Source organism: Gracilibacillus marinus, from assembly GCF_042651725.1.
GTDB classification, from domain to species: Bacteria; Bacillota; Bacilli; order Bacillales; family Amphibacillaceae; genus Gracilibacillus; species Gracilibacillus marinus.
Genome location: NZ_JBHSDV010000001.1, coordinates 557,700 through 615,370, shown reverse-complemented (window position 1 = coordinate 615,370; position 57,671 = coordinate 557,700). Strand labels below are relative to the sequence as shown.

Sequence of the window (57,671 nt, the reverse complement as noted above, 5' to 3'; positions counted from 1 at the left end):
GCCATTGGTTTTAGCGGAATGATGCATGGCTATATGGCATTTAACAAAGATAATGAATTACTTGTTCCATTCCGTACATGGAGAAATAATATTACAGAACAAGCTTCTACTGAATTAACATCATTATTCAACTATAATATTCCACAACGTTGGAGTATCGCACATCTCTATCAAGCGATTCTAAATAATGAAGCACATGTGTCAGAGATTGCATTCCAAACAACACTTGCTGGATACGTTCACTGGAAACTTACCGGTGAGAAATCTCTAGGTGTAGGAGAAGCATCTGGTGTGTTCCCTATCGACTTAGAAACAAAATCTTATAATCAATCGATGATCGCACAATTTAATGAAGTAATTTCTGCAAAGAATTTACCATGGAAATTGGAAGAAATTCTACCGAAAGTTTTAGTAGCAGGCGAGAATGCAGGTCTATTAACAGAAGAAGGTGCCAAATTACTTGACGTAACTGGTGAATTACAAGCAGGTATACCACTTTGTCCTCCTGAAGGCGATGCTGGAACAGGTATGGTTGCTACAAACAGTGTAGCCAAACGTACTGGAAATGTATCTGCAGGAACGTCTGTATTTGCAATGATTGTACTTGAAAAAGAACTATCTAAAGTATATCCAGAGATTGATCTTGTTACAACACCTACTGGAAACCTAGTAGCAATGGCACACTCCAACAACTGTACATCTGATTTAAATGCATGGGTTGGACTATTTAATGAATTTTCTCAAGCAATGGGAATCGAAGTAGACATGAATAAACTTTACAGTACATTATATACAAAAGCACTAGAAGGAGATGCAGATGCTGGCGGTCTTTTATCTTATGGATACTTATCTGGTGAGCATATGACCCATTTTGAAGAAGGACGTCCACTATTTGTTCGATCATCAGATAGCAACTTTAATCTAGCTAACTTTATGCGTGTACACCTATTTACTGCATTAGGCGCAATGAAAATAGGTATGGATCTTTTACTAAAAGAAGAAAATGTACAATTAGACGAAATCTTAGGACATGGTGGGTTATTTAAAACAAAAGGTGTCGGTCAACGAATCATGGCAGGCGCACTTAACACTCCTGTCTCTGTTATGGAAACAGCAGGAGAAGGCGGCGCATGGGGAATTGCCTTATTAGCTTCTTACACGATTAATAAAAAAGAAAATGAAACTTTAGATGATTACTTAAACAACCATGTATTCTCTGGACAACAAAGCGAAACAATCACTCCAGATCAAAAAGACGTAGAAGGCTTTGAACAATTCATGGAACGTTACAAAGCAGGATTAGTAATAGAAAGAGCAGCAGTAGAAACATTGAAATAACAAAAGCGAAAGCGTCCGGTTAGAAACGTAGTGACTGGAATGCTTGCAAATTTCTATATTTTCATTTCAAAAAAGTAGCACACTACACATATAGTGTGCTACTTTTCATCTAAACCTATTTTCGTCACAGACCATTTCTATTGATTATACTCTTCAATCACCTTATTGCCACCAGCATTTTTCCATTTCTCAATCGCTTCATCAAATCCATTCATCTCTATTTCACCCAAAATAAATTGGTACGTAGCATCTGTAATTATTTGATCTAGTGTACCTGCATTTTGACTATATGTTTCTGAATCTAATCCTACTGTTGGATCATCCACTACATAGTTGTCATTATCTTTATATAGTTCATTCGCTTTTTCTGCTGGTTCGTAATCATGAAATGCTTCATATCGACCATTTGTTAGTGGTTCTCCAATTTCAAAAGGTGTGTATGGCTTTATTTCCGTATCAAATTTATCTTGATCCAGTATTTTTGCTTTGCCATCAACCACTTCATAATGTTCTCCCTCTACACCCCATATAATCAGATTTGCTCCTTCTGGTGTCATCAAATAGTCAAAAAATTCCAACACTTTACGTAGTTCTGCTTCATCAGCAATAGCTTGTTTTGGAAACATAATCAAACTACCATATCCAGGGATAGAGCGTGTTTGATATTCTCCATTTGGTCCTTCAATATAATTATGCACATCAAACACCACATCAGGGTTAATATTCACTGCATCATTATTTATACCATGTACGTCTTGCATAGAACCAATATATGCTCCTGCAGTACCATTCTTCATCATTTCTTGTTGATCTGTTTTACTTGTTACTGGCGCATCTTTATTCATATATCCATTACTATGCAAATCACGGAAAAATTCTAACGTTTCTTTGTATGCAGAAAACATAAAGTCTGGTAATAACTGACCATCTAGTTCTCCCCATCTATTCGGTGCGCCAAACCATGTAGACACAGTATTAAATGTTCCTAAGTTACCTCGATCTGTTAACCCAATCGTATCATTTTGACCATTTCCATCAGGGTCATCTTCTGTAAATGCACGCAACATTTCATAAAATTCATCTGTTGTTGTAGGTGTCTCTAATCCTAAATTATCTGCCCAATCTTTTCGATAGATGATACCACCACGCGATAATGGACGCCCCATGTACAAAGAGTATAACTTTCCATCTACTTCTGAATTCTTTAACGTACTTTCTCTAAGCTTCTTTAAATTTTCGAATTCGCTTAAGTATGGACCAATCTCCCAGAACTGACCATCTCTCACCGCATCTTTAAATTGAATAAATTGATCTGTTTTTACTAAAAAGGCATGTGGTAATGTATTAGTCGAAAAAGCTGTATTGACTCGTTCTCCATAGTTACTATCAGGTACCCATTGAATTTCTAAGTTTGTATTCGTCTTTTCTTCTAATAATAACTCTAGTTTGTCTTGTGGTATTTCAGGGGTATGCAAATTCAACATAATGGATAATTCAAATGGAGTCTCATCCTTTTCTTGTTCATTTGCATTATTTGTCTCTGTAGTTGTATCATCTGTCTTCTCTTGTTGATTACTTGTTGATGTGTCCTCACTACAAGCCGCTAAAAAAACACAAATAAAACTAACTACTAAAATGACCAAATACTTCTTCACTTCTCCACTCCCCTTTTGTTTATTCAATCAAATTGCAACACATTAAGTAAGCGATTACAATTATATTTATTGTATAGAAACAAATAGGAGAAGTCTTTACATATTCATGCTCTTTTCTTTTTAACTTTGCTTATTTTGCTTTCTACGATTCATTGTTTGTCGAAATTTAACCGGGGAAGTGTTCGTCATTTTTTTAAATACTTTATTAAAATGAGCAATCTGATTAAATCCAACCCGTTCGGCAATGTCTATAATTTTTGAGTCTGTTTCACGTAATAAATATTGTGCCTCTCTTATTCTTACTAATTGAATATATTCACTTACGTTAAATCTTGTCACTTTTTTAAAGGTTCTACTTAAGTAGCTCGTACTAATAAAAAAAACTGTTGCAATATGTTGCAGTGACAAATTCATTTGATAATTTTTATTAATGTATGTAGCTATTTCTACGATTTTCTTTTCGGTAGCTGTTCGTGTATCTTTTTCTACTACATTGTTTTGTTCTTTTACTCGCTCTAACATAATGATAAACATTTGTAATAATAAACGTGTGTATTGTTCATACTGATACTCTTTTACTTTGCATTCTCGTAACATATCATGCAAAATCCGCTCTGCTTGTAGCTGTTCTTTTAAAGGCAAGTTGATTTTATATGGTGAGCGAACTAAATATTTAATTTCCTCTTCACAATCCGCAATGAAATCTTGATTGAAATGAACAACAATTCGTTCAGCATCACTTCCTTCTACACTCGAAGTTTTGTGCACATCGAATGGATGAATAATGACTAAGTCACCTTTTTGTGCATAGAGTAGTTCGTCGTTAATAAAAAATAACTTCTTACCTGCTAAGACATAATATAATTCATACCCAATGTGAAAATGTGTATGATCCATTTGATAGAATGTCTTTTCATTTACATACCTAATTCGGAATAAGTCCTCTGCTAAGATGTAGCTTTCTAAAGTTAATTTGTTCATCGCAACATCTCCTTAGTCGTGGTAAATAAAAAATGTATACTGTTTTTCTCATTATACAGCACAAAAAAGCTATTTGTTATCATAAGTCGATAAACATCAAATGACGTTTTTTCTTCATAATAACAAATAACTTAATAACAAACGAGATATCCCCATTTAATTTCTATTCTACTCAAGTACTCGCTTGCTTCTTCTCACTACGTATGACAATAATTCGTTGTAATACAATAAATAAAAATAACAATACACCTATCGCAATCTTTGTCCACCATGAACTTAATGTACCTTCAAAAACAATAATTGTTTGAATAATACCAAGAATTAGTACACCGAATAGACTTCCAGCAACATAGCCTACTCCACCTGTTAACAATGTACCTCCGATTACAACAGCGGCAATTGTATCTAATTCCATCCCATTTGCGTGAAGCCCGTACCCTGATTTCATGTAAAAAGTAAAGATTAATCCTGCTACTGATGCACAAAAGCCACTAAATGTATAGATGAGTATTTTTGTTTTTGCAACAGGTAATCCCATAAGATGGGCAGATTGCTCATTTCCTCCTAAAGCATACACATTGCGGCCAAATTTCGTATAATGTCCAATAAATACTGCAATGATCACAATAATTATTGCTAACACAACACTAATAGAAATGTACGCGTCACCGATAATCGGGATTCTAGTACTTGCCATAAAATCAAAAAATGGATGATTAATAGCTATTGTTTCTACACTGATCAAATAACTAATTCCTCGAGCTAAGAACATTCCAGCTAGTGTGACAATAAATGGCTGAAGATTATAATAATGAATGAGACAACCATGTACGATACCAATGAATGAACCGATTAATAAACAAATAGGTATGACCACGATGGGAGATAATTCTGCATTCATTGTTAGGCTAGCTGCCACCATACTTGTTAATGCAATGACAGAACCAACAGATAAATCAATACCGCCTGAAATAATCACAAATGTCATCCCTACAGCTAATACAATGAGAAAAGCATTATCGATTAATAGATTTAGAAACACTTGAGAAGATAAAAATCCTGTATAACGGAATGAACCAAAAGCAAACATCATAACAAATAATGTAATTGTTGCGATTAACGGGAGTTGTTTATAACTAATAGATAAACGTTCCATCATGTTAAGCTCACTCCTTCCTTCTGTTTTTTACGTTTCGGCGTTTTTGATAGAAATACTTTCTTTCTAAACTCTGGTGATTGGATTAAACACACAAGTAATACGACAATTGCTTTCACTACAAGGTTTGCCTCTACAGGTATACCAATCGAATAAATTGTTGTTGTCAAACTTTGAATAATTAACGCACCAATAACTGTACCTGCCAAGAAGAATCTTCCCCCCATTAAAGAAGTTCCACCAATAACAACAGCTAAGATGGCATCAAGTTCAAACCAAAGTCCTGCATTATTTCCATCCGCACTCATTACATTGGATGATAAAATTAATCCACCAATCCCTGCACAAAAACCTGAGAACATATATACTAACAACATTATATTTTTAGAATTAATACCGGCAAGTCTCGTCGCATCTGGGTTAGAACCAACAGATTCAATAAATAAACCCAATGAGGTTTTTCTTGTTAAAAGAGTCGCTAAGATAAAAACAAATGCCACAATAAAGATAGAGAAAGGTAAGCCAATGATATAGCCACCACCAATAAATTGATATGGATCATAATATACTGTTGTAATTTGACCACCTGTGATTAATTGTGCAACACCTCGACCTGCAACCATTAGAATTAATGTTGCTACGATTGGTTGTACTCCAATTCTTGATACTAATAGTCCATTCCATGCACCTACAAGCGTACACACAACCAACGTTAGGCCGATTGCTGCAAATAATGGTCCAAGCGAATCATTTTCAAGACGTGTGACAGTAATTGCTCCAATCGCTCCAGCCATTGCAATAACAGATCCAACTGATAAATCAATACCTTTCGTTGCGATAACTAAAGTCATACCAATAGAGATTAAAATGAGTGGCGCTCCACGATTTAATATATCTACTAAACTACCTACAAATTTCCCATTTCTATATTCAATAGAAAAAAAACTAGGGTCAACAATTAGATTGACCAATAGTATTAGGAAAAGAACAATAATTGGCCAGAATAATTTTGATTTCCATAATGTTTTTATCATTTTATATACCTCCAGCCATTTCTTTCATTAATGTTTGTTGTGTAACGAGTTCATTGTTATCCATCTCTTTTACCTTCTTACGCTCACTAAGAACTGCTATCCTGTCACAACTCCGGAGAATTTCCTCTATTTCAGATGAAATAAATAGTACAGATTTCCCTTCTTTACTTAATTTCACCATTAATTTCATAATTTCAGTTTTTGCACCAATGTCAATACCTCTTGTTGGCTCATCGAGGATTAATAATTCTGGATCTGTAATTAACCATCTTGCTAACATGACTTTTTGTTGATTCCCACCACTTAAATTCTTTATGAGATGCTCTGGGTTTGCTGGGTTAATATTCAATAATTTGATATACTCATCGGCAATTTCTGTTTGTTTTTGTTTAGAAATATGTTTGAACCATCCATATACACCTTGAATTGCTAATATCATATTCTCTCTTACTGTTAAATCAGGTATAATTCCTTCTGCTTTTCTATCTTCAGAACAAAATGCGATTTTTTCTAGAATCGCGTGTCTTGGAGATTGTAATTTCACTTTCTTACCATGTATAAAAATTTCACCTTTTTCTTGATGATCTGCCCCATACAGAAGTCTCGCTAATTCCGTGCGTCCAGATCCAAGTAATCCTGCTAATCCTAACACTTCTTTTTTTCTTAATTGCAAATCAAATGGAGCAATTTTCCCTTGTGCTCCAACACTTTTTGCTTCCATAAATATTTCTTTATCCACTTGTTTCACGTGTGCCTCTGTTCCTACCTTCTCCATTTGTTCCAATTCTTTTCCTATCATTTTAGAAACTAGTTCCATTCTTGATATATCTTTTGTTAAATATTCACCAATAAATTGACCGTTACGCAATACTGTTAAACGATCTGTGATTTCATATATTTGATCAAGAAAATGACTAACAAAAACGATTGCAATACCATCATTTTTTAATCTTCTCATGACACGGAATAACTGATTTACTTCTTCTTTATCTAGGCTCGATGTGGGTTCATCTAATATCAAAACTTTTGCTTCCACCACTAATGCCCTCGCTATTGCAATCATTTGTTGAATCGCAACAGAATAATAGGACAATTGTTTTTTTACATCGATAGATAATTGCATTCTTTCTTTTAAGATAGCATCTGTCTGTTTGTGCATCTCTTTCCAATCTAATTTGCCTCTTTTTTTCAGTTCTCGTCCAATAAAGATATTTTCTGTTACTGATAGATTTGTACATAAATTCACTTCTTGATATACCGTACTGATACCTAATTGTTGCGCTTCTAAAGGATTACGAATTTGCACTTCTTTACCTTCATAAAGCACCGTTCCTGAATCGATAGTATATACACCTGTTAATACTTTTATTAATGTTGATTTTCCCGCACCATTTTCCCCCATTAATGCATGCACTTCGCCTGGATACAATCTTACATTTACATTGGATAATGCCTTTACACCAGGGAATTCTTTCGTAATTTGATGCATCTCTAATCTTGGTTCTTTTACCATTATTATTGACCCCCTCTTACATAATGTAATGCTAGCCACTGTGAGCACCTAAGAAGTAAACAAGCCTAAAGTAGGAACTCCTACTTCAGGCCTGTTGTCTACTTATTAGATTAATACTGACGAGTAGGAAGTAATTCTTCAGCCTGATCCATTGTGTACATGCTTTCTTCTACCGCGATACGTTTATCTAATGTTTCGCCAGCAAAGTGCGCTTCAATTAAATCAACTAATTGTGGTCCGAATAAAGGATTACATTCGATTGTGACATTCATTTTTCCATCAGCCATTGCTTCAAATGCACCTTTTACTGCATCTACACCAATGATTATAATATCTTCACCTGGTTTTAAACCATATTCTTCAATTGCTTGAATCGCACCAATCGCCATGTCATCATTATGTGCATATAATACATCGATATTGTCGCCTTCAGATTTCAAGAATGCTTCCATTACTTCTTTACCTTTCGCACGTGTAAAGTCACCTGTCTGTGATTTAATAATTTTGAATTTGTCGTCTGCACTTACAACTTCCTCAAAACCTTCTTTACGATCATTTGCAGGTGCAGAGCCAACAGTACCTTGAAGTTCTACAATATTCACTGGTCCTTCTACATCTTTCATTTCTTCCACTAACCAGTTTCCTGCTTTACGTCCTTCTTCAACGAAATCTGACCCTAAGAATGTTGCCCATAGAGAGTCATCTTCAACATCCACAGCACGGTCAGCCAAGAAAATTGGAATTCCCGCATCTTTTGCTTCTTGTAATACTGTTTCAAATCCAGTTTCTACTACTGGTGAAAATACAATTGCATCTACCTTTTGTGTAATAAAAGAACGGATTGCTTTAATTTGATTTTCTTGTTTTTGTTGTGCATCAGAGAATTTCAGTTCATGACCAGCATCTGTAATCGCATTTTGAATCGATTTTGTATTTGCTGTACGCCACTCACTCTCTGCACCTACTTGTGAGAAACCAATAACTAATTTCTCATCTCCACCTTCTTCACTAGCTGCTTCTTCTTCACCATTACCTGCAGTTTCATCTGTTGCTGGCTCTTCTGAATCATTTGTTGATGGCGAATCAGAATTACCACACGCGACTAAAAACATACAGATGATTCCAACAACTAAAATAAGGAAACTCTTTTTTGTGAATAGTTTTTCCATTTTACTAACTACCTCCCTTTATCTTTGCACCAATTATTTGGTATGGGCTTATTTTATAACGCTTTCATCATTAATAAAATAAAGGAATTAATGATAATGTTATAAAATCTTTCTATCATTTTGAAAACGATTACATTAGTTGTGTTATTTTTTGAAAAAAGTATGATTTTTTACTATATCCATAAAAATGTGTCATATCCTTATTCTTATCACATACTATAAAAGTTAATTAAAAAACAATCTTCTCGATAGAAAAGATCGTTCTCCAGTCCAAACTATTTATTGAACTATTCACAAAAAAAATAATTCTGCTCTAAGTTTGGTTATTCTTCAATAGTTCTTCCATTTGCTTTATCTTTTCTTGAAGTTCCTCCACCTCATCTCTTAAATTATCTTGTTCTTGCTCTGCTATATAATCATCCACTTGTGATTGAAAATCGGCAGCGGTATCTGTGTTTAGCTGAATGATTGTACCTATAATTGCTAGGGCATCCCCTACAGTAGTTAATACACCGCCAATAAGTGCTAGATTTGTCCCAGTGTTGTTAGGTGGTTTATATCGAAAATTTGTAAAAGGTGGAATAAAGTTCGAGTTATTACCATTATTGTATAATGTCTGATTGTTTCTAGAATATTTTCGATTGTTATACATATAGTATCCCCCAACATAACATCTCGTTCCAATTTATCCTATTCTTTTAAATAGAAAATGTGCCTAATTCCTATTCCATATCTGTATACCGATTGACCTATTGTATCTTAGGCAAATTATTAGATAATGTTACATAATCATGTTAAAATAAGTATTATGTAACATTAGGAGGAATGACATGGAGTATGTACATCCGATTCGAGATACGAATCATATTAATCGAATTAAACAATTTTTACACCATCATTCTTACAGAGACTATTTGTTTTTTGTTATGGGAATTAATACAGGACTTCGTTTAAATGATTTACTTCAACTAAAAGTATCCGACATATGGAACGGGAAGGATATTGTAGAATTTATTCATGTAAGCGAGATTGATCCTAATTTTTATCTTAATAACAATGTCAAACAAGCCCTTCAATTTTATCTCAACGAATCGAATCCTCATAAAGAGGAGTATTTGTTCAAATCAAAAAAAAGTAACCTTCCTATCACACGCCAACAGGCATATCGCATCATTAATCAAGCAACAAACGCAATAGGTTTAAAAGATAAATATGGTGCACACACATTACGGAAAACATTCGGGTATCATGCCTACAGAAAAGGTGTTGCTATCTCTTTACTACAAAAAATATTTCATCATACAACGAAAGCAGAAACATTAGACTACATTGGTATCAACAAAAATGAACAAGTCCCATTAAAGATAGACGTGAATTTATAGAGGAGTGATTAAATTGGACCATGCGATACTAACATTAGAACATTTTATTTTTGTTACAGCCCTTTTACTTATTACTGGTGTATTAACTACAAAAATTTCGACTAAATTAGGTGTACCTGCACTTATTTTATTTATTGCTGTTGGAATGCTAAGTGGTAGTGAAGGAATTGGGCTTATTTACTTCGATAATGCACAATTGACACAGGTTATTGGAATTATTGCATTAGTAATCATACTGTTTGAAGGTGGACTTCAAACAAAATTCTCTACTGTACGTAGTGTTGCCAAACCTGCATTATCTCTTGCCACACTCGGTGTTCTTATCACAACAGCAATAGTTGCAATTGCTGCTAAGTTAATTTTAGATGTGGATTGGCTTGTTGCATTTTTATTCGGATCCATTGTCGGATCCACAGATGCCGCTGCTGTCTTCTCGGTTTTAAAAGGACAAAATATTAAAGAAAAACTTGGAGCAACACTTGAAGTAGAATCAGGTACCAATGATCCAATGGCAGTGTTTCTCACAATATCTTTTATTCAATTGTTAACTACAGATCATTCCTCTTATTTACTTTTAGTTGGTTCCTTCTTCTGGCAAATGGGCATAGGCTTAGCTATTGGTTATTTATTTGGTAAAACAGGCGTATATGCCATCAACCGGGTCAATTTAGAGTCTAGTGGACTGTATCCTGTTTTGGCAGTTTCCTTTGCATTATTAGCATACAGTATCACAGACTTTCTCAATGCAAGTGGCTTATTGGCAGTATATTTAGCTGCAATGATTATCGGAAATGCAGAATTAACTTATCGTCACTCTATAGTGAAATTTAACGAAGGATTCGCATGGATTATGCAAATATTAATGTTTGTAATTTTGGGTCTATTAGTGTTCCCATCTCAACTATTTACATTTGATATCATTTGGAAAGGTTTATTGCTTGCGATTATTTTAATTTTAGTAGCAAGACCAATTGCAGTATTCTTATCCATTATAAAAATGAAATTTAATTGGAAAGAAAAAATCTTTTTATCTTGGGCTGGTTTAAGAGGAGCTGTACCAATTGTTCTAGCTACATTTCCTTTAATTGCTGGTGTGGAAGACAGTCAATTGATTTTTAATATTGTGTTCTTTGTTGTACTCACATCTACTTTACTACAGGGTTCTACTATTTCATTATTTGCCAAACTATTACAATTAACTGGACCAAAGAAAGTAGATCCACCACATTCGTTAGAACTGGTATCCATTGGTAAAGCAAATGCGGAAATAATAGAACATGAAGTAAACGAATCTTCTACAATTAACGGCTATATGATTAAAGATATTGATTTTCCTAATGATGTTCTTATTAATGCAATTATTAGAAATAATGACTTAATCACTCCACAAGGTGACACAAAAATACAACATGGCGATGTCTTATATATTTTAGTTTCTAAACGAAGAAAAGGACAATTAAATGATTTATTGAATTCGTAATGACTATTTTTCCCTTATTTACATTTCCAGTTGACCTGATTATACTAATGAGTGTGACTGGAAATTATTCTTTTCTAGAAGGAGGTGAGCAACATTGAGAACAAAATTTTGGATATGTATTTTAACAACTCTATTATCGATAGCTGTAATTTCTAGCAGTATTACTAGTTTGCATATAGTATCACATCAATCTAATGAGGACACAGTCGTATCTGCACAAGAAATCGTGCTAGATAACCATGCCATAACAGAACATGTTTCTCTTAATACATTGAAACTAAGAATATTTCAAAATAAAACAAGTACAAATGTCATAAAATCTAGCCAAACTATTTTCAGTCCTATCCCACATGTTTCAATTGATTTTACAAATAATCAAATGAAGCATATTTGTGCTGTCCTATATCATTCCTCAAGTTACCTCTAATCTAATTCTCTCCAGTGAAAGTCTATCTTTTCAATTGAATGAAATGACAATTTAAATTAGATATACATTAGTATCAAGAAGTTATTGTATCGACACATTGCTTCTTATACGTTAACCTTTCCCATAAAGGGCATGTATCGAACAATAAACTCCTTGAAAGACAGAAGGAGTGGAATTTAATTCATGAAAAAGAATAATCATATATACCAAACAATAGAATGTTATATTACGATATTAATTATTAGTACGGTGTTTTTTGGAATAATCTTTTTAGCAGGACACTTTTCAGGAGCAAATGAGATATTCAATCAATTGCCTGAATTTTCTTGGGACATGTTCAATACATGGTCAGAAATTAAAAATAAAAGTAATTAATGATTAGGAGGAAGTTATGCAAGCATTTATAACAGATATGATGGAACAATACGGTTATATCGGTGTCTTTCTATTAATGGCACTAGAGAATATTTTCCCACCTATTCCATCAGAAATCATTTTACCATTTAGTGGTTTTATGACTACTCATTCTAATCTAACATGGACAGGTGTATTAATTGCTTCTACAGTCGGATCAGTATTTGGAGCTATTCTGTTGTACTGTATTGGTCGTCTTGTAACTATACAACGTTTAGAAACAATTATTGATAAATGGGGACATGTCCTTCGATTATCTCGAGCTGATTTATATAAAGCGGATCGTGCCTTTACAAAATATAGCTACTGGACCGTGTTATTCTGTCGTATGATTCCATTAATACGCAGTCTTATTTCTATCCCTGCTGGAATGACAAAAATGAAAATAGGAATTTTCTTATTTTTCACCACAATCGGCACAGTCATTTGGAATGCATTATTAATCACAATAGGATCCAGTCTTGGGGAAAATTGGTCTAGTATTTTAGGATGGATGGATACGTATTCTATCATCACATATAGTGTTTTGATGATTGGATTTCTCTTTTTAGTTTTTCGATTAATCAAATCAAAAAAATAAATCCTGCCCATCAAACAAATTAGCGCAACTAATTGCTTGATGGGCAGAATCTTCAAATAAACTGCTTACTATTTTTTTTGAATTCTTTGGTCGTTTGTCCTGTTGTTCGCTTAAATAAATTACAAAAATAATGGGAATCATTATAGCCCACACGTTCTGCTATTTCATATGTTTTTAAATTTGAGGAGATGAGTAATTCTTTAGCATGCTCTACCCGTTGCTTTGTTAAATATTCTGTTAATGTATGACCAGTTTCTTGACTAAATAGATTGCTTAAGTATGACGGACTTATATTCACATGCTGCGCAATCGAGTGAAGTGATAGATTGGCATCATGATAATTCTCTTTGATGTAATGTTTTACTTGATCTATCATCGCTCCATACTTACTTTGTGATTTTTCCTTCATTGAAAAAATCATCCAGAGTATTTCTTTCATAACTCGTCTTACTTTTCTCATATCATCTGTATGTTTAATCATCGATTTTTGTATTTCCATATTGTCAACTACCACCTGATTATACTGCTCACTTTCTTTCACATAATGGTATAATGTCACAGTGAAATCCATTAATGTATAATAATTGACCAATGGATGACTTCCAATATCCTTTGTCATCATTGCAAGATATGACTTTATAAATCCATCTATTTCTTCCACACTTCCATATTTTACAAAATCTAATATATTCTTTCGATTATCCGTCTTTAAAATAACTTGCATAAATTGTTCTTCTGCCAATTCTTGCATAAATTCGTATTTACTAATCACTTTAGAATAATGTAGTTCTTCCATTGCTGTTTCATAGGAGACATTGATTTGCTCTGGTCTTGTTTCAATCGATCCAATCCCAATTCGATTACGTTCATCTTGATTAATAACAATTGCTCGTATTTCTTTCAAAGTATCTTGCAAAATATGTTCGGTATCTTTCTTAATAATATATAATTGACGTTGCTTATCTATTGTTTGCAATTCATTATCTAGTAGTAAATAGCGTTGCTGATTTGACTCAATAATCACTACCGCATAGTAACTTGCTAGCATATCTATATTTAAAAATGTAGCATAACCTAAAATCTCTTCTTTTGTCATCATTCCTTTGCATAACTTTAAGAGATAAGCCTCTTTTGATACAATGTGTTGCATATGCTTTCCACTTTGACTATCTAGCTTCTCCCGGACTTTATTCAATACCGAAATAATGTCTTCAGGTGTTACTGGTTTTAAGCAATAGTTCGCAACTCTTATATTAATTGCTTCTTGTGCATAAGAAAATTCATCATGTCCACTTAAGATGATAATTTCAATATGAGGGTACTTCTCTTTTATCTTCTTACTTAATGTAATTCCATCCATGAATGGCATCATAATATCTGTAATCACAATATCTGGTTGGTGCTTTTCGATTAATGGTAATGCCATCTCTCCATCTGATGCATCTCCACAGTAGATATAGCCTTCTTTACCCCAATCAATATTTTGAGCCATACTACGTCGTATAACTGCTTCATCATCCACAAGAAATACTTTTTTCATTCTTTCTCACTCCTCGGTATCTTGATTACAACCCTTGTTCCTGCATTTTCCCAACTGTTTATGGAGAGTGTCGCATTTTCTCCATAATATAATGTCAGACGTTGAGCAACATTATATAATCCAAACCCGCTCTTTGCCTTTTCAATCACTTCTCTTTTCTCTATTTTGTCTCGTAAATAAGCGAGACGTTCTTTTGTCATTCCTATACCATTATCAATTATCTCGAATACCATTTCATTTGCGATTTCTTTTCCTTTAATGATGATATATCCTTTTCCTCGTTTATTCTTAATACCATGATAAATTGCATTCTCTACAATCGGTTGTAATAGTAATTTTAAAATTTCCCTTCGATATATCTTCGTATCGATATCAATGGAATAATCTAGTATTTCTTCATATCTAATTTTTTGAATTTGTAAGTAATTCGTGATGTGATCAACTTCTTCTCCAACAGTAATCCAATCATTTCCTTTACTAAGAGAAATACGACAATATTGTGATAGAGATTTGGTTAACTTTGTTACAGATTCATGATCCTTAGCGATTGCCATCCAAACAATGGTGTCTAACGTATTATAAAGAAAGTGAGGATTTATTTGCGCTTGCATGACACGAAATTCTGCTTGATTTAATTCATTTTGCTTTTCAAGATTATTTTTTATTAATCCTCGTATTCGTTCAAGCATGGTGTTATAACTTCGACCCAAATCAGCAATTTCATCATCCCCTAATGTCGTTACAGTTGCTTTCAAATCACCTTTGGAAGCTTTTTTCATTTGGCGTTTTAATGTTTTCACTGGATCAATTAAGCGATTTGAAATATAAAAATATAAACCAATTGTAAAGATAATGCTACTTATAATTGTTAAAAAAAATAATGTGCCTAACTGAATACTATCTTTCTTTTGTTCATAAATATCTGTACGACCAATTACTTTCCAATTGGTTAATTTAGATGTGTGGTATACATAAAATACCTCATCTATGGTGAATGTACCTTCGTCCTCATTTAAATTCTTTTGACGAAGTAATACATTGTCTGTTTCTGTTGCTTGTGAATCATGGTGTAAGTATATGTTTTGTTCATTGGAGTGGATGGAGTATTTCTCAATTCCTTGTGAGGCTTGATTCAATATCGATGTGATTGCTTGTGCATCTAATACAATGACAGTCCAACCTAATAAGCTTTTTATATCTCTTGTATAGATTGGTGTAATCACTTCAATCGCAGGAAACCCATTCCGTTGCGTGACATTCATTTTTTTACTTGTCGTATCTTTCTCCCAATCTAACAAACGTAAAGTACGAGCAAAAGTATAGCGATCGACAACCCCTCGTTGTTCACTTAATGTTTCACCTGTGCTACTAATAATTTGTACATCAAATACAGCATCACTGCTTGTAAGACTTCTTCTATAAAATTGAATAAACTCTAGGATATTCTCTATTTCAAGTGTTGTTAATATTTCTTCTTTTTTTAGCAAAAAATTATGCGTACTTTCTAAATTACCAATTTCAGCATATCGATAAATGTCTTGAAAGAAAAAGTCAATTTCTGACGTTACTTGTGCTGTATTCACTTTCGCAAGATGATACGCTCGCTCTTCCATCATAGTAGATGACTTCATATAGAAGATAATACTAATGACAATGAGCGGCATAATTGTTAACAAGACAAACATAACAAGCATTTTGGTACGCAGACTTCTATTTACCCAATTCCACCCATACATCTAAAAACATCCTCTTAATGTGATTATATTTTGAATTTTTTAATATAATGCTTGAGTTGTTTCACTTGATCAAGCTGTTTCTCTGAAGCATCTGCTATCTCTTCTACTGTTGTTAATTGTTCTTCATTCAGTGCGCTTAGTTTCTCAATCAAACTACTGTTTTTTTGTAAATGTTCTTTTATCTCTATCATACTCACATCTAACTTTTCCATATATTCATGGATTGTCGGTAGAATCTTTTCACCATCTATTGAATCCGCTTTCAAATATTGGTATAATGCGTGGTCTAATTTATCTTTCCAATCCATCGCTTCCTTAACTAACGTGCCATGTTCATTTAAATAGGTAGATAAGGATTGTTGGATAGTCCCTACTTCTTCTCCGATTTTGATATTATCTTCCGCACTTTGGTAAATAGTTGTAGAAATGAAGACAATCTCCTTACTTCTATTAAGTACAGAGTAAATCATATCTTTTAAATGAAAAGCCATTTTTTTAAATGATTCATACAGCCTTCCTGCTTCATTTCGATATGTAATTAACTCCATATCTATTGTTAAATTCCCTTTAGCTATTTGGGTGGAATAATCAATAAGTAGATGAATTGGTTTCACAATTGTTCGAGATATATATAACACAAAGATAATAGCACTAATCATTACCATTAAAACAATAATGATGGATAATTTAATATCATTGGTAAGCTTTTGATGAATTTCTTTCTCCATCTTCTCACTTTCGATTAGTGTTTTTTGAATCAATGTTTGCACATCTTCGCTAATTAATTGTGAGGCAATTCCGATATATTCTTGAGTAATGTACTTTTCTTCTACTGGGGCATCATGTTTCATTTGTTCGCCGAGCTGATCAATATATTCTCGTGTTGTTTGAAGAATGGTATATACCGAAGTAATTTCTTTTGTAAATCGATTTTCTTCATCTTTTGTCTCTACTTCTTTCAAATGACGTTCCATTTGATTCAGTAATTTGTATTGCTTCCCGTCATCAAAATGTACTTTCCCATATACGATATTCCTTATTTCTTCATCTAGATTCTCTCGTAGTTGTCCATGAATCGAATTGGTTAAAGTAATCGTATTTGTCATTTCATTATATTGCTTAATATAACTAACAAAAATAAATAATTGCATTACCAGTGCCATTACAAGCCAAAGAAAAATAACAGAAATGGCTAGAAACAATTTAGCACGAATGGATAAATCAGCAAGCTTAATTCTTCGCTTCATCATATACACACCAATCTCCCAAAAATTTAACGTTATATATATATTTATAAATGAAATGCTTTTATGTATTTTACCATATACCACTATGCCTCTCGTCAACATTTTAACAAAACAAACAAAATATTGTATCCTTTCTAAAGAATTGAAAAGGAATTAATTTAGAGATGACGCAGGGATTCCTACAACCACGCCGGAATTCTCATTAATCCAAAAAAAGCGAACATTTCAAATGAATACTTGAAATGTTCGCTTGCATTAATATTACTACAAATAATTCTACCTATTAATTTTTCTCCTCTTAATCAAAAAGAGTATAGACGCAAATAAAATACTAATTAAACCATACAAGAAGAATGGATACATCCCTAAGTTCGTACTAGGTAATTCATTCCCTTCTTCCCCATCTGGAGTCTCTTCCGGTAATTCATTTCCTTCCTCTCCATCCTGACTCTCTTCCGGTAAATCATTCTCTCCCTCCCCATCCGGAGTCTCTTCCGGTGTTTCATTCCCTTCTTCCCCATCCGGAGTCTCTTCTGGTGTTTCGTTTCCTTCCTCCACATCTGGTGTCTCTTCTGGTGTTTCGTTATCATCAGGGACTTCTTCTTTCACCATAATTGCTTGTATTTCTTTAGACGTATCTCCTTCTACACCATTCGCATCTATTGCAACAATGACATAATAATATGGTGTATTTGCTGTCACTTCTTTATCCATATAAGAAAGTGTTGCACTTCGTTGTAGCATACTTATTTGATCTTCTATTGTTGCAATCGTTTCATAATCCTTTCCACTTGTTGTACTACGTTTTACTAAATAAGTTACAGCACCATCTACTTTATTCCATTTAATTTCAATACCTTCTTCTGTTTGTACTGTTTGCACATCTTCTGGTGCTTGTAACTTCTCTGAAAACTGAATCGTATAGGATAGTGTTGTTCCATCTTCTGCTATCACCTCAATTGTTGCTATGTCAGCAATACTTTCTGCTTGTGTAACGGTGATCTCGCTCCCCTCACTCATTGCTTGCGCATCAATAAGTGGAACTTCAACAGTATTAGAAGGTAGCGTAACCGTATAAGCATACGTATCTGCTTCAAATAAAGATAATAATTCTCCATTTACTGTTATTTCTGAAAGTAAGCTATTACTATCCATATAACTCTGTTTCTTCACAGGGTTCCAGTTGTCTTTTCCTGCTAGAACATTCTCTGGTAAATACGTTTCCGCTTCTTCTTTTGTTAATTGTTTCGCCCAATGTTGTCGAGCAGACACATCTCCACCAGGACCACTACTCGCATATTCATAATATCTAGCAGTTAATTCATTCTGTTGATTGCCCCAATTATTCCATCCTTGTGGTTTAATATGATCATCCATCCATGTATTGATATATACCACATTGGAATATGGACGCCAAGGTCTACCTAAATCTACTTTATTTGTCAATCCTTCTTCTTTCGTTAATTTACTATTAATGAATACATAGCCTATTTTGCCTTGTTGTGTAGATGCTGCTGTGACATATCCTCCATCGCGCGCATGAATGATGGAACGATTAAATACTGCTGTCGCGTCACCAAAAATAAAATCAACATCACCTGAAATATAGCTATCGACATAATATTGGCGCACATCGTCTGTTGCAAGTAATGTATCTTGCCAACCAATCAAACGTACATTTCGATATACTTGTCGATCTCCTCTTGCTGATAAAGCAATCGCTTGTGATGTATCATTACCCGAAGCATTCTCTATCGTTAAATTTCCAGCTATAAAGTCATCTGCTTGTGCTAGTACTGTGTACGTATTTGTTGTACCAATTTCGTTGCCATCTGATCCTATTGTTTTCGCATTATCATCATGAATAATAAGTGTATCTTCTGGATTCTCACCTAATCCGATAAGGCTAAGCATTGTTTTTTCTCGAGTGATCTTTACTTTTTCTTCATACATATCTGGAATCAGTTGAATAATTGTTCGTATATCATTATTATTTGGTACAGCATCAATTGCTGCTTGTATGGAAGTAAAGTCACGAGATCCATCTTTCGCAACAACCCATACAATCGCTGCAGTTGCTTCCATGATTTCTGATGAATAGCCAACACCGTGATTATTTACTGCTTGAACAATATATTCATATGTCTCATTCTCTACTACATTTGTATCGATAAAGCTAGTTGTAGTAATATCCGAAGCAACTATTTCAAAGTTCATATCACCTTTTATACGTCGCTTGATAATATAACTATCTGCTTCTTTTACTTCATCCCATTTCACTTCAATATCCCCATCGTCTGGATTCGATAGTAGAAGATTCCCTGGCATGTAAGGTGTACCATCATCTGCTTTTGGTTTCATTCCTTTTACCTCACTCGTTAAACTAATCACTTGGTCATTCTTTGCAGTGACAACATAATAGTATGGTGTGCCATTTCTTAATTCAGTATCTCTAAATATTGTTTCTGTCGTTACACCAATGGATTCAAAAGGCCCATCAGAATTGGATGCTCGTTGTACATCATATTTTGTTGCATCTTCCACTGCCTGCCACTCAATTGTCATTGCATTATCTTCAGGCAATACAGTCAATTCCATCGGTGTAGCCAGTGCTTCAATTGGTGTCACTTGTTGATACGATGAATGTAAGCTATCCCCACCTATATGCCTTGCAACAACAACATAATAATATGTCGTACCATTTGTTAAACCTGTATCAGTGAAATGGGTTGTTGTAATTCCTTCTTCTACCACTTCATATGGTCCATCTGATTGTGTTGCACGTTTTACTACATAAGATGTCGCATAATCTACAGCTTCCCATTTCAGATTTACTTGTGTATTCCTTGGTGTAACCACAAGTTCACTTGGCGCTTCTGGAATTGGCGGGTTCTCTGATGGTTTTACAGCAATTTCTTCTGAATACTGACTTTCTCCTCTGTCACTGTTACTTGAAATGACATAATAATACGTTTTTCCATTGACAAGTTCTTCATCAATATACGTTGTTTCCACTACATCTTTTGCAATAGTGATATATCCTTCCCCACTTTGCTCGCTACGTTTCACATTATAAGAAATCGCACCATCACTCACATCCCATAGTAATTGAACTTTTTTATTCCCTATAATTGCGTCTAATCCTTCAGGTGCTTTAACTGGTTCTGTATAGATAGATATATTGTCAAAATACATATGTCCACTTCCACCACCTGGAGTTGATGAAGCAATACGTCCAATACCATCTTCAGCTAAGTCATTTGAGAATGGCACAGCTTCTGCCACTAATTCATCATCTATATAAATATCTGCTGTAGATGTTGTTGTGTTTGCAACAATTTTAAAACGATACCAACGATTATTTTCTGGAACATCTGCTAATTTCACATATGCTCCGTTATAAGAATAGACAAACGTATAATCATTTTCTCCTGCTGGTTTTCGTAATTCTAACGAGATGGCCGTTTTATTCCCTGCCTCATTATGCAATCTAAAGAATCGTGATGTGCCTGCCATACTCGGTTGCATAAAGTCCATTTCTACGATTACTGTGCCTCTTTGTGGTTGGAATACTTTATCAAAGGTTACATTTGTTCCACCTTCATCGTGGAGTTTTAATACCTTATTGGACGTATTTCCAATAGAATCTGTTGGTACTTCTGTTACGATCACCTTATTAATATCATTTTGTGGTAACGGACCAACTTGATAATTTGTTGGCGCTTCATTTAGAGTTTCTTCTTCAAAGTCATCCTGTACAATAAATTCTTCATTTGGTGATCCACTTGGTGTCGCTTGCACAATTGGAGATGCATCACTTTCTAATTCATCTGCGACTGCAGTAATGACATAATAATATGTTTGATTATTTTCTACAGTCTTATCTGTAAATTCTGTTGTTGTATGATGATCTGCAATTACTTCAAATGGACCATCAATAGATGTTGCACGTTTTACTTGATAATGTGTTGCATCACTTGTCTCTAACCACTCTAATTTTACTTCTCCGTCACCTTCTAATGCTTTCACACTCTTAGGTGATGAGATTGGTTCTGTATATACTTTTATATTGTCCATATAAAAACTACCTGTACCACCTCCAGGAGTTGCTGCATGCATACGACTAATGCCATCTTCCTTCACATCACCATTAAACGGAATATCATTAGAGACTAATTGGTTATTAATATAAATATCTGCTGTACCACTTTGGACATCTGCTTCGATGATGAAGTGATACCAACGATGATCCACAGGTGTATCGATTATTTTGTGATTGCCATTATTACTCCATACAAATGTATAACTATCTTCTCCATCTGGCTTACGTAACTCAATTGAAATCGGTGTTCTACTACCTGTCGCATTTTGAAGTTGTAGTACTTTTGATGTACCAGCCATTTTTGGTTGCATAAAATCAAATTCAACTACAAATTTACCTTTCTGTGCTGCAAATGTTTTCGTGAATTTAACATTTTGATTTCCTTCATCATGAAGTTTTAATGTTTGTAAAGATGTATTTCCTTCTGATTCATCAGGAACATCTGTCACGATAACTTTCATCTGATCTGTTTGTGGATTAGGCTCGACTAAATAATCCACAGGCTGTTCATTTACATTTCCATCTTCAAAATGATCGTCCAGATACATAATGGTTTCAGGTGTACCTGTCGGTGTTACAGTTTTCTCTTTAGAATGAAAACTTTCTCCAAATTGATTTTTCGCGCTTATCACGTAATAATATTGTTTCCCTGCGGTCAGGTTTTCGACTGTATACGAGGTTTCCGTCACTTCTTGAATTACTTCATACGGACCTGATGATTGCGTTCCTTGTTTTATGATATAGCTATCTGCTGACTCAACTTTATTCCATTCTAATATGGCACGATTTTCCCCTGGCGTTACGGTCACATTTTGTGGAGGAAGTGGGTACTCACCTGACATTTCCTCAATCGTTACATTAGAAAAAGTAGATGTGTTTAATTTATCGAATTGGTCTTCAGGCTCAGCAGAATGCGCTATTAAACCAATGTACACTGTTTCATTCAATGATAATGTCTGTGTATCTATTTTCTTCCATGTTATGCCATTTTCTGAAATAGAACTTGTAAATTGGTCACCAATTCTTGTTACTTTTACCCAATATGGTGTATCAATAAAACCATCATTAATTATTTTCGACAACGATGCACCTGTTTCTTTTCTCGTTAATGTTTGTCCTACTTTTCCACCTTTTCCAAAAGCAATGGTTGTTGCAATCATTTTTGCATCTTCTGTTAAAGCATCTCGAATCATCACTCCAGCTTCCGCTCCATCATCTGTTGCCGTAATAGATTCTACCTTTGCGATAATTTCTCCATTTCCAGTAAGTTCTTGATGTGCAAAGTGAAATTCATCTTTAGAACCATAGATATTCCCACTTGATTTGATTGTTACTTCATCTGCACTAAGCTCCGTATGTCCTTTAATTGCTGGTTCTCCGATATCTGTCCCTTCCCACGGAGTAATATCTCCATCTTGATTCACATGTATGATTACATTACTTGAATCTGTTGAAGTTAGACTATTATCTATCGCCTTCGCTGTAAAATGATGTGTCCCTTTTGGCAAGTTTGTTACTTCATAAGCATACGGTGCTGTTTCGTCTTCACCAATAAGTTCATCATTTTTATAAAATTGTACTTTTTCTATTGTTCCATCACTATCTGCCGCATCCACTTCTATTTTCAATTGGCTACCTGCCTGTTTAATGTCATTCATTTTTGGATTTGTGATGAATACACTAGGATTTGCTGTACCAATTGGTTCAATACTATTTAAATATTCTTCTAAATTGGTATATCCATCATTGTCTGTATCTCCATTGCGATCATCTGGATCTGATGGGTCAAAACCATTTTCTTCTTCCCAATCATCCGGCATACCATCTTTGTCTTCATCTACAATATCTGAAACAACTTCTCTGAACGCTGGATAACCTCCTACTTCTTTTTGAGAATTAATGAAATGTCCTGTCCCATTTTTCACTTCATTCACAATCCTAGCATCAATTGCATCACGCCTAGGCATTGTTGCTCCACTATTTGCTAATACATCATTATATGCTTGATTAGCTGTTTGAGCTGGGAGTGGATAGTCCATTTCTTTCAATGTAGGAGATATGTTAACATCTGTATATTTATTGACACCTTTCCAATTATCTTGTGTCACTTCTGGTGAACCATCCATAATATTCCCATTAACAAACCAGTTGCTACGTGGATCCATATCTACAAATAACATTTCTCTGGAACTAGCATATGTGTTTACACCAGGCTTGTAATAGTTGTTCGCCAAATTGTTTTGTCCATTTTCTCCACCATATGATGCGAAAAGACCCCAGTTGTAAATAATATTGTGTTGAAAATCCACGCTATCTACATGACCATCCGGTAATGGTGGATTCACACCTGGAAAGCGCGGATTACGACTAAAATTATGTGCCATCAAATTATGATGAAATGCTGCATTGTAGCCACCTTGAATACCGCCATAACCGTGTCTACCTTTTTGGTGTGCCGTCATTAGCATCGCCTCAGATATGATAGAATGTTGTACGGTTGTATACATATTCGCATATAATGACAACACTTCGTCAACAGACCAACTAAAAGAACAATGATCAATAATAATATTTTTATAATACCTTCCACCTAACGCATCTGCTTCAATGGCATTCTTGTCCCCTAAACGAAAACGTAAATGTCTAAGAATAATATTGTCTGCTTCAATCGCCACATCGTATCCTGTGATAGTAATCCCGTCACCAGGAGCTGTTTGACCTGCTATCGTCACATTGGTACCTGTTAATTTCAACCTGGATTTCAACTCAATTGTCCCACCAACGCGAAAGATAATTGTCGTATTATCACGTGCAACCCCTTCACGTAAAGAACCAGGACCTGAATCATTTAAATTCGTCACAAAGTATACGTCACCATTTCTTCCACCTGTCGTATACTTTCCTCCACCTTCTGCTCCTGGAAATGCTGGTACTAACGTTTCTTCTGTTTCGCCATCTACTGTACCTTCTGCATGTGTATGTAATGGCATCGTTGGTAGTACAAGTAAAAGAATAAGAAACCATACTAACCCTTTTTTCAACATGAGAATTCCTCCATATACAAATAGTTTGTTGTGAAAAGATTTTGTTGTTCGTGGTGTCTTTTACTATTTTTAGTTGAAATAAAGTACTAAGTTTTTTGTGTGTTAACATATGTAGAAGTCCTCTTTCAACTATTAATCTACTCTTCACCTCCTATTCTCACTTTAATTTTAACAAGCAAGAGATTACATATTATTACCACTTACTATTAAAACGGTTACATTTTTTATCCTTTTTTCGTTAAAAATCAAATTCACTTGTTTATTTACGAAAAAGAAACCTTATCTCGACATGCAGATAAGGTTTCTATACTTACTTCATTCATGCTTATTTTTGTTTTAATCGGTATGCTAATACGCCACCTAATAATAGTAATACTAAGCCTACAACTAAATAGTTGTAAATAGATGTTGCTGTATTTGGCAATACTTCATTTTGTGGTTGTTCTTCTTTTGGATCTTCTTTAATTGGGTCTTCTTCACTTGGCTTCTTTGGATCTACAGGTACCTTTTCATTTTCCACTTGGATTGTAATCATTTCTTCTTGCCCTATATCAACTTTAAATGAATGTTTAGAAGCATCAAGGACATAACCAGTTGGTGCTTTTGTCTCTTGGAAATAATACTTACCTGGATGCAACTGGTCCACGATAATTTCGCCATTTTCATCTGTCGTTAATCCTTCTTTTATTACATTCCCACTCTCATCAAATAACGTGAACACTGCACCTTCTAATCCTTGTTTATGATCATCTGCATCTACTTTGATTAGATTCACACTTCCAAAGATAAGTTTATTCGTAATATCATACTGATCTATTGTTGCCACATATCCTTCTACAGGCTGCTCGTTCACAGTATAGAGATATGGCAAACCATTCTCATCAAATTCCGCTAACTTGTCAAAGTGATATGTCCATATTGTTTTCTCAGTAACTTCGACTGTTTGAATGACTTCACCATTTCTCAAAAGTTCTACTGTGATACTTTCTGGACGATTACTGTAATTGTTGTCATCCCATGTCTTTGTTCCTTTGATATCAATGTTTCCTGTTCGAATATTTGTAATATCATATCCTTCTATTATAGTTGTATATCCTTCTACTTCTTCTTCACTTATTGTGTATACATTTGCTTTACCATCTTCATCATATGCCTGTAAATCCTCAAATGTATGAGACCAATTTGTTGCTATACTTAATTCAACAGTATCTACAATCGTACCATTTTGATGTAAATGTACTGTAATTGTTTCAGGTCTGCTGGTCTCACCTTCATCTTTCCATCCCTTTGTTACGTGAACAGAAGTAAGCTCTGATCTTGTATTTACAATATCATACCCATCTATTTCTGTTTTGTAGCCTGGAACACCATGCTCAGTAATTGTATATTCGTATGCGACACCTTCTTCGTCATACTTTGGTAATTCTTCAAAGCTGTAAGTCCAATCATTTTCTGCTGTCACTTCTTTTGTAGCAAAGACTATCCCGTTTTGAAGTAGATTTACTGTAATACTCTCTGGTCGCTCTTCACTATTGTCGTCTTTCCACGTTTTTGTTCCTTCAACTGCTGTTGTGCCTACTCGTAGATTGGTAATATCATAGCCTTCCACTGTTGTCTCATAGCCTTCTACTGCTTCTTCGCTTACCGTATACGCGTATGCCACACCTTCTTCGTCATACTTCGGTAATTCGTCAAAGCTATAGTTCCAGTCCGTTTCTGCTGTTACTTCTTTCGTATCAATGATTTCTCCGTTTTGCAGTAAGTTCACTGTAATACTCTCTGGTCGCTCTTCACTATTGTCATCTTTCCACGTTTTTGTTCCTTCAACTGCTGTTGTACCTACTCGTAGATTCGTTATATCATAACCCTCTACAATTGTTTCATAGCCTTCTACTGTTGCTTCACTTACCGTATAGTCGTATGCCACACCTTCTTCGTCATACTTTGGTAATTCTTCAAAGCTGTAGGTCCAGTCCGTTTCTGCTGTTACTTCTTTCGTATCAATGACCTTCCCGTTTTGCAGTAAGTTCACTGTAATACTCTCTGGTCGCTCTTCACTGTTATCATCTTTCCACGTTTTTGTTCCTTCAACAGCTGTTGTACCTACTCGTAGATTGATAATATCGTAACCATCTACGATCGACTCATAGCCATTAACAGCTTGTTCTTTAACAGTGTATTGATATTTATTCCCATTCGAATCCGTTTCTAATAAAGAACGAAATTCGTAATGCCAATTGTCACTTGCAGATACTTCCTCTGTTTGTATCACCTTACCATTTTGTAATAAATCGACATAGATAGTTTCAGGTCTAGTCTCAGATTCACCGTCTTTCCAAGTTTTTTCACCTGCTATATTTATACGATTGATTTCTTTATTCATTGCTGTTACTGTAACTACTTCTGTATTATCATCCTCAATAACGAACGGAACTGGATCTATCAACAATAAATAATTTTCTGGAGCCTTTGTTTCAACAAATTGATATGTTCCCACATCTAAGTTATCTAAATAAATCAATCCATCTTCATCTGTTTCTATATTCTCGTTGACTGTTACATAGTCACCATTAATTAACTTTTGTAACTCAAATGCTGCACCTGCTAATGTTTTTTCAGGATGATCTTCATCTACTTTTTTCAATTGCACAGCATATACTAGAGGGTCATTTTCTACAACTAATGTGTTTCCTTCTGGACTGTTGTCAGTAACTTCTTTGTCAATGATAACCTCCATACCTTCTTTGTAATTGTTAATATATCCGTCTAAACCTTGTGTTTCTTTTAATATATATTTTCCAACTCGTAAACGCTCAAAGATTATCGTTCCATTTTCATTTGTGTCAGCAGTATAAAGTGGCATTTGCCCTGTTTGATCGAACAGTGTAAATTCAACACCCTCTAAAGGTAAATTCGTTTTACTATCGACTTTTGTTAATGTCAATTTACCTACTTTACCTACAGCACCACCATCTCCTGCAGAGTAATACACAATATGTTCTGCGCTACTATCCGTATTTTCCACTGTAATATTCTTACCAGTTAAAGTAGCATCATTGTTGACTTTCTCACCATGACCTGCCATTAAATACGTATCATATTCTAAAATGTACGGTCTACTTATTTCTTCAACAAAATCCAGTTCAAAATACTCTAAGTCATTTTCATCTGTTTTGAATGTTAATGTATAATCCTCGTCTAGTTTTAGTAGATTCGCATCATTTTTTTCAATCTTTCCATTTGGATTTACATTAGTGCCGTACAACTTAAATGAATCTTTTAATATGACTTGATTTCCACTTGGTTTATCTGTTAATTTAGCATCTTGAATAGTTGATTGTGTACTATTTATTTTGACATTCCAATGAAGAATACGCTCGTTCTGCTCGTCTTGGTATGCTCCTTTTTCTGTATAATTTCCACCTTTATTCACCCATACACTTGCTTCTAATGGGTATTCTTTATCATCATCAATTAAAAATGCTTTATTACGATACTCATGTACGATTAATTCATCTTCTAAACTAGTTTTAAATTCTACAATATATGCTGAATGAATATTCCCCAAGTTAATCACAAAACCAGGTTTTCCATCTTCTACAATTTCTTCCACTTCATACTCCGACTCCGCCAGAGGTTCTCCATCTTTTTGCCATCCACCACCTTGATGAATTTTCATTTTATAGATTTGAATCGAATCAAGTAATAGATTTTGATTTCCTTGAATGATGTCTTTTACGAGCGCTTCTTCGATTTCTCTTTTGTTATAATTCACACCTATTGTCCATGTGATTTCCTTTGTAACCGCATTGTAGGAACCACTTTTTGAACCATTGATTTGCGTTTCCCAATTTGGCCAAAATGTTGTCTCAGCTTCTTTTTCTAATTCTGTTTGTTCCCCTTCCGGAATCCATGTGACATTTACAATATTTCTTAACCCTTTATTTTCTGCTTCATTGTAATCAAATTTCGTCTTTAATTCAATATATACTTCTTTTGTAATGGCTTCATGTATCCTAAAAGTCACTTTCCCTGTTGTTTCATCATATTGATACGTAAAATCTTCATCTACAGCAAGTGGACTTCCACCATGAGTAATAGTATAAGATTCCATTGTGACACCGCTTGGTAAAGTATCTACTATCACAACATTATCCATGTAATGTTGATCTCTATTGATAGAAATACCCCACTTAACTGTTTTTTCATCATAATTAGGATCATAATGACTTTTATGAATGATCTCTTGATTTACTCCTCTATTGCTCTCTGCTTCACCTTCATCTGTCGTTACTTTGTTATGAATATTCTGGTAATCTGTGATCCGATTAGGTGCTTCTGTTTTGTACTTAATTTTATACGCCTTATTTATGTCTTGATTAAATTGAAAAGTAAATCCTGAACCTTCTTCGATTACGTCATAATTTGTAAATACTGTTTCACCAATTACATGACCATTTGTATCGTCAATATCTACTTCATACACTTCAAAACTGCCATCTACTAGTTGATGTAAATCTGTAAAAACATCGACTAATTTGGCATCATTTTGCTGAATGGATTTTTCATTATAATTGTATCTAATTTCCCAAGTAATTGTTTGATTTACCGGGTCATAAGCAGTACTCGTTTTTTCGAGATGTTTTCCTCTAGTTACATATATAGATGCTGAGGCAGATGCTTCTTCATTGTTGCTCCACTTAATTGTTGCTTTATTCGGATAATGGTTCGCGTCTTCATCCAAAATTTCCGTCTCAAAAACTACTCGATATGCTTGGTTATTAATTGTTCCAAAGTCTATTGGGAATGTATTAGCGAATGACGCAGTTACATCATCTCCCTGTACTGCTGTGCCATCTAATTTCACATCAAGTTCGTAAATCTTGATTGACCCATCAATGAATGCTTGATTCACATCTTCTATTGGATCATATAATACAGCATTCGGTAATGTATCTAGTCCTTTATTAAAATCAATTGTCCAACGAATAGAATTCGCATTATACCAGCGATCCGGTTGACCACTTTTGTCAATTGTATTTCCTGGTTTTGGAGTAAAATGAATGGTAATTTCTTTCTGAATATTGTCTTTAATATCTACAATAATTGTTTCTTCCGTATCCTCTACACTTTCTTTATCGATGACTGTATATACTTCCAACCATCCTTCAATATCTAGGTATTTTTCAATATTTTCATTGAATGTAAGTGTAACTATTCCTTCTGTCGTAATAGTAAATGTTCCGTATTCATCTAATTGACCATTAATCACATTATATACTTTTAATTGCTCAGGTAATTCAAAAGTATATGTAGAACCAGCACCATATCCATGATCATTCGGTAGTACAAATGTATATGCTGCTTTTAACTCTAGTTCTTGTTCAAATGGATTTGGCATCGGATTAGGTAACGGACTTCCATCACGTAATGTAAGTTCAAAATTTGTTAATATATTTTCAGTAATTTCTACTGCTGCTTTTTCCATCTGTATTGCTGTCTCTAATTCTTTCTCTGGCTTCTTTAATTCTTCTGCTATTTCATTATCTACTTTTTCTTCTTGTATTTCTTCATCTATTATTTCTTCTTTAGTTGAAGTAAGAGAAATAGGAATAATGATTTCATTTTCTCCAATTACAAATGGCAGCTCAATTTGTAATGGGACTTCCAACAACTCTGTATTCCACGCTGCCTCTAAACGAAATGTTCCTGTTGCTGTATCATTTACAGTTACGTCATCATTGATGGTGATAACAACACTATGTTCTTCTGTCGTATGATATGTGCCTATCTCTTCATTTTTTACTACTAAAATCCCTTCTTGCTCACTAAATAATAATTGCTCAGGTAACTGAATTTCATAAATTTGTTGCTCTGTATCTGGTAATGTCCAATTAAATTGAACATAAATAAAATCCTCTACAGATTGTTCATGTGTTGGATTACTCTTTGCATCAATTAATTGTTCTTTCTCATCTGTTACGATTACGTCTGTTATAATATGGGAAGTTTCTTCTGTTGCTGCTAATACTAATGGGGAAAAAAGGCCACTTACAATTGTTTGGCTTAATAATACAAAAATAAGAAGCATACTACTAATTTTTTTAGCCAAAGCTACTCTTCCTTTCTGATATTTAATTGGTATATATCTAAACTCTATAAAGAACCTTTCGTTCATTATAGAGAATGCGATATATGATTACTATACCTAATTAAATATATTTATGCTACCTATTTATGTAATATTTTTATTATTTTACATAACAGTATTCTAAAAAAAAGAGTACAACTACCTTTAACGGGTAGTACTGTACTCTTCTCATTACTTAAGATTTTAATTTTCTACGTTGGATGACGAATAATATCGTTCCAATTACTAAGATTGCACCACCAACAAGTAACCAGTTAAACATATTTGTTGCTGTATTCGGTAATATTTCCTCATTATCTGACTCATTTTGGGATTCGTTATCTGTCTCATCAGAAGTCTCTTCTTGAGTCACATCATCGTCCTGTTTCGTTGACTCATCCTTCCCATCTTCTTCCTTATCATTCTCTTTATCCGTCTCTGTACCTTCTTCTTCTGTTGGCGTTTCTTCATCCTCTGGTTCCTCTTCTGGTATAGTAGGTGTTTCTTCATCATCTTCCTCTACCATTGGACCCACTCGTTCTATCGTATTTAATGTGAATGTCTCACCACTAATATTAGTAGAATTTGTACCAATAACTTTTATATATGTTTGATTTTCAAAGTATCCATACGCGTGTGCAACATCTAATAAATCACGAGCAAAGTCTCCTGCCCACATGTAACTTGAGCGATTCTCTTTCTTTAAATCCATAATATCATGTGTCACTAATTCATTTTCTCTTTGAGTAAAGATTGGTAAGTTCGTTCCTATCTCATATAAACGATACCAATAAGAACTATTTTCATCTTCGTAATAATATTGCTCCGTCTCATCAAAACGTTCAAATCGATAACCATGAACTTCTACTTCCTCAAACCACTGAATAGCACCGTCAATTGCTTCTTTTATCTCTGCTGTTTGATCCGGTAATGACATCAAATATTTAACAATTGCTACAGATTCAAACCCAGAAATAGATGGTACTTCAAATGGCCTTCCTGTCGTCGGCTCATATGTGAAAGGATCATGTTGTTGCCCCCATGCCGTTCTTTTCCCATCTACAATAATTTGTGAATTTAATAAATAATCTGTCGCCAAATCAACTGCACTTTGTAGTTCTTTTGCTAGCTCATCATCAATAAGATCTGTATTAAAGGGATACTGCCTTTCTGCCATTAATGTCATTGCCTCAAGAACACGTGTCATTGCATTATCATTGAATGTTACATTATCTTGATAACTACCATTAAGCGGATAGGCTTGTGCAAATCCACCTGTGTCATATTGCATGTTTTGTAAAAATTCAATTCCTTTTAATACAGATTCTTTATATTGTTCATACCCAGTTTCTTTATACATTAACGCCAAGAACAAAATCTCATCAATTGTAGCATTGTTATCAATCGTTCCTGTCTCCATGTCGTGAATAAATGAGTAGGATTCTGAACGTGGCTCTGTACCATCCCATGCTCGTCTAAATAGTGTATCGGATTTATTTTTATCCCAACCACCATGTTCTATTTGCCATGTTAATAAATAATCTGCTTGTTGAATAGAAGCTTCCAAATCATCACTATAATAGGATGCTCTAAGATATGGTACATGATGTGGATCTTCTGTTACTTCTCGTTCAAATGTACCATCTAGATTAATTTTTTCTTCCGTTTCAAAAATAACATATGTTTTCCCACTTTCTGTTGTACCTGTCGTTGTATTCGTTATTGTAAAGTATGGAGATAACTTAGGATTAAAGCTATCCCATGTACCAAGTGCTGCTTCTAACGAGATGTCTGATGTATCAAAATGTTCAACTTTCCCATTAAAGGTTACTTTTACTTTACTCTCTTCTATTACCTCCGCACTTTCTATTTCAATTGGCCCTGGAGGTACTGCATTAGCAACAGGGAAAATAGATATTTCAATAAGTTCAGATTTATTTCCTGCATCATCTATTGCTTCTATCGTAATCGTATTTTCTATAGCTGGAGACAATTTCACTTCTGTATAAAAAGTATAATCATCATTTACTTCTATTTCTTCTCCGTTAATAAGAACATTTCCACTTTCATTCAAGACACCAGAAATAGGATAAGGATTGTATACTGTCTCTACATACTCTCCTTTTTCTTCCCCTACTAATTCATCTAATGTAAGGACAGGTGCGTCTGTTTCATAGATGACTGTATGAATTACTGGTGCAGCTGCTTCATTATTTTCATTTACTGCTTCAATCGTAATCGTATTTTTTCCTTTTATTAATTGTAATGTATGTGTAAAGGAGTGATTATCTGCAAGTGTGATTACTTGGCTATTTATTGTTACAGTACTTGCTTGGTCTACCATTCCTTTTAATACATACTCCGCTTTATTCGTAGCAACAGGTGCATCTATTAATTCAATAATAGGACTTGTATCAACTGGTGTTACTTGTACTGCTGTAGAATACTTACTTGTTGTGACATCATTTCCTGCTGTAATCACATAATAATAGTCATTTCCATTGATAACTGTTTGATCTGTATAAGAAGTTTCCGTTAGGTTATTCGCAATCATTTGATATGCATCTGGTTCATCTACCACACTTCTCCATACATCATAGACTGTCGCCTCTTCGACCGCGTCCCAGCTAATTGTGACTTCTCCATTCCCTGGCATTCCAATTACTCCTGTCGGTGCTGGTAAGCTCTCTACTGGTGTTGCATGAACTTCTTCTGATGCATCGCTTTCACTCGTCCCTGTCATTAAAGAAATCGTGTAATAATACGTTGTACCATTCGTTACCTTTTGATCTGTAAAGCTAGTACCTTTAACTCCTGTAGCAATCACTTCATATGGACCACCTGGAGTTAGACTTCGTTTCACTGTAAATGTCTTTTCTTCAGGTAACTCTGATGGTTGTAAATCTAACGCCCACCCGATGGATGTATCGAATAACTTCCAGCCTGCGTTTGTCATGAAGTCTTCTTGATCTCTGAATAAAAATGTAGAAACACGTCTCTCAGGGACAGCTTCTCCGTTCACGCGTTTTGCACCTTTTTCATAGGCGAAAATAGTTGATTTGGTATCATCATTTACAACTGTTGCAATAACATCTGCCTCTTCTCCAGGAGTTCCAAAGTTCACTTTTCCTGCTTGTGTATATACTTCCACTTCTCCACTCAAACCTGCAGCTAATGGATGTGAAGCATTTTGAATTTGAATAGCAGTTTGGCCATCAATATCACCAGACGCACCTGACGTACTTTCACTCAAATGTACATCATCTACAACCCAACCTTTTGCATAGACAACTGGAATTGGAATATGCATGAATTTCTGACCAATGTCTCCTGATCCGCCTGATTCAGCTACAAATACAATATCATAGCCTTCTGTATCTTCTGTTGTAACAGTTTTAGCTTGTGCAAAGTCGATTTGAAGATATCCTAATGCGTCTAAATGCGTATATGTTTTTACATCTGCTGAGATATCATTTCCGATATACAACATTTTTTTCTTTTCTTCTGCATCTAATGCCCATGCAATGGAAGCGTCAAGTAATTTCCACCCAAGTTCTGTCATATGATCTTCTTTATCTCTATGCAAAAATGTTAAAACACGTTTTGCTGGGATAGTCTCTCCATTTACTCGTTTATCCCCTTTATCATAGGCAAATATCGTAGCTTTATTTGGATCACCATTCACTGTTGCAATGACTGTTGCATCCTCTCCTGGTGTACCGAAGTTTACTTTTCCTGCTTGATTGTATACTTCAACATTGCCGCTTAGTCCAGCTGCTAAAGGATGGTATTTCTCTTGAATCGTAATTTCTGTTTGTCCGTCAATATCTCCAGATGAACCTGATATACTCTCACTTAAATGCACATCATCTACAACCCAACCTTTTGCATAAACAACAGGGATATCCACATTCATGAATTTCTGACCAATATCTGCAGATCCACCCCCTTCTCCAACGAATACGATATCATATCCTTCTGCGTCTTCTGTCGTTACTTCTTTCGCGCGCATTAAATCAATTTGTTGAAAACCTAATGTCTCTAAATGAGCAATAGATTTGTGATCTGAGGGAATATCATCACCGATATAAAGCATTGTTTTTCCATTACCAATTGCTCGATTCCATTCGAGCTTCACTTCACCATCATCAGCTGTTGCTGTAAGACCTGTTGGAGCATCCGTTGCTGCTTCTGCCTGGATTGTTACATTAGATATTGGCATTGTAGTTAGAATTAAAAGAAAAACTAAAAGAATATGGCAAATTTTCTTCATTCGATACACTCCTATTTTTTTGTTATTTAGAGTAAGTCTATGCAGTTATTAAAGCGCTTTCTTTTTTATACTCAAATGTTCACCTCCTATATTTTTCTACTATCTCTATTGTATCAATCTATAGATTACATATTTTTACGTCTATGAGTAAAAATCATTACATATATGGATATATTTTGACCGATTTGCTCTATACAGATAAAAATATAAAAAAAACTGCAACCATTAACGGTTACAGTTATTACACAAAAAATAATTTTTATTTAATTAGTCGAATCGTAAACGAATAACAATAATTACGATTAGCAAAAATACGATATTCTGGATGTGTTTGCGCTCCCCAACTATCATCACCACCAACACCCATTTGCCAACCATTCACCGAAACTACTACTTTATCTGATGAAGGTAATTGATAATGATGACTTGCTTCTTCCAACTCTGCTTTTGTATATGGTAATACTTTCGCTTCAATCGTTGGATTTCCTTCAATAAGTAGTCCGTTTTCTTCTCCTTTTACCTCCATCCATCTCACACCACATTTATTGCCTGTTTCTTGTGGTTTTAAGTAAGGTTCCACCTGTTCGTCAACGGTTGCTTGATGTATAGCAATTTTTCCACTCACTTGTCGGTCCCAATACGTTTCATGTGGACCTTTTCCATACCAGACAAGGTCACGATAACTGTCATCCATTTCCCACTCCACACCGATTACTGGAATATCAGGTAGTCCTTCGCCTGGCTGTAAATCATGTGTTACATTTATTGCGCCATCTGCAGTTACAAGCATCGTTACAGATGTGGTTGTCACAGGATTTGTTGGTAATTCAAATAAAGACATAATATGGATAGTATTTGCTTTCTCCACAACCTTTATCTCATCTAACTTGTACCTATAACTTGCTTCACGCCATACTTTACTATGTTCATCAAGCTTTGCACCACGGTCATTGTCAGTCATCGCCCGCCAGAAGTTCAAACGTAATGGGGAATGCAGGAATTCTTTTCCCTTCACTACATAAGATGATAACAAACCAGTACCTTTCTCTACTTTCATAGAAAACTGCTCACCATTGATTACATATTCAGACTCTTTATCCTCAAGTTGTAGTTGTCCATCTACCTTTTCATTATGGACAACACGCTTTGGATCAACAAATTGCGTAAATGCAATCTCATGTTTCTCTTCCGCCCAAAATGGATTTTCTTTACATAAGAATGCGATTGTCACAACTTGTTCTTTTTCTTTTATGAAAATATTTTCAGGATAGTGCAATGATACTTGCGCCTTTTCTAATGGTTTAATATCAACAGTTAAGGAACCAGTTAATTGCAACTCACCTTCTGTTTCTATTTTCCATACTAATTCATAGTCAGATAAAGATGTGAATAAATGCTTGTTATGAATAACATATTCCCCTTTTTGAATATCTATTGGCTCCACATCTATATTTTGATAACATGCCTTTACTTCATGTAACTTTGCAGAAATTGTACCATCTGCATAAATAACGCCATCACCTGCAAAATTACCATCATGTGGAGATTCACCAAAGTCTCCGCCATATGCTAGATAACTCGTGCCATCTTTTGTTTGATGACGTAATGCTTGATCCTTAAAATCCCATATAAAGCCACCTTGTAAGACATCATATTGATCAAAGAGTTGTGTATATTTGTGTAAATTACCTGTTGAATTCCCCATAGAGTGGGAATATTCACATAAAATATATGGCTTCTTCTCTCCAGGATGATTAGCATATTGCACAAGTTCTTGTGGGCTACGATACATCGTACTTTCCATATCTGATGCAGCATCTGATGGGCGATAATGGAATACGCCTTCATAATGAACAAGTCGTGTTGGGTCATTTTTCTTAAAATAATCATACATTTTTAAGAAATTATCCCCACCAAACGATTCATTGCCTAATGACCAAATAATAATCGATGGATGATTCTTATCCCGTTCATACATGGATTGACAACGATCTAACACATTCTCTGTCCATTCTGGTCTACTTCCTGGTACTGTATCTTCTAGTGTTTCTTGACCATAACGCCACGTACCATGTGTCTCCAAATTCACCTCATCAATCACATACAATCCATATTGATCACAAAGTTCATACCACTTAGGATGATTAGGATAATGAGATGTCCTGACAGCATTGATATTGTATTGCTTCATTATCGTAATATCTTTAATCATATCATCAACAGTTACAGCTCTTCCTCTGTCTGCATCGAATTCATGACGATTCACACCTTTTAGTACTATTCGTTTTCCATTGAGATACATTAGATTATTTTTCATTTCAAATTGTCGAAAGCCTATTTTTGTAGCAAAAGTTTCTATAATCTGATCATTTAAATCTTTGATTACAAATAGTAGTGTATACAAATACGGCTTCTCTGCACTCCATTGCTTTGGATTTTTCACGTCAATTACCGAACGCACTTCTGCTTCTTGAACCTCTGATATTGGTAATTGATGGACAGACTCTGCTATCTTGTGATTTGTCCCATCAAGCAATTGCCATTGCAATATAGTATCATTTGTTTCTTTTTCAAAATAATTCATCATTTTTGCGGATACTTCTAATTGTGCATCACGATACTTTTCATCAAATGTTGTGCGTACTAAATAATCATACAAATGTACTTCTGGCAATGCATATACATACACATCACGAAAAATCCCACTCATACGCCAAAAATCTTGGTCTTCAAGCCAACTCGCATCACACCATCTATACACTTCCACTGCGAGCTTATTCTCACCACTTTTTAAATATGGTGTGATATTAAACTCTGCAGGTGTAAACGTATCTTCACTATATCCTACAAGCTCACCATTAATCCATACATAAAAAGCAGATTCCACGCCAGCAAAATGGAGAATCACAGGCTTCTCTTCCCAATCATCTGGTAACGTAAAAGTTGTAACATATTGACCAACAGGATTATAATTCGTTGGCGCGAATGGTGCTTCGATATCATCATGCTCTATCCATGGATACCTTGTATTCACATATTGTGGATAATCGTATCCTTCCAATTGCCAATGTGCAGGCACCTGAATCTTATCCCATGAAGAAACATCTTCTTCATAAAAACGACTGATTTTTGCATCAGGATTTTCCGCAAAGCGAAAATGCCATTTCCCATTAAGTGACATCCAATTCGAAGATCGCTGTTGATCACCAGCCAAAGCATCGTCAATTGTAGCATAAGGAACCACACTTGCATGCGCTTCCATTCTATTGATTTGGAATATTTCCGGATTATTATTCCATTCTGGATACCCATTTTCTGGTGCTTGATAAATTAGTTTTTCTTTATATAAATTCAATACAATCATACCTCCTTGAAATTGTGGTAGACGAATCATTAATCAAAGGATATAATAATTAGTAAAAATAATCAAGTTAAATTTTACTCTAGTTTTACTAAAAGTGAAAAGAGGACTCTTATGACTACAATAAAAGATATTGCACAAAAAGCGAATGTATCGATTGCAACGGTTTCTCGAGTGCTCAATTATGATAGTACCTTATCTGTAAGTGAAGAGACAAAAAAGCGCATATTTGAAATCGCGGAATCACTATCTTATAGCAAAAATACTTCAAGAAAAAAATTATACAGGCGTGTTGCATTTATTCATTGGGTCACAGAATCAGAAGAATTATCTGACCTTTACTATATGGCGATACGACATGGAATTGAAGAAAGAGCAGAGAAACATCATATTCAATTACAAAAATTCACGCGAGACGAATTAGAGAGTATTCCTAACACAATTGACGGCGTGATTGCTGTTGGACGATTTACGACAACAGAAATTACACTAATGAAGCAGAAATCATGCAATGTCGTATTAGTAGATTCAGATACTGAGAATGCTGGTTGTGATGCGGTTTTAGTAGACTTCTCTTCTGTCATTCGTCAAGCTGTCGAACACTTGATGACACAAGGAATCACTCAGATTGGATTTATTGGTGGCAAAGAGGATATACGAGAAAAAGCAATGCGAAAAATGTTGGTAGAGAAGAATTGCTATAATGAAAAGCTTTTTATTGAAACAAATTATCATATCACCAATGGTTATGAAGCAATGCAGACATTTTTAAAGTCAAATAAAGTAACAAATATCGGCTTTGTCGCAGCAAATGATCCACTTGCGATAGGTGCGATAAAAGCATTACATGAAGCATCAATTAAAATACCAGATGATTGTAGAATAATCGGTATAAATGATATTAGTGTATCAAAATATGTCTATCCCGCATTGTCTACGATTCGAATCGAAAAGGAATGGATGGGAAAAACAGCTGTAGATCTTTTAGTTGAACGGCTGAAAGATGATCGAGATATTCCAAAAAAAGTATATATTGATACTACATTGATACAACGTGAAACAACCTGAATGGATAATTCAGGTTGTTTCTGTTCATGTATTTTATTGAGCTACATGTAATACATTCTCTTCTTGTTCGTCTAATTGGATGACTTGAATACATAGAATAAAAATACTTAGAATCGATACAAAACCAAACAACCCTAGTAATCCAAGCTCATATAATGTCGATGATAGGCTTAATGTAATCACACTAACTACAATTGCGCCAATTACTGTTGCTAGTGTCTTCGGACTTGTACGCCACACAAATGTAGATTTAGATGCTTGCATTACTAGTGTAACAATGACAAGTACAAGAATATTTGTAGACATTCCTATCCATACAGGGTGAACATTCAAGAAAAATTCACTTGGATGCCATCCACCTAAATGATACCATGTTAAACCTGACGCAAAGCCTGCAAATAAAGAACTAACAACTGCAGACCTGTTCACAAGCGGCCAGAATAATGCAGCGACAACTGGTGCAAATGTAGCAGAGTTACGTGTTGTCCATGCAAGTACATTCCACCATGCAGATTGCTCTGTACGCAATAACCCAAAACCAATCATTAAAAATGTTAATACTAATAACGAGATTTTCGTATATTTTACCAACTGTTCATTTGTCGCATTTGGATTTATGGAACTACCCACATCTTTTCCTAAACTAGTCGCACCAGAAAATTGACATGGTGCTCCCCACCCTAATGCACATGCCCAAATACCTAGGAAGAATAAGCCGACTAATGGGGCTGGTAACACACTACTTAAATATTCTGGAAGTGCAATTAAACCTAACCTACTATTTGGTACAACAATTGCAGCAGCAAGACCAAAGAGTATTCCACAAAGAATAAAAGGGACACCCATTACAGATGCAGCAATTAACCCTTTTTGCCCTTCTTCTGGTGTACGGCAAGATAACGCCATTTGGAATGCAGCCTGTGCTAAAATCACATTTACTAAGAATGTTCCAAACCATGCAACAATTACTTGCAGTCCAACACCACCAAAATCAAACATCTCAGGTCTAGTTGTCGCTAAGTTCGCTAACCCTGAAATACCTGGATTAATAAAGACAGCAACAACTCCAATAATTAACATGATTAGAAACACAATCGAGTTCATTGTTTGCGTGAATGCAACAGACCACATCCCACCTGCTTGTAAATAGATAAATAATAATAATGCAGTAAACGCAATCGAGAAAGTGAGAGAGATTCCTGTAAAAACATTCAATGCTGAAGCAAATGCAATCGCTGTTGCAACAGACCACATCGGGAATGCAAATGCAGTAATTGCACCAGCTAGTCCTTTTGCTGCTCTACCGTAACGATCTCCAATCATTCCAGATACTGTGACGAGCATTTTCTTACGGAAAGATTTAATCATTAAGAGTGCAATAATAAGAATTTGAATTGTTTCTGCAATGCCATACCATATTGCAGAGACACCTGTTAAATAAGACAATTCTACGATAGAAATATAAGTAGATCCTGAGAATAAACCAGTAATACAAAATGCGACAGTCCACCAGCGGAAATTCCTTCCTCCAACAAAGAAATTATCTCCTGATGCCGCTTTTTTCTGTGCAATTTTACCAACGATAATTAATAAAGACGTATAAATTAATGCAATAGCAATCATCCATATCCCATATGATGTCATTTCGTCACACTCCAATTCAAGTTAATATCGATTGCTGCATCTAAGAACAGATTGTATGCAGGACAACGTTTCAATACTTCTTCCTTCCATTTTTCAATTACTTCATCCGATTCATTTGAAATAACTTCAATCTCACTTGTGACATTTTTATAATACGGAATGACACCATCTACACCTGCAATGCCTCTACGATCAATTTCCGCAACAGTATCTGACTGTAAATACTCGTATTGATAACCATGTTGCTTTGCTACCATCTCTACAACTATTAGCAAACAACTATTAAATGACCCGAGAATGTATTCAAGCGGTGTTGGTGCTGTATTTGTTCCACCAAGTTTTTCTGGTTCATCAATCTCAAAGTGAAAATCTCTTACTTTATTGGCATAACGAAGTGGTGATACTTGTTTTGTACTTGCTTTTACTGTTCGAATCTCTTTGTTGCTCATCCTTCATTCTCCTTTTTCTCTTTTTCTACAAAACGAAAAGCCTCTTTTTATCTTTATAACTAAGATAAAAAGAGGCTTGATTGCATACTCATCGCTCTTCTTATCTTTCAGGAATTACCCTGCTGGAATTGGCACCATTGCTAAACGAATAGCCGGTTGCCGCGGGATCATAGGACCAGATTCCTCCACCGCTCTTGATAAGAATTATTTTGTTGTTACTAACAATAATAAAATTTAAAAGGAATGTCAATACTTTTTCTGATAATTCTGATTATAATAGTTGGTATTAAAATTACAATGTAGGAACAAAAGCGAAAGCGTCCGGTTAGAAACGTAGTGACTGGAACGAACCAACTGAGATAAAGTGAGACTTCAATCAGTTGGAGTTATAAACTCTGACTGATTGGTAGCGAAACTTATCAGGGTGTTAGCGACCGTTTACCCACAACTAGCATTTTAAATATATAATCTCTTTATTATGTTGTGGGTATTACGGACGCTTATTAACCGTGGAAAAGGAATCACGATGAGCTTGCGAATCGATGATGACTTATTGACAGTTGATTCGTGAAGTCACCTAGTTTCTGGACGCTTAAGCTGGATGAGAACAAAAGCGAAAGCGTCCGTTTAGAAACGTAGTGACTGGAGCAAACTAACTGAGATAAAGTGAGACTTCAATCAGTTGGAGTTATAAACTCTGACTGATTGGTAGCGAAACTTATCAGGGTGTTAGCGCCAGTTTACCCGCAACTAGCATTCTATATGTATAAACTTTCATTATATTGTGGGTATTATGGTCGCTTCACCGTGGAAAAGGAATAATGATGAGGGACGAATCGATGATGACTTATCGTAGGACGGTTTGTGAAGTCGCGTAGTTTCTAAGCTTTGGAGCTAGACGTCACGATTTCCAATAATTAACTTTTAACTACTCCTTTTTGACAACAAAAACCGAGGTCCCATTGATGGTAAACCTCGGTTTGATATGTATGATAAAATAAATTATTGCCTACTTTGATTCTATTGGAATCAATTCAAAAATAGGAGTTCGTTTTTCAAATACTTAGTTATTAAACCTCTATACTCTCTAGCCACTCTTCATACCAGTCCATAACAACAACACTCGGCTGTAGTTCAAGCTCTTTTTCTAGCATTTCCTTTAATTCTTCAAAGCATTTTTGAACTAAAGTACTCTTCCCAGTAATAGCAAATATTTTCATGAGTTCAAAATAGCCTTCTTCTTCTAATGGATATCGTTTATAGATTTCTAATGCATGTTCTGTTGCTTTTTCATAAGCTTTATTTTTTGTATACCATCCAATCATTTTCTTCTTTGTTTGGACCCATAAGTATTGTAATCTTATGTATTCATTATTCGCCCATGCGTAATCAAGATTGAACATATACTCTCCCTTACAATATGCCATTATTTCTTCATATTTTTGAATGGTCTGTTCATTTATTTCTTTGTCTTCTCGAATAAATCTTTCAAAAAGGTCTACATCTATTTCCACATCTCGTAAAACGAGGGAATAACCATTTTTAGAATTCTTAATCTGAATATACTTTACATATTGCTTTAATGTAGAACGAACATGATAAATCGTCGTATATAGTTGTGTATAACTCTTTTCCAACGAAAAGTCTGGCCATAATTGTTCCACTAATTCATCCTTTGTTACCAATCGATCTCGATGATGTAATAAATAAAAGAACAATTGTTTTGCTTTAGATGTACGCCATTTCAATTCAATTGTCTTGTTGCCATCAAAAACTAATGGTGTATGGAATAATTGAATAAACAAATATTGTGATGGAGTTTCTTCTTCCGATAATTGATTTAAAGAAATTCTTTCCATTAATCGTTTTGTCGTCTTCTTCAATCGCTCTGCAGTCGCAGGTTTTAGTAAATAGTCCATTGCATTTAATTCAAATGCCGTTACTGCATATTGATTGTATGCAGTAACAAATACGATATGAAGCTTCGGATTCTCATCTAATAAGATTTCCGCTAACTCCATTCCGTTTATTCCAGGCATCTCAATATCTAAAAATAGAACATCAGCATGGTAATCAGAAACCTTTTCTTGTGCTTCAAATGGATTAGAAAATTTAGCTACAATATCATACGTGTGGATTTTAGTTAACTGATGTGCTAAATAGTCTATAGCTAGTGGTTCATCATCGATCAATATTGCTCGCATCGTATCCACCTCTTCTATCATTCACTTCTTCTATTCTATAAACAACTACAGTACCTATACCTTCTAAACTCCTAATACGTAATTCTTTACCAAATAGTTGTTTCCATCTTTTATTTGTGTTCCATAATCCAATCCCTCTGCCATTCGTCCATTTACCTGATTGTAATTGTGCTAGTATTTCTTTACTCATACCGATACCATTGTCTTTCACAATTATTTGTAGTATACCGTTCCGCTTCACTGTTTTGATTTCAAGGCTACCACCTTTTTGTTGCCTCATAATTCCATGTTTAATCGCATTCTCTACAATTGGTTGTATTGTCAATATTGGAATAACGTAGTTCTTTGTATCATGTACATTCCATTTTATTGTGAGTAAATCTCCATACCTCACTTTTTCAATATACAAGTAATCTTCTACAATTTGTAATTCTTCTTTAATGGGGATAAATTGATGATGGGAAGCAAAATCAAATTTTTTCCGCAAAATTTCACTAAATCTCTCAATTAACCCTCTCATCTTATCAGGTTTAAACACACTTAATGCATTGATAGTATTTAGCGTATTAAAGATAAAATGTGGTTGTATTTGAGCATGTAACCACATTGCCTCCATCTCAACTTGTTGTTTTGTTAATCTTTTCATTTGAACAAGATTATACACACGAGCAAGTAACTCCGTACTATCAACAGGTTTCACAACATAATCATTTGCGCCTGCATGAAAGCCCACTTCCATATCTTTTGAATGACTAAGTGCAGTTAATAACAATACAGGTAACTCTGTTTTACTATAACGCTCTCGGATTTCTTTCGTTAATTCATAACCTGATAGATTTGGCATCATAACATCTAGAATAACTAGATCCCATTCCTTTTGAAATAGATGCTCTAATGCACGATTACTATCACTAATTGCAGTAACTTGATAATTTTCTTTTGATAAAATAGATTCTAAGACATACAAATTCACTAAATCATCATCTACAATTAGAATAGAAGCATGTGCTTCTTCTTCCATCACATCTCTATCATTCAACTGTGGCTTTTCTATTACTTTTACTTCCTTTGTTGGTGTGTGATCACTTATTTGCAACGTAAATGATAACTCTGTGCCTAATCCTTTTTTCGATCTTCCGTATAGTTTTTCTCCATGTAATTCGATTAATTGCTTGGAGATACTTAGTCCTAATCCAACTCCTCCTTCAGATAAATAAGACATGGACTCATCTTGTTCATATGGTTCAAATACGCGAAAAAATGTCGATTGATCCATTCCTACACCAGTATCCATAATCGTAACAACAATCTTCCTATCATCAATTGTAGCTTTTAGTTTAATCCATCCATAATCCGTAAATTTTACCGCATTATGAAAGATATTGTAGATGACTTGCAATACTCTATTTTCATCAGCATATACTGGTGGTAAATCCTCAGGAATCTCATTTTTCAGTTGAACCCTTTTTTTATCTATCATCACCTCAAACATATCCATTATACCTGGCACGATAGCTTGTAAATAAAAAGATTGGTACTGTATCTTCGGCTTCGTTAACTTTAATCTAGCTAAATCTAATAAATCATCTAAAAGTATTGACATCCGATTACCAACATGCAGCACTGTTCGAAGTTCTTTTGTTGCTCGTTCATCTAATTGATTTTTATTTCTATCTAACACGACCTCTGTCAATTGAAGCATACTATGAAGTGGATTTCTCAATTCATGTGATGTATTCGCTAAAAAGGAATCTTTTTCTTTTGCAACATTTGCTAAACTTTCCGCTTGTTCTAGCGACTTTCTATAAAGATTTACATATCTATGCAGCCACATCATTGTAAAACAAGCAATGGTTACAACCAGATCAATTGGATAAAACGCCACTCGTATACCTTGTTCAATCCAAATTCCCCACCAGATAAAATTATGAAACAACGCAACAACAGCTAACATCTTCCAAATATCAGCGACAAAGAATTCCTCACGAATTGACTTTATCAACTGTATAATAGCATAAAAACATGTAGAAATTAGGATAAAATTACAAGCATCTGCAATATACTGTAACCATTGTAATGGTAAGAATATGGTTAACAATAACATACTTATACAAACAGCATAAAACCCGTGACTCCATAATTTATTACTAATTTTATAGCCTACTTTTGCTATTAAGTACAAACCTATCGATAAACCGATTGCTCCTATATTTGCCAATCGAATATTCCATTCAAAGTTCAGCTGTAACCAAAAAGTTAAGATTTTCTCATGACTACCTAAGGATTGAATCACAATAGCAAAAAAGAGTATAAAAAATGTATATAAATAGTTCTTATTATGTTCATGAATGAGAAATAATGCAAATGAATAAATAGCATAAATAAGAAACGCAATCATCACAATTAATTGCATGGAATAAGACAATAGTGTCTCTACTCTAATAGTTGAAGATGTACCAAACTCAACAGATCGAATGATTCCCGCATCATATGGATCTAGATAATTAGCGACTTGTATCAATACTTCTATTACACCATTATCTGTTGCTGTAAATGTTGTTAATGTTGGCACATTCATTGGAGTATAGTACTTTTCTTCCGCTGCTACTGTACCTGATTGTGAGATTTTATTTCCATTAATATATACTTCTGATGCATTGCGCACACTCGGAACAACAATTATAAACGGCTCATTAATTCCTTTATCTACTAAAATAGTTAATTGATAAGTACCATAGAAGATTGATGGTTCTTTTTCTGTTTGATAGTCTCCCCATTTACTTGGTACTTTAATAAGTTGCTCATTCTTAGACTCATCTACTTTTGTAAGCAACTGATTTGGATGAAACAACCAGTCCCCATCAAGCGAAACAATCGATTCCTCCCAAATGGCATTCCCTCTTAAATCTAGTATTCCATCTTTAATAGTGACTTGTTCCTTATTACCTGTCATTAATGGTACCCATAATATACGGCAGACTGATAAAAATATTAGGAATAAGATTAAAGTCAGGAGTACCCTCCAATTCATTCTTCTTGTTATTTTCATGTATGTATTGCACCTCGATAAATGGAGCATTGGTAACTCTCACTAATTATTAAAAATTTGTTTCATTTCATGTGTGCCATAATTACTGTATACATTATTTGGATTCAAAACTAAGAGCGTATTGCGTCTCTTGATTTATTCGCATACATATTCTTATCTGCGACGCGAATTAAATCAAATTCTGTCGTACCATGTCTAGGATAGACGCTATATCCCATACTTATATTACAATAAATTGGAATGTTTTGTACAACAAACATGCGACGAAAGGCAGACTGAATCGTTCTTAACATTTCTAACAAAATAGAGACATCATCTACCAAAATCAGAAATTCATCTCCTGATTTTCTATATACATGCAAATGATATTCCCTAGCAACTTGCTGTAACCTAAAGGCAAATTGACAAAGTATATGGTCACCTATAAGATGACCATATGTATCGTTAATCGTTTTAAATTTGTCGACATCCATAAAAATAATTGCAAATTCAGACTCCGTTTCCTGACATTTATGAATAAATTGTTTAAAACTATACTTAAAATGCCGATAATTAGGTAATTGTGTTAACTCATCTGTAAAGGCCATTTTCTTTAATTCTCCATAAGTAAACTCTTCCGACACTTCCAACATATACACACTCCCCTTACCACTAACTTTACTAACAGATTGTTATGAATATCCAATTATATAGTAATTTTGTTATCTTATCACAAACACATATACAAAAACTATACATATTTTGAAATAACCGTCACTTACCTTCGCTCGCTTCTGCTAACTACGGCTTTAAGATGGGGTTTTCTCGATGATTTTTAGATAAAAACGAAAACTCCCGTTTAGAAACATAGTGACTGGAATGAATCAAAAAAATAAAGGAACCACGATAAGGTACAAATCGATGATGATATAATCATCTAAGAAAAAAGCCCTTGATTCTACATCAAGAGCTCTCCACCTATTCCAATAAATTAATTTTCCCATCTGTCATTTTTACTACTTTATCCACATATGCAAGCATTTCTTCATCATGTGTCACCATCAATGTCGTAATCTGTAATTTTTTGGATAAGTCCTTCAGTAATAACATAATGTCCTTAGACCGTTCAGAATCAAGGCTCGCAGTTGGCTCATCTGCAAACAATATCTTTGGTTGATGGATGATGGCACGTCCTATTGCAACACGCTGCTTTTCCCCTCCAGATAACGAAGCAGGTAATGCGTTTTTTCGATGTGACATGCCGATTAAATCAAATACTCGGTCTACTTCTCTCTTTCTTGCTTGTTTATTTAATGAGGATTCTGCGATATCCAACATTAAAAATAGCTGTTCCTCCACAGTAAGAAATGGCACGAGATGTGCAAATTGAAAGACAAAACCAAATTTCTCTGCACGAATTTTTCGAACTTGTTCTTTCGACATAGAGACCAAGTTATTTCCTTCAAATAGTACACTACCATCAGTTGTTTGCTGTAAGCCTGCAGCAATCGTTAATAACGTACTTTTTCCAGATCCTGATGTACCCATTAATGCAGTAATTTCACCTTGCTTTAGAGACAAATTAATTCCCTTTAATACTTCTTCCTTCACTTGACCATTTTGGAATGTTTTACGAATATTGTTTAGAGTAAATACAGACACGTTACATCTCTCCTTGCTGTATCGCACGTAATGGCTCTACTTTTTTGATTTGCAATGCTGAGATTGTTGCACCAATAAAACCAACGACAAAGAAAATGATCGATAATTGTATAGTTGCCTCTGTAGTTAGGTAAAAAGGCATTTCGCTTGGACCAAATGCTTGAAATAATTGACTACATATCGTTGATAAAGCCAAAGCTATAATCGTAATGATAATCATTTGTGTCCACATCATTGTAAATAATGTTCTTGTTTTTATACCTATTGCTTTTAAGATTCCATATAGCCCAATCTTTTGTACATTCATCATATAGAAGAATATCGCGAACAATAGACCACTAATTATAATCAAAAACGCAATAATCATATTGAGTGACATTTGTTCAGCACGATAACTTGGGAGTGTCTGTAACAATTCATCTTTATTAAATACTTGTAATCCAAGGTCTTCATTTATTGTTCCAGAAGGCAAAAATAGAAATTGCATCGACTCTGTTCGATACATCTCTTGAAAATTTTCGTTACTAATGTAAGCAACAGGAGCATGGCTGAATTTCTTTTGATTAACAAACCCTTTTACAATAAATTCTCCACTAAATTGTTCGCTCGTAAGTCGATCACCAATCCGGATGCCCTCTTTCTCAAGTGATTGATCCAGAATAATTTCTCCATTATGAACAGTTTCAAAAAGCGTAGATTCTGTTGATGTAACAAACGCGACACTTCTTTGTTTATCCTTATCATCATGAAAGAAGCCCATTTGGATAGAGAATGCAACAGCATCCTTCTGTTCTGTTAATATCTCTGTTTGAACTTCTTTGTCTATTTTCGAAAAAGTATAGGTTTCTTCTGCTTCTTCTGTCATATAAAATTCACCATCAGGCATATCTTTAATAAGCGCAGCATTATCCTGTGATAATCCACTTGCTAGACCTGAAATAATAAATGTTAATAAACTAACAAGAAAAACAATGGATCCGATAATAAAAAACTTTAGCTTGTTTCTCTTTATTTCCTTCCACCCGATATTCATCTTCGTTCCTCCTCGTATTGCGGTTTTTACACTATTAAGCATAAGATAGCAATATGAACAGAAGATGAACGAACAATGAAAAACTTGTGACATCATTGATTATCTATCGGTAAAGAAATAACAAATGTTGTTCCCTCTTTCTCCTTACTACTGACAGAAATATCACCATTATGTAAGGCAATTATTGTTCGAACAATTGATAGACCAAGACCTGTGCCTTCCATTGTTCTCGTCCTTGCCAAATCCGCTCTGTAAAAACGATCAAATATCCGATTTAACTCTTTCTCATTTAAGCCAATACCACTATCTTTTACTTGAATAAGCATACTAGCCTCTTCTACCCATAAGCTAATATCAATACTACCATTCAAATAATTATACTTAATGGCATTAGACAATAGATTATCCCACACTGTATGTAACAATGCTGGGTCTCCGTATATTTTTGTACTTGGTAGTGAATAACTAATCATGATTCCTTTCTCATCGAGCATCCATTGATAACTTTTGATTAAACCTTTCAGTTGATCTGCAACATCAAATGTTCTCATATTAACTATCGCTTCTTTTCGATCTAAAGAAGCAAGTAAAAGAAGTTGTTTTGTTAATGTAGACAAACGGGTAATTTCACTATCCATTACGCCGATATACTCAATCTTTTCCTGTTCCTCCAGATCTTCTTTTTTTAGCAAATTCGTGTACCCTTTCAGATTAGATAGTGGTGATTGAATATCATGAGAGATATTCGAAATAAATTCATTTTTCATATCATCTAATTGTTCTAACTGGTAAGACATGCGTTCGAAACTTTGCGCTAGCACGCCTAACTCGTCTTTCCTCTTTGTACCTAAGTTCACTTGAAAATCACCATTTGCTAATCTTTTCGTTGCTTTTGTTAATTTTGTTATAGGTTTCACTAAATATTTTGTACTTACTAACACAAGCAGAATACTAAATACAATGGTTAATGCAAGAATCCATGCAAATAAACTGTGCATTTCGTTAAACAACAAGTCAATATTTGGTCTGATAAACATCGCATAACTGGTACCATTGTGTGTAATAGGAACACCAATTGTATTTGCCAACTCATTCGCAAAAAAACCTGTCACAAATGTCTGTTGAGGAAATTCTTCGATTCCATGATATATTTCTCCATTTAATACGGTATCTATAATAGATGTCTCCAAATATTGTTCACGAAAATCCTCACCGTAGTAACTTCCCACCTTCTCTTCATCTACAAGATAAAATTGATAGCCAACTGATGCGACATTATTTAAATAAGCATCTAATTCGATATTTGGATGTTCTTCAAGAAATGTAGCAATATCCAATGCAATCGTTGTATTTTTTTCATCATTAAATGGTTTTAATTTTATTTGGTAATAGCCATTGGAAATGAAAAATGCAAGAATGCCACTACTAATCATAATGCCAATTGTCATCACAACAAATTTCACGTATAAGGACTTCATGATTTTCGAACCTCTAACATATAACCAACTCCACGGATGGTTTTAATCGAAAAATCTTTACTTACATTTGCAAAACGTTCTCTAAGTCTCTTTATATGTACATCCACTGTCCGATCATCTCCAGCAAAATCTAAGCCCCATATATAAGTGATTAATTGTTCTCTAGAGAATGCTTGCATTGGATGTGACATTAAATGATATAGAAGATCGAATTCCTTTAATGGTAACAATAAAGTCTTCTCATTCACTTGTACTTCATAGCTAGCTTTATTAATGATGGTATTTCCGATTTTTATTATGGACTTATCCTCAGACTGATTATATCTCCTTAATAATGCTTCTATTCGGAAGAGCAATTCTTTAGGCTCAAATGGTTTCACTAAATAATCATCTGTACCTGATTTAAAACCAATTTCCTTATCGCTAATCTGACCTTTAGCCGTAAGCAGAATAATAGGGATATCATAATTTTGTCTTATTTCTTTCGTTAATTCATAACCATTCATATATGGCATCATCACATCTACAATGACTAACTGACACGATGTCCTCTTTAATTGTTGCAATGCTTCCATACCGTCTTTTGCTGTCATTGTCTTGTAGCCTGCTTGAATTAGATATTCACTCACAATCGTTACTATATGATGGTCATCATCTACAATTAGAATCGTTGTCATAATATTACATATCCCTTCTCTTTTCTATATCATTTTACATTATAGTTGCACAATTCACAGAAGATAATCAAGTTTCTATCATACCCTCATGTCCTCTTGTTCGCTATATAGATTTAAAATTATATTTTCGACAAAAATGGAGCAAATTTGTTCTATATATAAAAGGAAGTGTGATATAGTTATACAAAAATTATACAATATACACAAATGAAAGTAGGAACAATAGATGTTAGATATATTAAATAAAAACTCTGTCACAAATGAATTGAAATTACAAACAATTAATCAAAATCTAGCCATGATTCAATTTGATCGATCCTGTAAAGTAGTAGAAGTCAACTCACTTTTTGCACATGTGATGAAATACAATCATCCGCATGAATTGATAGGTAAACATCATAAAGAATTTTGTTTTCCTACTTTCACAGATAGTATAGAGTACAGAGAATTTTGGCGAAAGCTACTAAATGGTGAAGCACACCAAGACAAAATTAACCGAAAAAATGCAATGGGAGAATCTATCTGGCTCGAAGCGACTTACATGCCTATAATAGAAAACAATCGTGTAATCGGTGTACTAAAAATTGCGACAGATATTACTGAAAGACAAACTAATATGGAAGGATTGGCTAAAGAATTACAACAAACAGCACATACACTATCTGAACAAGCAGCAAATGGATTGAAAAATCAAGAAGAGTTAAAACAAAAATTAATGGAAATCAACCATATTTCTGATAAAAATGCACAAACGCTAACAATTTTACAAGAAAAAGCGAGAGAAATTGAAAAAGTTGTAGAAACAATCAAAAAGATTGCTTCACAGACTAACCTATTATCGTTAAATGCAGCAATTGAAGCAGCAAGAGCTGGGGAACACGGACGAGGATTTCAAGTTGTCGCACAAGAAGTTCGCAAATTATCTACAATGGTACAAGAATCCATCACAGAAGTAAATACAAATATTACAAATATCACAAATGAAATTGAACATATCGCAAATGGTATCAATACAATGGATCACAATCTAGATTCAAGTAAAAAACAAATTCAACAGACTACCAATGATTATCAAAATCTAGCAAACTCATCAAAATTACTAACAGAAAAAGCAGCAGCATTAAATGATGTGATGTGAAAAATAAAAGTGGAAATACCAGAATTCCCTGCTCGACGCAGGGATTCCTCTCGCCACACAGGAATTACTCACAGCCACGCAGGGATTCCTCACACGACAAAGAGATTCCCCCTACCACCTAAAATTAAATAAAAACCTAAGAAACCACTTCTTTCCGCTTCACTATTCGATTAATCCAAAACGGAACAACACATAATACCCCTATCATTACAATAACCGCTAGAATTGCATATAATACAATCACACCAAATAGTTCTATTGCTTGATAAGAACTAAAGAATTTTTCTACATTCATCACATACAAAAAGGAAAATTGCAACATGTGTTCAAGGACTTTTGGTAAATCGACTGCTTCCATTAAGAAATAAGGTACAGCAAAAATACTTCCACTAATAATTAACGATACAAATGAATTTTTACAAAGTGCAGAAACAAGTACAATCGTAAAGGCAAACGCACATGCACCCAATAAATGAAACCCTAATTCTATTAAATGAAATTCAAGCATGGTAAAACTAAATGGAGAGAAATAATATTTAAAAGAATATTGAATGGCAGTATCCCATCCATTATGACTAAATTGAATTCCATTCCAAATAAGATTAAAAATTTCCCAACCAAGTACAACAGCGACAGTATACACAAAAGCAGCTGCTAACTTTGCATACACAATCGGCTTCCTTCCTTTTTTCGCACTTAATATGTAATTGTCTACACCTGTATAATGCTCTTGTGTAAATGTTGTAGCAAGTCCAATTAACAACATTGCACCAGTTATCATAATAGAAAAAAAGCTTGCATAATCAATTGTCTCTATTGGCCCCTTATTATATGCAAAGTAACTTGTATCAATTTGCTCATGCATACTTTTTTCATGTTTTGCAGCAATACTATTCTTCGCATCTAACTCTTGAATAAGTTCCACTTTATTTTGCTCTATTTGGGAACCATATGTGATAGATTCATAGACACCCATCAATGTCCATTCATTATCAGTTAATTGTATACCTTCTTCTGCATACAATTTTTCATTTAACACTTCTACTTCCTTTTGCGCTATCGCTAACTTTTCTTCTGTGATAGTACCTTCAAAAGATTGATACACTTCCCTTTCCTCTGCCGCACCATGATAATAAGTAAAACCAGTTGAAAATAAGACAAGAACAAAAAAGACAATATAGATTATTTTTTGACTAAATAGTTTGTATAATTCCATTTGAAACAACGCCATTTATGCTACCTCCTCATCGAAATAATACAAATATAAATCTTCTAAATTTGGTTGTACCGCAACTGCATGTGGGGATGGCATTGTATCGCTGATAATTCTAAGTTCCATTCCTGCTTCTGTTTTTACAATATTACCAACTTTATAGGATTGTTGGAATGCTGGGATTTCCATTTCATTAGACACTATCACTTTCCATACTTTTTGTTCTAATTCCTTAAGTAACAATTGTGGAGATTCTTTTTGAATTAATCTACCATCTTTTAAAATAATCACTTCTTTTGCAATAAACTCGATATCTGAAACGATATGTGTCGATAATAAAACAATCCGATTGGATGCAATAGTAGAAAGTAAATTTCGAAACCGAATTCGTTCTTTCGGATCAAGTCCTGCAGTAGGTTCATCCACAATTAATATTTTAGGATCATTTAACAGTGCTTGTGCAATACCCACTCGTCTTTTCATTCCACCTGAGAATTTACCTACTTTCTCTTTTCTCCTGTCATATAATCCGACAAGTTCTAACGTTTCTTTCACCTTTACTTTCGCTTCTTTCTTCGACAGTCCTTTCAATGTTGCAATATAATGAAGAAATTTCTCTGCTGTAAATTGTTTATATAGCCCAACATGCTGGGGTAAATAACCGATTAAATCACGGTATTGATGATCCATGATTGTGATATCTCTGCCATCATAGTAAATATTCCCTTCTGACGGCCTCATCACATTTGCTATAATTCGCATCAGTGTCGTCTTTCCTGAACCATTTGCACCTAAAATACCATATACTCCAGTAGTAAATTCCAAATTTAATGATTGTAATACTTGTTTTTTTCCAAATACTTTTGTCAAATTACTCACTAATAAGCTCATATGTCCAATTCCTTTCATACATATTCTTCATTTTCCATGCAATATAAATCGATGCGATTACAATAATCGCTATATAAAATAATCCATTTATCATTTCTAATTCTTCACGTATGTCTTCAATAGAAATAGTTATAATAAAACATGACCAAATAACGATACTTGAAATAATAGAGATTATCGGTTTGGCTTTAGAAAATATCCACAAAAGAATTGCTGCAATGACAGTGAATGGTGTCAACCAATAAAGCATCAACTGCAACACGTTCACTTCCTGTCTCAATAATAGAAAAACAATAGTTAAGCACAGATTAATTACTATATTGAGGCAGCCCACAATAACCATTCTTGCTAATAAAATTTCATGTAAGCTATACGTAAAAGATAATTCTAATTCGAGCATCCCTTTATTTGTACGTTTTGCTATTTCTACAACTCCGAATAGCATTGGAATTGGTGCAACAATTAACATCATTAGGTATGGATCCACTTGATACAAGAAGGTAATAATAGCTATTGCAATGGACATAGCCATATTGCAAACCCAAAAAAGCTTGGAGAAATAGCTAATCTCTCTCGTTGAATGTGATAAAATTTTTCTGATTTTATCTATCTTCTTCTCTTCTTTTGGAACATATTGCCTCAATACTTTAATTGTCTGCATCATTTCAAGTTCACTAGGCAATTCCACATCAAAAGCTTGAAAGGACTTCTCCAATTCCTTTTCTAACTGTTCAATATCGTTGGTTTTTTTTCTCATATGGTTCACCTCTATCTAAGTATTTCGCAAGTTTTTCTAATCCTTGTTTTAGTCTTGATTTCACTGTAGATATATTTGCATCAGTCATCTCTGCAATTTCTTTCATCGTACTATCATGGTAATACCTTAAAATAATTGCTTCTCGTTGCATTTCAGGTAATTGGAGGATAGCGTGTTTTACTTGAGCACGTGTTTCTTTCTTCTCAAAAATATATGGTACATTGCTTTTATCATTTTCTATCGCATCATCAAGTATTGTTTCTTTTTCTTTTTCCTTGTGTTTCTTACTCCGCCAATAATCTCTACAATGATTGACTGCCAGAGTATAAAGCCAACTTTTAAAGCTACCTGTATTTTTGTATAAAGAAAGCTTCTGCATCATTTTGATAAAGATTTCTTGTGTTAAATCATATGCGAGCTCTTTATTCCCTACTTTTCGATAAACAAAAGCGTAAATTTGTTGATAATATTTTCTTGTTAATACTTCCATTGCCGCTTGACTACCTTGCATGATTTCTTTAATTAATTGTTGATCTTCTGGCATTATTGTCACCTCGTATTGTTAAACGAAATCGGATGTAAAAAAGTTTTAATAAAAATCTAAAAGACTATCATTAGCATAACAAAAGAGGCAATACTCTTCAGCATGCCTCTATACCTTTTCTTATTCTCTTTTCTTTAAACTCTCATTTTCTTTCTTTAATTGGTGATTTTCCATTTGTAATTTACCATTATCTATTTTCAATTCTTCTAATCGTTGTTCTGCAATTTTTAATTCTTCTTGTAATTCTCTATTTGTTATTTCTTCTGCTGACGAATCTACTGGACTCTCATCAGAACAACCGAACAAAATTAAAATTACAGCCACACATAATAATTTTTTCATCATTTAACCACTACCTTACTCCATTGAGAAAAGGTGACAGTTTAAACTGACACCTTGTTCTCTTTTGTTAATTTTTGCGATACCTTACCATTCCAATTATCAAACCGAACAGTAATAATAACGCCCCGAAAGCTAACCAATTAAACATGCTAGTAGCAGTATTTGGTAACATTTCTTTACCTGTATTATTTTCTTCTTTGTTACCTTCATCTACAGGTTGAGGTTGTTCAGTATGATCTTCTTCATTGACACTTGTTTCAAATACAGCAAAAGTACTAAAGTGATTTGTAGTTGCAATAACTTTTCCATCACGATATTCTCCACCAATTAACTCCCATTTCTCTGTATCTTCATTCCAATAGAACACTTTTAACAAATTAGTATCTTTTACATTTTCGGTATTCACTACAAATGTTAAAGTAATTGGTGTATCAAATTGATGTTTCACTTTACCATCAATCATAATTGTAAAGTCATAAACATCACTCTTCGCACTATCAATTGTCGCCATTTTCTTTACATTAACTGAAATTTCATTTGTTACATCTTTTAATAAAGCGTGTGGAATAGATAATGCAACAGAATGATTTTCAATTTGCAAATCTTTATTTTCTTTAATCAATTTTGCTAATTGCTCTTTCGCTACATTTACTGTAATATCTGTAGCTGCAATTTGAGTTAAATTGATTGTTGAAATTCCTTTTTCACCTAAATAATCGAACATTTCGGAAGGTAGATTTACCTTATTGCTTGTTTCTTCACCTGGTTCTTGATCTTCTCCTGGTGTTTCTTCTCCTTCACCCGGCTCTTGATCTTCTTCCGGTGTTTCTTCTCCTTCACCCGGCTCTTGATCTTCTCCCGGTGTATCTTCTCCTTCACCTGGCTCTTGATCTTCTCCTGGTGTTTCTTCTCCTTCACCCGGCTCTTGATCTTCTTCCGGTGTTTCTTCTCCTTCACCCGGCTCTTGATCTTCTCCCGGTG

37 protein-coding genes and 1 riboswitch (1 of these 38 only partly in view) are annotated in these 57,671 nt (G+C 34.4%); of the genes, 8 read left to right on the top strand and 29 right to left on the bottom strand.

Annotated elements, in window-relative coordinates; all coding sequences use genetic code 11:
• On the top strand, positions 1–1,338 hold the 3' portion of the coding sequence (locus tag ACFOZ1_RS02690) for a xylulokinase (RefSeq protein ID WP_390195566.1). The gene continues 261 nt to the left of window position 1, outside the view; the window shows 1,338 of its 1,599 coding nt (coding positions 262–1,599); its start codon lies off the left edge, out of view; it ends in the stop codon at positions 1,336–1,338.
• 137 nt (positions 1,339–1,475) lie between these two features.
• On the opposite strand, the gene ACFOZ1_RS02685 is transcribed toward ACFOZ1_RS02690, so the two are convergent.
• From ACFOZ1_RS02685 to ACFOZ1_RS02655, 7 genes are all read right to left on the bottom strand, one after another.
• The gene (locus ACFOZ1_RS02685) at positions 1,476–2,993 is read right to left on the bottom strand and encodes an extracellular solute-binding protein (protein ID WP_390195565.1); all 1,518 of its coding nucleotides are present in this window, start codon (positions 2,991–2,993) and stop codon (positions 1,476–1,478) included.
• A 120-nt stretch (positions 2,994–3,113) separates the two neighbouring features.
• Positions 3,114–3,974: an AraC family transcriptional regulator gene (locus ACFOZ1_RS02680; RefSeq protein ID WP_390195563.1), complete on the bottom strand. Its 861-nt coding sequence runs from the start codon at positions 3,972–3,974 to the stop codon at positions 3,114–3,116.
• A 172-nt stretch (positions 3,975–4,146) separates the two neighbouring features.
• Positions 4,147–5,133 (bottom strand): galactofuranose ABC transporter, permease protein YjfF, encoded by a 987-nt coding sequence (gene yjfF / locus ACFOZ1_RS02675; protein ID WP_390195561.1) that lies wholly within the window; start codon positions 5,131–5,133, stop codon positions 4,147–4,149.
• Positions 5,130–6,164 carry an ABC transporter permease gene (locus ACFOZ1_RS02670; RefSeq protein ID WP_390195558.1) on the bottom strand — a complete coding sequence of 345 codons (1,035 nt, stop codon included), beginning with the start codon at positions 6,162–6,164 and terminating at the stop codon, positions 5,130–5,132. Before ACFOZ1_RS02670 ends, yjfF begins: the two co-directional genes overlap by 4 nt.
• A gap of 1 nt (position 6,165) precedes the next feature.
• Positions 6,166–7,677 carry a sugar ABC transporter ATP-binding protein gene (locus tag ACFOZ1_RS02665; protein ID WP_390195555.1) on the bottom strand — a complete coding sequence of 504 codons (1,512 nt, stop codon included), beginning with the start codon at positions 7,675–7,677 and terminating at the stop codon, positions 6,166–6,168.
• A gap of 110 nt (positions 7,678–7,787) precedes the next feature.
• Entirely contained in the window at positions 7,788–8,846 is a 1,059-nt protein-coding gene (locus tag ACFOZ1_RS02660) for an ABC transporter substrate-binding protein (RefSeq protein WP_390195553.1), read from the bottom strand.
• Positions 8,847–9,159: 313 nt separating this feature from the next.
• Positions 9,160–9,498 (bottom strand): hypothetical protein, encoded by a 339-nt coding sequence (locus ACFOZ1_RS02655; protein WP_390195551.1) that lies wholly within the window; start codon positions 9,496–9,498, stop codon positions 9,160–9,162.
• A 178-nt stretch (positions 9,499–9,676) separates the two neighbouring features.
• On the opposite strand from ACFOZ1_RS02655, the gene ACFOZ1_RS02650 reads away from it, so the two are divergent.
• From ACFOZ1_RS02650 to ACFOZ1_RS02630, 5 genes are all read left to right on the top strand, one after another.
• Positions 9,677–10,228 (top strand): tyrosine-type recombinase/integrase, encoded by a 552-nt coding sequence (locus ACFOZ1_RS02650; protein WP_390195549.1) that lies wholly within the window; start codon positions 9,677–9,679, stop codon positions 10,226–10,228.
• Between the two features lie 13 nt (positions 10,229–10,241).
• Positions 10,242–11,708 carry a potassium/proton antiporter gene (locus tag ACFOZ1_RS02645; RefSeq protein WP_390195547.1) on the top strand — a complete coding sequence of 489 codons (1,467 nt, stop codon included), beginning with the start codon at positions 10,242–10,244 and terminating at the stop codon, positions 11,706–11,708.
• A gap of 94 nt (positions 11,709–11,802) precedes the next feature.
• Positions 11,803–12,135 carry a hypothetical protein gene (locus tag ACFOZ1_RS02640; RefSeq protein WP_390195544.1) on the top strand — a complete coding sequence of 111 codons (333 nt, stop codon included), beginning with the start codon at positions 11,803–11,805 and terminating at the stop codon, positions 12,133–12,135.
• A 183-nt stretch (positions 12,136–12,318) separates the two neighbouring features.
• Positions 12,319–12,510, top strand: a complete 192-nt coding sequence (locus tag ACFOZ1_RS02635) for a hypothetical protein (protein WP_390195543.1) — start codon at positions 12,319–12,321, stop codon at positions 12,508–12,510.
• Positions 12,511–12,526: 16 nt separating this feature from the next.
• Complete coding sequence (locus ACFOZ1_RS02630; protein ID WP_390195541.1) at positions 12,527–13,129, top strand: DedA family protein; 603 nt, start codon at positions 12,527–12,529, stop codon at positions 13,127–13,129.
• A gap of 52 nt (positions 13,130–13,181) precedes the next feature.
• Here the strand turns inward: ACFOZ1_RS02630 and ACFOZ1_RS02625 are convergent, their stop codons facing one another.
• The 7 genes from ACFOZ1_RS02625 to lacZ form a co-directional block, all read right to left on the bottom strand.
• A complete protein-coding gene (locus ACFOZ1_RS02625) occupies positions 13,182–14,669 on the bottom strand; it encodes a response regulator (protein WP_390195539.1) in 1,488 nt (495 codons plus the stop codon).
• Entirely contained in the window at positions 14,666–16,405 is a 1,740-nt protein-coding gene (locus ACFOZ1_RS02620; RefSeq protein ID WP_390195537.1) for a sensor histidine kinase, read from the bottom strand. The genes ACFOZ1_RS02625 and ACFOZ1_RS02620 overlap by 4 nt, the downstream gene beginning before the upstream one ends.
• 23 nt (positions 16,406–16,428) lie before the next feature.
• A complete protein-coding gene (locus ACFOZ1_RS02615; protein WP_390195536.1) occupies positions 16,429–17,652 on the bottom strand; it encodes a HAMP domain-containing protein in 1,224 nt (407 codons plus the stop codon).
• Between the two features lie 276 nt (positions 17,653–17,928).
• Positions 17,929–24,798, bottom strand: coding sequence for a pectinesterase family protein (locus ACFOZ1_RS02610; protein WP_390195535.1), 6,870 nt, complete (start codon positions 24,796–24,798; stop codon positions 17,929–17,931).
• A gap of 325 nt (positions 24,799–25,123) precedes the next feature.
• Positions 25,124–30,910, bottom strand: coding sequence for a Cna B-type domain-containing protein (locus tag ACFOZ1_RS02605; protein WP_390195534.1), 5,787 nt, complete (start codon positions 30,908–30,910; stop codon positions 25,124–25,126).
• 214 nt (positions 30,911–31,124) lie between these two features.
• Positions 31,125–35,201 (bottom strand): pectate lyase, encoded by a 4,077-nt coding sequence (gene pelA / locus ACFOZ1_RS02600; protein WP_390195533.1) that lies wholly within the window; start codon positions 35,199–35,201, stop codon positions 31,125–31,127.
• 259 nt (positions 35,202–35,460) lie between these two features.
• Entirely contained in the window at positions 35,461–38,556 is a 3,096-nt protein-coding gene (gene lacZ / locus ACFOZ1_RS02595) for a beta-galactosidase, LacZ type (RefSeq protein ID WP_390195531.1), read from the bottom strand.
• A gap of 120 nt (positions 38,557–38,676) precedes the next feature.
• On the opposite strand from lacZ, the gene ACFOZ1_RS02590 reads away from it, so the two are divergent.
• Positions 38,677–39,630 carry a LacI family DNA-binding transcriptional regulator gene (locus ACFOZ1_RS02590; RefSeq protein WP_390195529.1) on the top strand — a complete coding sequence of 318 codons (954 nt, stop codon included), beginning with the start codon at positions 38,677–38,679 and terminating at the stop codon, positions 39,628–39,630.
• A 33-nt stretch (positions 39,631–39,663) separates the two neighbouring features.
• On the opposite strand, the gene ACFOZ1_RS02585 is transcribed toward ACFOZ1_RS02590, so the two are convergent.
• The 9 genes from ACFOZ1_RS02585 to ACFOZ1_RS02545 all read right to left on the bottom strand — a co-directional run bounded on the left by ACFOZ1_RS02585 (position 39,664) and on the right by ACFOZ1_RS02545 (position 51,805).
• Positions 39,664–41,274, bottom strand: a complete 1,611-nt coding sequence (locus ACFOZ1_RS02585; protein ID WP_390195526.1) for a sodium:solute symporter family protein — start codon at positions 41,272–41,274, stop codon at positions 39,664–39,666.
• Positions 41,271–41,723, bottom strand: a complete 453-nt coding sequence (locus ACFOZ1_RS02580) for an OsmC family protein (RefSeq protein WP_390195524.1) — start codon at positions 41,721–41,723, stop codon at positions 41,271–41,273. The genes ACFOZ1_RS02585 and ACFOZ1_RS02580 overlap by 4 nt, the downstream gene beginning before the upstream one ends.
• A 97-nt stretch (positions 41,724–41,820) precedes the next feature.
• Positions 41,821–41,927, bottom strand: a riboswitch (SAM riboswitch).
• Positions 41,928–42,793: 866 nt separating this feature from the next.
• Entirely contained in the window at positions 42,794–43,927 is a 1,134-nt protein-coding gene (locus ACFOZ1_RS02575; protein WP_390195522.1) for a response regulator, read from the bottom strand.
• Positions 43,905–46,880 (bottom strand): ATP-binding protein, encoded by a 2,976-nt coding sequence (locus ACFOZ1_RS02570; RefSeq protein ID WP_390195520.1) that lies wholly within the window; start codon positions 46,878–46,880, stop codon positions 43,905–43,907. Before ACFOZ1_RS02570 ends, ACFOZ1_RS02575 begins: the two co-directional genes overlap by 23 nt.
• Positions 46,881–47,086: 206 nt before the next feature.
• Positions 47,087–47,608 (bottom strand): GGDEF domain-containing protein, encoded by a 522-nt coding sequence (locus ACFOZ1_RS02565; protein WP_390195517.1) that lies wholly within the window; start codon positions 47,606–47,608, stop codon positions 47,087–47,089.
• Between the two features lie 325 nt (positions 47,609–47,933).
• On the bottom strand, positions 47,934–48,617 hold the full coding sequence (locus ACFOZ1_RS02560; RefSeq protein ID WP_390195514.1) for an ABC transporter ATP-binding protein: 684 nt from the start codon (positions 48,615–48,617) through the stop codon (positions 47,934–47,936).
• 1 nt (position 48,618) lies between these two features.
• On the bottom strand, positions 48,619–49,650 hold the full coding sequence (locus tag ACFOZ1_RS02555; RefSeq protein ID WP_390195511.1) for an ABC transporter permease: 1,032 nt from the start codon (positions 49,648–49,650) through the stop codon (positions 48,619–48,621).
• Between the two features lie 92 nt (positions 49,651–49,742).
• Positions 49,743–51,128 carry a sensor histidine kinase gene (locus tag ACFOZ1_RS02550; protein ID WP_390195509.1) on the bottom strand — a complete coding sequence of 462 codons (1,386 nt, stop codon included), beginning with the start codon at positions 51,126–51,128 and terminating at the stop codon, positions 49,743–49,745.
• Complete coding sequence (locus ACFOZ1_RS02545; protein WP_390195506.1) at positions 51,125–51,805, bottom strand: response regulator transcription factor; 681 nt, start codon at positions 51,803–51,805, stop codon at positions 51,125–51,127. The genes ACFOZ1_RS02550 and ACFOZ1_RS02545 overlap by 4 nt, the downstream gene beginning before the upstream one ends.
• A 226-nt stretch (positions 51,806–52,031) precedes the next feature.
• Between ACFOZ1_RS02545 and ACFOZ1_RS02540 the strand changes: the two genes are divergently transcribed.
• The gene (locus ACFOZ1_RS02540; protein WP_390195503.1) at positions 52,032–52,943 is read left to right on the top strand and encodes a methyl-accepting chemotaxis protein; all 912 of its coding nucleotides are present in this window, start codon (positions 52,032–52,034) and stop codon (positions 52,941–52,943) included.
• Positions 52,944–53,079: 136 nt separating this feature from the next.
• On the opposite strand, the gene ACFOZ1_RS02535 is transcribed toward ACFOZ1_RS02540, so the two are convergent.
• The 6 genes from ACFOZ1_RS02535 to ACFOZ1_RS02510 form a co-directional block, all read right to left on the bottom strand.
• The gene (locus tag ACFOZ1_RS02535; RefSeq protein WP_390195500.1) at positions 53,080–54,174 is read right to left on the bottom strand and encodes a hypothetical protein; all 1,095 of its coding nucleotides are present in this window, start codon (positions 54,172–54,174) and stop codon (positions 53,080–53,082) included.
• The gene (locus ACFOZ1_RS02530; protein ID WP_390195497.1) at positions 54,175–55,047 is read right to left on the bottom strand and encodes an ABC transporter ATP-binding protein; all 873 of its coding nucleotides are present in this window, start codon (positions 55,045–55,047) and stop codon (positions 54,175–54,177) included.
• Positions 55,028–55,804: a TMF family protein gene (locus ACFOZ1_RS02525; protein ID WP_390195494.1), complete on the bottom strand. Its 777-nt coding sequence runs from the start codon at positions 55,802–55,804 to the stop codon at positions 55,028–55,030. The genes ACFOZ1_RS02530 and ACFOZ1_RS02525 overlap by 20 nt, the downstream gene beginning before the upstream one ends.
• The gene (locus ACFOZ1_RS02520; RefSeq protein WP_390195491.1) at positions 55,779–56,348 is read right to left on the bottom strand and encodes an RNA polymerase sigma factor; all 570 of its coding nucleotides are present in this window, start codon (positions 56,346–56,348) and stop codon (positions 55,779–55,781) included. Before ACFOZ1_RS02520 ends, ACFOZ1_RS02525 begins: the two co-directional genes overlap by 26 nt.
• 120 nt (positions 56,349–56,468) lie before the next feature.
• Complete coding sequence (locus ACFOZ1_RS02515; protein ID WP_390195488.1) at positions 56,469–56,690, bottom strand: hypothetical protein; 222 nt, start codon at positions 56,688–56,690, stop codon at positions 56,469–56,471.
• Positions 56,691–56,757: 67 nt separating this feature from the next.
• Positions 56,758–57,671 (bottom strand): LPXTG cell wall anchor domain-containing protein (locus ACFOZ1_RS02510; RefSeq protein ID WP_390195486.1); only part of this gene is annotated, 914 nt, incomplete at its 5' end.

Coding starts and splice junctions, on each gene's coding strand:
- ACFOZ1_RS02655 (WP_390195551.1), bottom strand. CDS start 9,498: ATGTATAACAATCGAAAATATTCTAGAAACAATCAGACATTATACAAT.
- ACFOZ1_RS02620 (WP_390195537.1), bottom strand. CDS start 16,405: ATGTATGGGTGGAATTGGGTAAATAGAAGTCTGCGTACCAAAATGCTT.
- ACFOZ1_RS02680 (WP_390195563.1), bottom strand. CDS start 3,974: ATGAACAAATTAACTTTAGAAAGCTACATCTTAGCAGAGGACTTATTC.
- ACFOZ1_RS02580 (WP_390195524.1), bottom strand. CDS start 41,723: ATGAGCAACAAAGAGATTCGAACAGTAAAAGCAAGTACAAAACAAGTA.
- yjfF (WP_390195561.1), bottom strand. CDS start 5,133: ATGATGGAACGTTTATCTATTAGTTATAAACAACTCCCGTTAATCGCA.
- ACFOZ1_RS02565 (WP_390195517.1), bottom strand. CDS start 47,608: ATGTTGGAAGTGTCGGAAGAGTTTACTTATGGAGAATTAAAGAAAATG.
- ACFOZ1_RS02625 (WP_390195539.1), bottom strand. CDS start 14,669: ATGAAAAAAGTATTTCTTGTGGATGATGAAGCAGTTATACGACGTAGT.
- ACFOZ1_RS02670 (WP_390195558.1), bottom strand. CDS start 6,164: ATGATAAAAACATTATGGAAATCAAAATTATTCTGGCCAATTATTGTT.
- ACFOZ1_RS02535 (WP_390195500.1), bottom strand. CDS start 54,174: ATGGCGTTGTTTCAAATGGAATTATACAAACTATTTAGTCAAAAAATA.
- ACFOZ1_RS02515 (WP_390195488.1), bottom strand. CDS start 56,690: ATGAAAAAATTATTATGTGTGGCTGTAATTTTAATTTTGTTCGGTTGT.
- ACFOZ1_RS02525 (WP_390195494.1), bottom strand. CDS start 55,804: ATGAGAAAAAAAACCAACGATATTGAACAGTTAGAAAAGGAATTGGAG.
- ACFOZ1_RS02550 (WP_390195509.1), bottom strand. CDS start 51,128: ATGAAGTCCTTATACGTGAAATTTGTTGTGATGACAATTGGCATTATG.
- pelA (WP_390195533.1), bottom strand. CDS start 35,201: ATGAAGAAAATTTGCCATATTCTTTTAGTTTTTCTTTTAATTCTAACT.
- ACFOZ1_RS02570 (WP_390195520.1), bottom strand. CDS start 46,880: ATGACAGGTAATAAGGAACAAGTCACTATTAAAGATGGAATACTAGAT.
- ACFOZ1_RS02545 (WP_390195506.1), bottom strand. CDS start 51,805: ATGACAACGATTCTAATTGTAGATGATGACCATCATATAGTAACGATT.
- ACFOZ1_RS02520 (WP_390195491.1), bottom strand. CDS start 56,348: ATGCCAGAAGATCAACAATTAATTAAAGAAATCATGCAAGGTAGTCAA.
- ACFOZ1_RS02610 (WP_390195535.1), bottom strand. CDS start 24,798: ATGTTGAAAAAAGGGTTAGTATGGTTTCTTATTCTTTTACTTGTACTA.
- ACFOZ1_RS02635 (WP_390195543.1), top strand. CDS start 12,319: ATGAAAAAGAATAATCATATATACCAAACAATAGAATGTTATATTACG.
- ACFOZ1_RS02585 (WP_390195526.1), bottom strand. CDS start 41,274: ATGACATCATATGGGATATGGATGATTGCTATTGCATTAATTTATACG.
- ACFOZ1_RS02540 (WP_390195503.1), top strand. CDS start 52,032: ATGTTAGATATATTAAATAAAAACTCTGTCACAAATGAATTGAAATTA.
- ACFOZ1_RS02590 (WP_390195529.1), top strand. CDS start 38,677: ATGACTACAATAAAAGATATTGCACAAAAAGCGAATGTATCGATTGCA.
- ACFOZ1_RS02665 (WP_390195555.1), bottom strand. CDS start 7,677: ATGGTAAAAGAACCAAGATTAGAGATGCATCAAATTACGAAAGAATTC.
- ACFOZ1_RS02650 (WP_390195549.1), top strand. CDS start 9,677: ATGGAGTATGTACATCCGATTCGAGATACGAATCATATTAATCGAATT.
- ACFOZ1_RS02555 (WP_390195511.1), bottom strand. CDS start 49,650: ATGAATATCGGGTGGAAGGAAATAAAGAGAAACAAGCTAAAGTTTTTT.
- ACFOZ1_RS02530 (WP_390195497.1), bottom strand. CDS start 55,047: ATGAGCTTATTAGTGAGTAATTTGACAAAAGTATTTGGAAAAAAACAA.
- ACFOZ1_RS02615 (WP_390195536.1), bottom strand. CDS start 17,652: ATGAAGCGAAGAATTAAGCTTGCTGATTTATCCATTCGTGCTAAATTG.
- ACFOZ1_RS02575 (WP_390195522.1), bottom strand. CDS start 43,927: ATGCGAGCAATATTGATCGATGATGAACCACTAGCTATAGACTATTTA.
- ACFOZ1_RS02630 (WP_390195541.1), top strand. CDS start 12,527: ATGCAAGCATTTATAACAGATATGATGGAACAATACGGTTATATCGGT.
- ACFOZ1_RS02660 (WP_390195553.1), bottom strand. CDS start 8,846: ATGGAAAAACTATTCACAAAAAAGAGTTTCCTTATTTTAGTTGTTGGA.